Genomic DNA, 56,286 nt, shown 5'->3' with positions numbered 1-56,286 from the left:
TGTCCCCCGAAAAGCTAGTCTCGCCCATGTTGGCAAAGTTCATGGCAAGCGACCGCGGTTTTTCGCGGCGAAGGGGAACCCGCAAGGACTGAGTCGACGCGCAGCCGTTCAGTTACCCAAGAACCGCTTGCGGCGTTCCTGAGCCTCGACCTTGATTATCGCTTCCTCGGCATTGGCGCATTCGCCGCCTCGCACAGAGCCATCGCGGCATCCGGCCACGACTTGCCGCGCCTCGTCGATATTCGCCACGAAATATTGCGTGCCCCGCGCCTCGCTTGGCGCCGCAGCGACAGGCGACGGACTGGTGACGGCCGCTACCTGCGGCGTCGGAGCGATGACCGGACGCAGGACAAATCCACTTGCGAAGCCGACAAGCAAAGTGACGAATATGACGATGGTTGTCTTACCTTGCGACATGGCTGTGACTCCAAGGAATAACTATTTAATTTACTGCAATAATCCCGAGAAATCAAAGGACAGAGCATAACGAGCCTTGATGAATCCCAAGAAGCGTCGCAGTGCTGGATTACCGTTGTCATCGCGCCAGTAACCCGAATACCCGATCAGCGCTGGTCCCTGTTCGCCGTGGATTGGACGGTAAACAACATCGGGATAGCGAGCGCCGCTGGCGCCTTCGCAGATGATTGAGACGCCAAGTCCGTCACCCAAGACACTCAAGATCGACTCGCGGCTGGACTGGTGCATCCTGATATCTGGCGTCGTGCCCGATCCCGCCAATCGGCCAAGCAACATATCGCGGATTTCGGAGCCAGGATCGGCGGCGGTCAGCAAGAACCGCTCGCCGCGCAGATCGGTCCAGTGGACGATTTCGCGCTCGGCCAAGGGATGATCGGAGGGAAGGGCAGCTAGGACACGCTCGCTCCAGAAGGATTCACGCCGATAGCCATCATGGTTCGCTTCGCCCATTAGAATCGCAATGTCGATCTCCCAAGTGTCGAGCCCGGCGATGAGCGCGCTTCGGTCAGCTTCCACACCGTCAAGGTCGACGTCAGGATGCGCAGCGCGCCATCCCAGAACGGTCGCCCGCAGATTGCCGGCGGACACCGAGCTGTTGTATCCAATCATCAGGCCACCGGCATGACCTTGGCCGGCCGCCCGCATCAGAGCCACCAGCTTGTCTGCATTGGCAAGCATCGGCTTCGCGCTGCGGATAAACGTGCCGCCGGCGATCGTCATAGTGACGCCGGCGCGCGAACGCTCGAAGATTTTCACTCCGATCGCCCGCTCCAGTTTCAGGATGTTCCGACTAAGCGTCGATTGTTCGATGTCGAGCGCGCGGGCCGCACGGTAGAAGCTACCATGATCGGCCGCCGCAATGGCATAACGGAGTTGGCGTATATCGAAGGACACCGATCCGACTATCCTCGGGCAGAGGACGCCTTCACAATCGTTTCCGGTCGAACCGGCAGATCGCCCACTTTGCCGAACCGACGAGGCGCGGGCTTGGTGGGCGAAGCAGCGCTACCTTCGGCGAGCCCCTTGATGATCGGACAATCGGGCCGGGCGTCGCCGTGACAGCTCACCGCCAGCGTCTCCAGCGCGGCAACCATGCCCTCGATTTCCGCAATCTTCGCCCGCAACACCTCGACATGGCCGAGCGCCAACGCCTTCACGTCGGCGCTCGCGCGGCTGCGGTCGCTCCAAAGCGCCAACAAGTTCCCGATCTGCTCAACCGTGAACCCCAGGTCGCGGGCGCGTCGGATGAAGCGGAGCCGGTGAACATCGTCATCGCCATAGTCGCGATAGCCGGTATCCCGGCGCGCGGCCTTGGGAATGAGGCCCGTCTGTTCATAGTAGCGGATCATCTTGGGGCTGACCCCGGATGCCTTCGCCGCTTGGCCGATGTTCATGGGCGCGCTCCCTCGTTTGGTGCGCCGGAACCCAAGCCGAGCGCGGCCGCGATCTTCGGCCGCTGTTCGCCATAGGTCCCGTGGAAGAACTGTTCACCGACGAAGGTGATCGGCGCGACGCGTACCCCCGTCCGCGCCTTGGCTTCCTCCATTACCGCCGGGTCGGCGAGGTCGCGTTCCTCGTAGGCGATCCCTTGCCCATCGAACCACCGCTTGAGTGCGTGGCAGTCGGGGCACGTCGGCGTGGTGTAGATGGTGATGGACTTGTCCATGATCCTTTCCCTTCTCGTCAGGCCGCGGCCGCGCGAGCGTGCGGCGCGACCGCCGCAGCGCGCTCGCCGCGATCAGCCGCGAGCACGGGCTTGTAGGTTTTGAGCCGTAGCGCGTTCGAGAGCACGAATACGCTGGACAGGGCCATCGCGCCGGCCGCGAACACGGGCGATAGCAGCGTCCCCGAAACGGGGTACAGTGCGCCGGCCGCTACGGGGATGAGGGCGGCGTTGTAGGCAAAGGCCCAGAACAGGTTCTGCTTGATGTTCTTGATCGTCGCCTTGGAGAGCGCAATTGCGTTCACCACGCCGCGCAGGTCCCCCGACATGAGCACCACGTCGGCGGATTCGATCGCGACGTCCGTTCCCGTCCCGATCGCGAGCCCCACATCGGCTTCGGCAAGCGCGGGAGCGTCGTTGATGCCATCGCCCACGAACGCCACCTTGCGCCGGCCGTCGCGGAGATGGTGGATGGCGTCCACCTTGCCGTCCGGCAGCACTTCGGCGACCACTTCGTCGATCCCGAGCTGGCGGGCGACCGCTTCGGCCGTCGCGCGGTTGTCGCCCGTTATCATGGCGACCTTGAGCCCAAGATCGTGGAGGGCGCGGATCGCTTCAGGCGTCGTATCCTTGATCGGATCGGCGACCGCGATCACGGCGGCGAGCTTGCCGTCAATGGCGGCATAAAGTGGCGACTTGCCTTCGCTGCCCAGCCGCGCGGCCTCATCGGCGAAAGCGGCGACGTCGAGCCCGAGCTTCTTCATATAGCGATCGGCCCCGACCGCGACCGTGCGGCCGCCGACCGTGCCCGAGACGCCGTAGCCCGGAGTCGCCTCGAACCCCTGGAGGGCGGGGACGCGCAGGCCGCGCTTCTCGGCCGCGAGCACGATCGCATCAGCGATGGGATGTTCCGACTTCGCCTCGACCGCCGCGACCAGCGCCAGCACTTCGTCGCGCTCGAACCCAGACGCGGGCGTCAGATCGGTCAGCTCCGGGCGGCCCTCGGTGAGCGTGCCCGTCTTATCGAGCGCCACCACGGATACGTCGCGGAGCGTCTGGAGGGCTTCGCCCTTGCGGAACAGCACGCCGATTTCGGCGGCGCGGCCGGTTCCCACCATGATCGAGGTCGGCGTCGCCAGTCCCATCGCGCACGGGCAGGCGATGATGAGCACCGCCACCGCGTTGACCAGCGCGAAAGTGAGCGCCGGCGTCGGGCCGAGGATCAGCCAGATCAGGAAGGTGAGCGCGGCCACCCCCATCACCGCGGGCACGAACCACGCCGTCACCTTATCCACCATCGCCTGGATCGGCAGCTTGGAGCCTTGCGCCTGCTCGACCATGCGGATGATGTTAGCGAGCACGGTATCTGCGCCGACCTTGGTGGCCCGGAAGGAGAAGGCTCCGGTCTTGTTTATCGTGCCACCCACGACTTCGGCACCCGCTTCCTTGGCCACGGGCACCGGCTCGCCGGTAATCATGGACTCGTCCACATAGGATGAACCTTCGGTCACTTCGCCATCGACAGGCACTTTCTCGCCGGGGCGGACCTGGACCACATCGCCCGCGCGCACGTCGGCGATCGGCAGCTCGATCACCTCGCCGTCGCGCTCGACGCGGGCGGTCTTTGGCGTGAGCCCGACGAGGCGCTTGATCGCTTCCGACGTGCGGCCCTTGGCTTTCGCTTCGAGATAGCGCCCGAGTAGGATCAGCGTGACGATGACCGCGGCTGCCTCGTAATAGACGTTGGCGGTGCCGGCCGGGAGCACTTGAGGCGCAAGGGTCGCGACGACCGAATAGCCCCAGGCTGCCGACGTTCCGACCGTGACCAGCGAGTTCATGTCGGGCGTGCCGCGCAGGATCGCAGGGACACCCTTCTGGAAAAAGCGGCGGCCCGGCCCGAACAGGACGGCGGTGGTGAGCGCGAACTGGAGGAACCAGCTCGTCCGCATCCCAATCGTGCCCATCACGAAATCATGGACGGCGGGGATCAGGTGCGAGCCCATCTCCAGCACGAACACGGGGAGCGTCAGCAGCGCGGCGATGAGGAGGGCGCGCTTAAGGTTCGCCAGCTCCCGCTGCCGTGCATCGCGCTCGCGATCGGCCGAGGCATCCCCGGCGACCAGGCGGCGCGGCTCATAGCCGGCGCCGCGGATCGCAGCCTCCAAGTCCTCGACCGAGGCGACCCCGTTCAGGTAGCGGACGTTCATCTTCTCAGTCGCAAGATTGACGGTCGCAGCTGCGACGCCGGGCACGGCTTTCAGCGCCTTCTCGACATGCGCGACGCACGAGGCGCACGTCATGCCCTCGACGCCCAGCTCGACGGCGCTTTCCGGCACCGCATAACCCGCGCCCTCGACCGCGCGGACCACGGCCGAGGCGTCCGGCTTGCCGGTGAACGCCACGTCGGCGCGCTCGGTGGCGAGGTTGACGTTGACCGAGGCGACGCCCGGCAGCTTGCCGATCGCTTTTTCGACATGGCCGACGCAGGACGCGCAGGTCATCCCCTCAACGGGAATGCTGATCGTCGCGCCCGTTCGGGCCTCGCGCTGCAATGGGATAACGGTCGCCATGAGCTGTCCTTTCTTGCTCTCTGGCACTCCAGATAAGGGTTCCAACGATGGGAAGGTCAAGGCCCATTGACCTTGCCAAGGTTGGAAAGCGCATGAGCAGGTCCGAGGAGGCCCACCTTGTCCGACCCCGACCCCGACCCGACCGACCCGACCCGCACCATTCGCCGCAGCCTAACGCGTCATCTCGTCACGGCGAACCCGCAGCCGCCTGCGGATTGCGCCGATCGCGCCTTCGCTGAGGCGATGATCGCGCATTATGAGGACTCGATCGCGACCGCGCGGCTCCTACGCGAGACGCGCGCCGACGCGCTGTTCGCCTGGCTGGCCGAGGCGATCATTGCGTCCCACGAACGCGACCTCGACATGCTCCGCCGCTGGCTGGAGTCGTGCGACGGCTAAGGCGTCGCGCGCACTTCCGCCGTCGTGGCGCAATCGAGCCCGCCCGGCTGGTCGCACACCTCCCAACCGCCGCCCAGCGCCCGGTAGATGCCCACCACCGAAAGGAGGTGTTGGGCCTGTGCCTCGACCAGCTCGCTTTCGGCATCGACTCGGGCTCGCTCGGCTTCGAGCACGTCAAGGAACTGACCTTCGCCTTCGCGGAACCGGATCGACGCGAGTCGGGCGGCTTCCCGGCTCGCGATGGCGCGTTCCGTGAGCCGCGCCATCCGCGTCCGCACCGCGCCATAGGTGGCAAGCGCGTCCTCGACCTCGCGTAGCGCATCGAGCACGGTGCGATGATAGACGACCAGGGCGGCGTCGGTTCGCGCGTCTGCCGCCCCGACTTGGGCGCGCAGACGCGGCAGGTCGAACACGCCCCAATCGAGTGACGGACCGGCCGCGAACGACAAGGCGCCGCCGCTCGCGAGCGAACCGAGGCTCCCCGCGAGGAGCCCGATCAAGCCGGTTAGGCGGACCGTGGGGAACAGCTCCGCCCGCGCCGCGCCCGCCCGTGCGCTCGCGGCCGCAAGGTTGCGTTCGGCGGCCTCTATGTCGGGTCGGCGGCGCAGCAGCTCGGCGGGCGTGCCGACCGCGACCGTGGCGACTTGCGGCAGCGCCGGCGAGGTGTCCGGTGGTAGGTCGAACCCTTCCGGGGTCTCGCCCAGCAACACGGCGAGTGCGTGACGCGCCACCGCGATCCGCTGCTCGATCGGCGCGACCGTCGCCTCGACCGCGCGCAGTTGCGCTTCGGCCCGCACCACGTCGAAGCGCGCGCCTCCGCCCAGCGCGGCGAGCTTGCGCGTCACGTCCAAGGACCGCTGTTGATTGGCGACCGAGGCTCGCGCGACCCTCGACGCCGCTTCGGCTCCGCGCAGCTCGAAATAGCGGCTGGCCACGTCGGCGGCGACCGACACGCGCACGTCCTGCAGCAGCGCGGACGCGCCACCTACCTCGGCTTGCGCGGCTTCGATCGACCGACCGATGCGGCCGAACAGGTCGAGTTCCCAACCGGCTTCCGCACCGACCCGCAGGGAATCGACGTCGCGCGGGAGCGCGCCGAACCGTTCGGGATCGGCGAGCCTTCGGCGCTGGTAGGAAGCGTTGAGGCCGCCGCCTGGCAGGCGGGCGGTTCGGGCCGCGCGGCCGNGCGCGCGCGCTTCGTCGAGGCGAGCGACCGCGAGCTTGGCGTCGAGATTGGCGGAGAGCGCGCGGACGATGAGCTGGTCGAGCGCCGGATCGCCGAAGGTGCGCCACCAGCGGACTTCAACGTCCGCACCTGAGACGCCGGCCGGCCTCGCCGCGTAGGCAACCGGGGCCCTGCTTTCAGGCGGCGCATAGTCCTTCCCTGCGGTCGCGCAGCCACCCAACATGGCCAAGAGGAAGCCCTCGAAGAGCCGGGCGCGGATCATGGCGTCACCTCCCCCGCTGGCGCGAAGGGCGGGGTACGGTGATCCTTCCCGCGGTTCAGGACGAGCCGCCTGATCGCCACGTAGAACACGGGCGTTAGGAACAAACCGAACAGCGTCACGCCCAGCATCCCGAACAAGACCGCGACCCCCATAGCCTGTCGCATCTCGGCACCCGCCCCGGCAGCGATCGCGAGCGGGATCACGCCGGCGATGAAGGCGATTGAAGTCATCAGGATCGGGCGCAGCCGCAACCGGCAGGCGGCGAGCGCTGCGTCGAGGGGAGCCAGACCCTCTTTCTCCTTGTCGCGCGCGAACTCGACGATGAGGATCGCGTTCTTGGCCGCCAGCCCGACCAGGACCACGAAGCCAATCTGCGTGAAGATGTTGATGTCGCCGCCCGTCAGCCACACGCCGGCGAGCGCGCTTAGGAGACACATCGGCACGATCAGCAGCACGGCCAGCGGCAGCGACCAGCTATTATATTGGGCGGCGAGGATCAAAAACGCCATCAGCACCGCGAGCGGGAACACGTAGAGCGCAGCGTTGCCCGCCGCCTTTTCCTGATAGGTCAGCTCCGTCCATTCATAAGTCATGCCGTCCGGCAATCCGGCCGCGATCCGCTCCATTGCGGCGACCGCCTGCCCGGAGCTGTGGCCCGGGGCGGGGCCGCCCGAAATGTCGGCGGACGGGAAGCCGTTATAGTGGATCACCCGATCAGGTCCGGCGCTCGGCCGTGTGGTGACCAAGGTGGAGAGCGGCACCATGTCGCCGGACGCATTCCGCACTTCGAGGCGTCCGATCGCTTCCGCTTGCGAGCGGTCCTCCGCATCGGCCTGGACGAACACCTGATAGGTGCGGCCGAAGCGGTTGAAGTCGTTGACGTAGAGCGAGCCCAGATAGACCTGCATCGTCTCGAACACGCCGGTGAGTGGCACGCCCAAGATCTTGGCCTTGGTCCGGTCCACATCGACCGCGATCTCGGGAGAGGTAACATTGAAGCTGGTGAGGAGGCCGGTGAGGGCGGGATTTTGCCCCGCCTCCTGCACCACCTTGGCCGTGGCGGCAGCGAGGGCTTCATAGCCCGCGCCCGAACGGTCCTCGATCTGCATCTTGAAACCGCCCGTCGCGCCCAACCCCGGCACCGGGGGCGGCGGGAACAGGCCGATGAACCCGTCGGGGATTTGTGCGACCTTCGCCTGGAGCCGCCCCGCGATGGCGTTCGCCGACAGGTCTTTGCTTTTCCGCGCCTCGAACGGATCAAGCATCGCGAACATCACGGCCGCATTGGGCACGTTGACGAACCCGTTGATCGAAAGGCCGGGAAATGCGACCACGCTTTCGACACCGGGTTCGGCGAGCGCGATCTTCGACACTTGCTTGACGACCGCTTCCGTCCGTTCGAGCGAGGCCGCGTTGGGGAGCTGGACGATGCCGACCAGGAAGTATTTGTCCTGCGCCGGCACGAAGCCCTTGGGCAGTGTGGCAAAGCCGAGGTAGGTGAGCCCGATCAGGCCGGCATAGACGACCATGACGAGACCGCCCAAGCGCACGGCCCTTCGCACCCCGCCAACGTAAGCGCCCGACGCCCGCTCGAAGAAGCGGTTGAATGGACGGAACAGCCAGCCCAGCGCTTTATCGATGCCGCGCTGGAGCGGGTCGCGCGTTGCGCCGTGCCCCTTGAGGAGCATGGCCGACAGCGCCGGCGAGAGGGTGAGCGAGTTGATCGCGGACAGAATGGTGGAGATCGCGATGGTGAGCGCGAACTGGCGGTAGAACTCGCCTTGCAGTCCGCCGAGAAAGGCGGTGGGGATGAACACGGCGGCGAGCACGGACGTGATCGCGATGATCGGCCCCGTCACTTCGGCCATCGCCTTGCGCGCGGCCTCCTTGGGTGCTTCGCCCAGCTCGATATGGCGCTCGACGTTCTCAACCACCACGATCGCATCGTCCACGACGATGCCGATCGAGAGCACCAGACCGAATAGCGACAGCGTATTTAATGAGAAGCCGAACAGATACAGGATCGCCAGCGTGCCGATCAGCGACACCGGCACCGCGACAAGGGGGATGATCGACGCCCGCCATCTCTGGAGAAACAGGATCACCACCAGCACAACGAGCAGCACCGCTTCGAGAAGCGTGTGCAGCACGGCCTCGATCGATGCGCGCACGAAGATCGTGGGATCATAGGCGATGCGGTAGCTGATCCCGTCCGGGAACTGGCGCGACAGCCGCTCCATCGTGCTCCGCACCGCGCTCGACGTGTCGAGCGCGTTCGCGCCGGGGCTCTGGATGATCTGCATGGCGACCGCGGGTTCGCCGTCGAGCAGCGAGCGAAGCGCGTAGTTGTTCGCGCCCAGTTCGATCCGGGCCACGTCGCGTAGCCGCGTGACCTGACCGTCCGAGCCCGTTTTGACGACGATCGCACCGAACTCGTCCTCGGTTTGCAGCCGCCCCTTGGCGTCGATCGCCACCTGGAATGCCGACGAAGCGTTGGGCGATTGGCCGACCGAGCCGGCCGCCACCTCGACGTTCTGCTCGCGCATGGCGGCCACCACGTCGCTCGCGGTGAGCCCGCGCGCGGCGACCTTGGCAGGGTCGAGCCACACCCGCATCGAGTATTCGCCGGCACCCCACACGGCCACGTCGCCGACGCCAGGCAGACGCGCGAGTTCGTCGCGGACCTGGAGCTGTGCGTAATTGGAGACGAACAGTGGGTCGTAGCGGCCGTTCGGCGACAGCATGTGAACGACCATCAGCACGTCGGGCGAGGTCTTGGTGGTGGTGATGCCCAAGCGCTGCACGTCTTCCGGCAGGCGCGGGAGGGCGCGCTGGACGCGGTTCTGGACCTGCACTTGCGCTATGTCGGGATCGACGCCCTGGCGGAAGGTGACGGTGAGCAGCATCCTGCCATCGGTCGCGCTCTGCGATTGCATGTAGATCATGCCTTCGACGCCGTTGATCGCCTGTTCGAGCGGACTGGAGACGGTTTCGGCGATCACGTCCGGCGATGCGCCGGGATAGGTTGCCGTCACCTGGACCGTGGGCGGCGTGACCGCCGGATATTCGCTTAAAGGCAGGTGGGTGAGCGCCGCCGCGCCCGCGATGAGCATAAGCACGGACAGGACGATGGCGAAGATGGGACGATCGATGAAGAAGCGGGGGAAGTTCATCGTGCAGCCTCCTGGGTAGCGGCCGCATTTCCCTTTTGTGTCGGCATAGGCACCAAGCGGGGATTGACCTTCATGCCGGGGCCGGCGAGCCCCTTCACGATAACCCGCTCGCCGGGACGCAGGCCCTCCTCGACCACGCGCAGCCCATCGACCAGGCCGCCGATTTTCACCGGGCGATACTGCGTCATGTTGTCGGGGCCGAGGACGAGCACGTAGCGCCGGCCCTGTTCGGCCCCGATCGCCAGATCACTGACCAGCACGGCGGGACGCGGGCTGCCGACCGCCAGCTCGACTTCGGCGAACAGGCCGGGCGTGAGCGCGCCGCNCGGGTTGGGGAGCACAGCGCGGACCGCGATCGTGCCCGTGCCGCGGTCGAGGCGGTTGCCGATGAAATCGAGCCGGGCCGAACGCACGCTTCCATCTTCGAGCCGCACGTGGACCGGCAGGCGCGCGGCCGGTCCGCGCGTGCGCGACCCAGCGAGCGCGGCCAAGTAAGTGGCCTCGTCCACGTTAAAGTCCACATAGAGCGGATCGACGGAGACGATGGTGGTGAGCGGGCTCGCCGCCTCGCCGCCCGCGACGAGATTGCCGCGCGTGACGAGGATTTTGCCGACGCGCCCCGAGATGGGGGCCTCGACCGAGGCATAGGCAAGATCGAGCGCGGCGAGCCGTTCGGCGGCCTCGGCCGAGGCGAGCTGCGCTTGCCGTTCGGCGAGCGCGGCGCGTGCCTGGTCGGCGCGTTCCTGCGCCGACACGCCTTCCGCCACGAGCCGGGCGGCGCGGGTGTTTTCGGCGCGCGCGAGCCCAAGGCGGGCGCGGGCTTCGCGGGTCGCCCCGCGCGCGCCGTCGAGGCGAGCGCGAAACGGCGCGGGGTCGATCAGGAACAGGCGTTGGCCGCGACGGACGAGCTGGCCTTCGGGCACTCTGACTTCGGCGACGTAGCCAGAGACGCGCGGTTTCAGCTCAACGCTTTGTACGGCTGCGAGCGTCCCGTTGTAGGTCGAACGCGGCGCATGATCACGCGTGACGGCGGCGGCCGCGAGCACTTGCGGGGGCTGTGGAGCAGCTGCGGCGGCCTCACCTTCGCCAGTTCGACCGAACCAGAAGAGCGCCGCTACCAGCAGCGCGATCACCGCACCCGCGGCCACCAGCCTGTGTTTCGTCATATACTCGCCTCCCGACCGAAAACGGGCGGCGCTGCCCCCGTTTCGGTCCTTCGGCGTGAGTGAATGCGGCTTCCGAGCGTTGGAAGGTCAAGAACTTTGTTGCCGGTCCGCATCGAGCGCCTCGGCGGGGCGTTTCCGGCCGTGCAGCGCCGCCCATGAGGTCACCCCCATCGCGAGAATGACGAGCGGCGCCGCGCTTTGGGTGACGATCTCCCATCCAAGCTTGGTCTGAACGGCGCCGGCCGCGAGCGAGGCCGCGGCCGTCCCGCCGAACACCAGGAACTCGTTCAGCCCTTGCACCCGCGCCCGTTCGGCGGGCCAGTAGCTTTGCGTCAGCAGCGCCGTCGCCGCGACGTAGAGGAGGTTCCAGCCGACGCCGAGAACGAGGAGCGCGGCGTTGAAGTGGAGCGCGCTATTGCCTGCCAGTGCGCCAAACAGGCTTGCGAGGACGACCGCGCCGCCGGCAAGCAGCACGGAAACAGGGCCGATCCGGGCGACGAGCTTGCCAGTGACGAACGACGGCGCGAACATGCCAAGCAGGTGCCAGCGCGTGAGGCTCGCCGCGGCATCCACCCCGTGACCGGCCGCCACGATCGCGAGCGGGGAAGCGGTCATCACGAAGCTCATCACCGCATAGGCGACGACCGCGTTGACTACGGCAGCAATGAACACCGGCTGGCGGGCGATCAGGCCAAGCGGCCGCCGCGCGCCGGCTGTCACGGATGCAGACGGAGGCGCGAGGGCGAGCGTCGCGACGACCCCGAGCGCGAGGAGCGACAGCGGCACCGCTGCGAGATAGGAGCCGGCGAACTCCACAGTGGGGATCGCCGTTCGGCTCCAGGCGCCGATGCTGGGGCCGAGCAGCGCCGCAGCGATTCCGCCGGTAAGCACCCAGCCGACCGCTTGCGCCCCCTTGCCGCGTTCGTCGGCGGCCTCCGCGGCCGCGAAGCGATAATACATGGCGAACGCCTGATACGTCCCGAGGAGCGCGTTGCCGGCGCAGAACAGCGCGAACGAGCCTTGGGCGATGCCCCATGCCGCGACTCCGGCGCCGACCGATCCGGCCGCGGCTCCTGCCACGAACCCGATGCGCCGGCCGAAGCGGCCCATCAGGAGCGAAGCCGGAATGGTGGTGAGCATCGTCGCGACCGTCATCAGCGCCGCGGGCAGGGTCGAGAGCGACGGATCGGGGGCGAGCCGGCCGCCGATGATACCGGAAAAGGCGAATGCGATGGCCGTCCCGCCCAGATACAGGGCTTGCGCGACGGCCAGGCGGAAGACCGTGGACCGGAACGAGGCGGCGCGGCGTAGCACCTCCGCCCTAGTGCAGTCGTCGGGCGCTATGCGCGCCCGTGCAGGTCGAGGGATCGCCTTCGACGACCGGAGCGGTTGGACGGTCGCCGGCGTCACAGCCGCGCGCCAGCGCCTCCAGCGCGGCGATCAGCGTGCGGAGCTGGCGTTGCTTGCGTTCGAGGGCTTCGATGTGGTCGAGCGGGCGGGTCGCCACCCGACCGTCTGAGCGCCGATCATCGCTCCACAGGGCGAGCAGTCCGCCGATTTTTTCGATGGTGAAGCCGAGGCGGCGCGCGCGGCGGATGAAGCGCAGGCGGTTTATGTCGCCGTCGCCATAATCGCGGTAGTTCGCGCGCGCCCGGGCCGGGCTGGGGATCAGGCCGGTTCGCTCATAGTAGCGGATCATCCTCACACTGATCCCCGAAGCAATCGACGCCTCGCCGATGTTCATGGCGCTTTCCTCGCATGTCGTCCGGCACGGGAGATGCGGTTTACAACGAGGGCAAGGTCAAGACCCGAATTGGCAGAGGGAACTGGAACCTGGGCCGCCGGCAACGTGGTCCCCACCCGACCGGTGGCACCAGGATGACTAGCCCCTTGACCTTGCCATTGTGGCAAGCCCCAAATGCGTTTGCGAACACCGCCAACGGGAGAGTTCGCATGTATCAATTCCACGTTCCCGGCATGACGTGCGGCGGCTGCGCGCGCGCTGTCACCAATGCCATCAAGGCTATCGACCCCACGGCCGAGGTCACGACCGATCCGCCCGCGCGCAGCGTGACGGTGCAGTCGCAGGCCGACGAGCAGGCGCTGGTGAGTGCGCTTTCGGAAGCGGGCTACCGGGCCGAGCGCAAGGACCAGTCCGCCGCGTGAACTGCGAAAGGCGCGGCCGCTCCGGCGAGCAGCCGCGCCCTTCCTTTCACCTCGCAGATACTCACCCCAGCAGGAGAACGCCAATGGCTCATGCGAACGAGGCCGCCAAGAAAGCTTACGAGGAGATCAATAACCGTATGCACCACGCAATGATGGGCGATATGACGGGCGATCCCGATCGCGATTTTGTGGAGGGGATGATTCCACACCATCAGGGCGCGATCGAAATGGCCCGCGTCGTAATCGAGCACGGCGACGACGCCGAGCTGAAGAAGCTCGCCGGGGAGATCATCGTCGCCCAGGAGCGCGAGGTGGCGTTCCTGGAAGACTGGAGACGCCGGCACCGCGCTTGAACGAAGGGAGGCCGGACATGGACCATCACCACAGCGCCCAACAAGACGCAGCGCGCGCTCAAGCGCACGCACACGGGGCGTCGCTCAATCGATTGGCGTTCAGCGCCACGGTTCATTGCCTGTCCGGATGCGCGACGGACGAGTGGTCGGCATGGTCATGGGGACCGGAGCGGGCTTGAGTGACGGCGCAACGATCGGCGTCGCGACCGTGCTCGCGTCCTCTTCGGCTACGGCTTTACCATGATCCTGCTATTGCGATCCGTCCCCGGCGCGATGGCCGCGACCTTAGGCCAGCCGCTCTTTTGGGGCTCGCTCGCGCTCGCGCTCGTGATCGCGGGAGCTTTCGCCTACCCCGTTAACCGCTGGCTGATCGCGCGCGGGCGCGGCCACGCCGTCATTCACCAACACCACGGCCACCACTGACTCGATCGAAGTCGGAGATCCCTATGCACGTCCACACCATCACCGACCGCCAGCACGACCACGCCTTCCTTGGCGCGGGCCACCAGAAGAACGAGCGCCGCGCGCGCGCCGTCATCGCGCTCACCTTCGCAATGATGGTGGTCGAGGTCGCGGCCGGCATCGCATTCGGGTCGATGGCGCTGCTTGCCGACGGTATACACATGGCGACCCACGCCGGCGCACTCGCGCTCGCCGCCGCGGCCTACGCCTATGCGCGTCGCCACCTTCACAACCCGCGTTTCGCGTTCGGGACCGGCAAGGTCGGCGACCTATCCGCCTTCGCGAGTGCTATCATGCTGGCAGTGTTCGCGGCGCTGATCGGCTGGGAGTCGATCGAGCGGCTGTTGAATCCGGGACCGATCGACTTCGGCGACGCTACGCTGGTCGCGGTGCTCGGCCTGATCGTCAATCTGGCGAGCGCCTGGATGCTCGGCGGCGGGCACGGACATGATCACGGGCACGCGCACGGCTCCGGCGAGCACCATCATCACGACAACAACCTGCGCGCGGCCTATGTCCATGTCCTCGCCGACGCACTGACTTCCGTGCTCGCGATCTTCGGGCTCCTCGCCGGCCGCTATGCTGGTTGGGTCTGGATGGACCCTATGGTGGGCATCCTGGGCGCGGTCGTGATCCTGCGCTGGTCGTGGGGGCTGCTCCGCGACACCGGCGGCGTGCTGCTCGACGCTGTTCCCGATGAGAAGCTGCCGGTTGCGATCCGCGACGCCCTGGAAAGGGGTGGGGACCGCGTGACCGACCTTCACGTCTGGCGGGTCGGTCCCGATCACAATGCGGCAGTCATCAGCCTCGCCAGCGCCGACCCACGCCCGCCTGCGCACTACAAGGAGCAGCTCGTGCGCGTAGGCAGGCTTTGCCACCTCACCGTTGAAGTCGAGCCCCAATGAAAGAATCGGCCGGGCCGCGTTCGGTCCGGGAGCGGGGATAACCAGCAGGAATGCACCATCAGACCAGCCCCGAAATGCAGGCATGCATGGACGCCTGCCACGACTGCCATATGACCTGCCTGTCGATGGCGATAAACCACTGCCTGGAGTTAGGCGGCCGGCATGTCGGCCGCAGCACATGCGGATCATGCTCGACCGCGCGCAGATTTGCAGCGTGGCGCTCGACCTCATGGCCCGCGGTTCCGAGCATCACCGGCATATCTGTCGCGAGTACGCCGAGATCTGCCTCGCGTGCGCGGCGAGCTGCCGGGAGGTCGGCGACATGGACAAATGCGTCCACGCCTGCCTCCGGTGCGCGGAATCGTGCGAGAAGATGTCTGCCTGATGGCCGCTCGCGTGGGCGGTGCGAGCGCCGCCCACACCCCCTTGACCTTACCATCGTTGGAAGCTCCATCTCGGCTTCGAGGACGGAGCCGGCCGATCGGCAAAGGCAATGTTCGCGCCCTTTGACGAGAAGCCCCTCGCCTATGAACGCCGCCATTAATCGCCCCAAAGATTGAGGAGCGGGAAGGAGGCGTCCGCGCCTCCCTCCTTTTTGCGTTAGTGACGCGCGAAGATTTTCTGTCCGTTTGGCTCGAAGGCGACAACGGTGTAGCGCTGGGCCTTCATTCGCGGGACTTTCCATGCCAGGCGAGCCTATCGGCATTCCGCTAACCGCAAGACCCTTTATGCCCGCCGGACCGTCGCGAGCGCCCGCTTCATATCGGCGATAGGAACATGCCCCTCGAACGCCATGCCGTCGATGATCGCGGTATGGCAGGAAGACAGCGCGGCGGGGATGCCGAGCCGGATTTTCAACTGGGCGTGGTTAGAAGCATCAACCATCCGCACATCACGTTTGAACCGCGCTTTTACCTGCTTGGCCCAATCTTCGCGGCAACCGCAGCCGGGGTCGCGGTGAACAAGGATCGGTTCAGCAGCCATCGCCCATACTGGCATCGCGACCGTGAGCGCGAATGCCATTGCGCGGATTGTCTTCCTAGAATGCTCCCGATCGATAGCGCTACCGTCGCGCCAGCATGGCTTCCATTTGCGCGATCTCGTCGCGCTGAGATTTGATGATCTGCCCACACAAGGCAACAAGCTCCGGGTCGGAGAGAGACGCCTGCTCGCACATCAGGATGGCGCCCGAATGGTGCGGAATCATGGAGCGTAGGAACGCGCTATCGCCAATCGTCGTCTGGGTACGGATCAGCGCGAAGCTGCCGAAGAACGCGACTGCCGATCCGACAAGCAGCAACGCATTGAGGCGCTTCGACGGAAACATGTCCCGCATAGCGACGATCATCAGCACGACCATCGGTGCGACCATCATCAGCGTCATGTAGAGCATGTTGAGGTTGTTATAGAAGCTCGACAGCCGGTCGATCATCACGAACATGACCAAATACATGATCACGCCGCTGATCACGATCTGGAGCGCAAGGCTGCGATAAGAACCCATCATCGATTTTCTCCTTGTCGTCTCCCCGGATCGAGCCGCTAGAACCAAGCTCGCACCCCCAGCACCAAGCTAGTCGATGAAGGATTCTCGCCGGCAGCGCGCGCGAAGTCGGCGGTCTCGCCGATCTTTCGATCGTACGAAATTCCAACATAAGGGGCGAACTCGCGCGCGATCTCGTAGCGCAGGCGCAATCCAAGCTCGATGTCGGACAAGCCTGAACCAATGCCGTTCTCGGGCACGTCCTGGGCGGCGAGGTTGAACTCGGCGCGCGGCTGCAGGATCAAACGCTGGGTAATGCGCTGGTCGTAATATCCTTCGAGCCGCGCCAAGACATCGCCCTTGTCTGAAAGAAACAACGCGCCCTCGACTTCGAACCAGTAAGGCGCCAGACCTTCGAAGCCGATCGTCGCGTAGGTGCGAGACGGATTGGGCTTGAAGTCGTAGCGGATGCCGGCCTGAAGGTTGAAATAGGGTCCGATCGCGCGGCTGTAGAGGGCCTGGATCTCGGCGTCCTCGACACCCTCGCCGAATGCACCCGAACCTTCGGACTTGACGACAAACCGGTTGATGTCGCCCCCGAACCAGCCCTCGCCGTCCCAGCGGAAGCCGTCGCGACCGTCGCGGACCTGATATTCGGCGAGGTTGAACATGATCTGCGAGAATTTTCCGCCGCCATGTTCGCTGCGCAGCGTTTCGCGCGCAGGCATCATCGCCTCGCGGCCCCAGACGCGATCGGCGTAGCTGGGCTCGGGCGCTGCCGGCGCGGGTGCATCGCCTGCGGGCAGCGCGGTGCCGCCGGTGCCCATGTCCTGCGCGCCGGCAGCCATGCCGGGCATTGCGGACATGTCATGACCGGCGTGCGAATCGGCTTGCGCTGGCGTGGGCGAGGCCGGAGTGGACGGAGTGCAATGCCCCATCTCGGCATGTTCGGGCGGACAGGTCGGATCGCCGGCGGGCGCGGTCTGTGCATCGGCGGGTTTGACCGGCGGCGTCGCCCTCGGTGCGGGCTTTGCCGCTGGCTTCGCCGCAGCGCGCGGCTTGGCCGCAGGTTTGGGCTTGGTTGCCGGCTTGGCCGGCATCTTCATGCCCGGCATGTTCGAATGACCCATGGTCTGCGCCGTGCCGGGCGCAGCGAACGCCAATGCAGACGCTGCAGCGAAAAGCAGGAAAATCTTCATGCCGCATCTCTTCCGCGCGGCCGGACGGTGACGACCTGCATCATGCCCGCGTGCATGTGATAGAGCATGTGGCAGTGGAACGCCCAATCGCCGACCGCGTCGGTGGTGACATCGAATGTCACGGTGCCTCCCGGCTGGACCTGCACAGTATGCTTGCGCGGCGCATATTCGCCGTGCCCCGTCACCAGCTCGAAGAAGTGACCGTGCAGGTGGATCGGATGGCCCATCATCGTGTCGTTAACCAGAGTGACGCGGACGCGCTCGTCCTTGAGGAACGGGATCGGCTCTTTGACCTCGTTCAGCTTCTCGCCGTCGAACGCCCACATGTAGCGCTCCATGTTGCCGGTGAGATGGATCTGCATCGCGCGATCGGGAGCGCGAACGTCGGGGTTACGCTCCACCGCCATCAGGTCGCGGTAAACGAGCACCTTATGACCGACATCCGCCAGTCCCTGACCAGGCTCGCCGGTGCGGTCCATCGGCATCGGCGAGATGGTCTGCACCGTCGGCGTCTTTTTTACGCCGGGGGCATTGGAAAAATCGCGCATCGAATGGTTCATGCCGCCGGCGCCCGACATGTCATGGCCCATCGCCGCGTGATCAACCGTCCCTTCGGCCGCAGGAGCCGCAGCTGGCGTGCAATGCCCCATCGCCGCATGCTCCGGCGGACAGTTCGGATCGGCGGCTGCAGCGGAGGCGGCCGACGCCGGGCCCGCGCCCATCGCCGAATGATCCATGCCCTGCATCGACCCGTCGCCCGCGGGCGCACCGCCCATGTCGCCCATGCCCATGTCCTTCATGGTGGCGAGCGGACGTCCCCTGAGCGGCGGCACAGCGGCCGCCATGCCTTGGCGCGGCGCGAACGTGGCGCGCGCCATGCCTGACCGATCGACGCTTTCGCCGACCAGCGTGTACGCACGGTCGTCCGTCGGCTCGACGATCACGTCATAGGTCTCGGCGACGGCGATCTGGAACTCGTCGACCGTCACCGGCCGGACATTCATTCCGTCGGCCTGGACGATGGTGAGCTTCAGACCGGGGATCCGCACATTGAAGGTGGTCATCGCCGAGGCGTTAATGACGCGCAGCCGCACGCGCTCGCCCGGCGTAAACAAGCCCGTCCAGTTGTCGCGCGGGCCATGACCGTTGACCAGATAAGAATAGGTCGAACCCGTCACGTCGGAAACATCGGTGGGGTCCATCCGCATCCGGCCCCATTCGAAGCGTTCCTTGGCCGACTGGCCTTCCCCGCGCAGCAGACCGGCCAGCGTCTGCTTCTGATAATTGAAATAGCCGCCCTGCTGCTTGAGCTTCTTGAAGATGGTGTGCGGGTGCATCTGGCTGTGGTCAGACAGCACGACGACATGCTCGCGATTCGACCGGATCGGGTCTTCGCCCGCCGGATCGATCACGATAGGGCCGTAATGGCCAAGCTGCTCCTGCAGACCGGAATGGCTGTGATACCAATAGGTGCCCGCTTGCCGGACCGGGAACTCGTAGATGAATGTCGAGCGTGGTTTGATGCCCGGGAAACTGATACCCGGGACGCCGTCCATGTGGAACGGCAGGATTAGCCCGTGCCAGTGGATCGAACTGTCCTCGTCGAGCGCGTTTTCGACATGAAGCCGGACATTCTGCCCCTCGCGAAGACGGATAAGCGGGGCGGGGACGGTGCCATTGATGCCGATGGCATGGCTGGGACGCCCGTCGATGGTCATCATCTGGTGCGCGATGCGAAGACGGATGTCCTGGCCCGAAACCGTCGGCAAGGGCCGCACGATGCCGGCCGATACGGGTTGGGCCCAGGCCGGGAACCAGGAAGCGACAGCAGCCGTCCCGCCTAAAGCGGCGCTACCGCGCAACAAGGTTCGGCGGTCGATCAATGCGGTCATTTCAAATCCTGCTGGGTCGGCGGTATGGCTGATACGCGTGCGCTTGCTCCGTCCCTCAAACGTCCGCTCGATTTCATGTGAGGCAGATGGGGTTTGACACAGTGTCAGGGTCAACCCCTTAAACGGATCGGTTGATGCGATCCGCCAGTTTCTGCCGAGCCCGATAGAGCCGCGTCTCCACCGCTTTTTCGCTGATGCCGAGGGTTTCGGCGGTTTCGGCTTGGCTCAACCCCTCGATCGTTCGCAGCACAAGCGTCTCGCGCAGGTTGCTCGGGAGTGTGGCAATGGCGACAGCGACGCGGTTCAATTCTTCGCGGGCGCCAGCGACCGTCTCGACTGACGGTGTTTCGTCTGTTGCATCCGACGGGCGATCCAGCGGCAGTATTGTCCAAATCAAGCGACGCACCGCCCGTCGGCGCCGCCAGTCACGCGCCTTGTTGATCGCGATGCGCGACAGCCACGCGCGCATCGGCCGGCCCATGTCATAGCTGGCAAGCGCGCGATACGCGGCGACGAACGCCTCTTGAACGATATCGAGTGCCTCGTCGTCGTCGCCGATAATGCGAGCGACGAGCCGATGCAGCGGCTCCTTATGGCGGTGAACGATTTCGGCAAACGCGGAGTGCCGCCCGGCAAGGGACAATGCGGCAAGCTCGCCGTCCGTCCGGTCGGCAAGCGTATCGTTCACCGTGCGTCTTCGGTCAGCGCCTTGGTCACCGCGGCATCGAATTTTTCCGCCTGATCCGGCCGAAGCAGCGCCCGCATCGCAAAAATATGCGCGAGCGTTTCCTTCTGAAGCTCTCCCATAGTTCGGTGCGAGGCGTCGACCGCAGCCGCGACGCGGGGACCGTTGCCGTGCTCGGCAGTGATCGCGTCGGCAAGGCGGGCATTTTCGGAGCGCATCTCGAGCTCAAGCGCGCGGCGGCGAATGACGAACGCGTTCTCCAAGGCTTCGAGCTGCCGTTCCTGACCCGCATCGAGTGTAAGCTCGTCGTGAAGGACCGCATGCAACTCGGCACCGGGTTGCGCGGGTGGCGTGACAAACTGCCGTCCGACAAAGACGCCGACAAGGGCTGCAAGAAAGGCAAGAATTGCGACAAACGCTATGCGCCGCCGATTCATCGCGGTTCAGTCAGCAGCGAGGAAGGCGCAAGCGGGCTCGGTGCCCCGAGGGGCGACAGAGCAGGAGCAGCCTGCGCGTCCGCCGCCGGGACGACATTGCTGAAAACACCGAGCGTCAGCGCCAGCCCCATCGTTATGAGCGCCGTTCCCGTTCCGATCGCAGCGGCCGGCTGCCTTGCAATCGCGCTCAGCACGCGGTCTTCCAGACCCGTGAGGCCCCGATACGGCGCATCCGACGCCAGGCGCGCGAGGGCATCATCGATGTTAGTGTTCATATCGCCTCACTATTACGCTGCGCCTCACTATCACGCTGATCGTCATACGCGCCAAGCCGACGCATCCCTCGCCGACATTGTGTGAGGGGTGCACGACAGCGCTGCGTATCCGGAGCATATCCCACAGGAGATCGACATGAAGTTCAATCCGACCGCGGCGATCATCGCCACCCTCGCCACGTTGCTCACACCAGCAGCAGCGTTCGCGCATCCCCGGCTCGTCGCAGCTACACCCGCCGCCAACGCGACCGTCGTGCGCACGAATACCATCAGGCTGACCTTCAGCGAGCGGTTGGTGCCGAAGCTCTCGACCGCCACGCTGATCATGACCGGCATGCCGGGCATGACCAACCACCGCGACATGAAGATGACGGGCGTCACCAGCGCCGTTGCGGCCGATGGCAAATCGATCGTGCTCACCGCGGCCAAGCCGCTGCCTGCGGGCAGCTACCGTGCGGACTGGGTCATCGTTGGCGCGGACACGCATCGTATCACCGGCAAACACAGCTTCAGCGTCCGCTGATCATGGCTACCTGGGTGGCGATCGGCCTGCGTTTCGCCGCCTATGCCGACCTGATGCTGCTGGCCGGCCTGGCCTTGGGTGGCGGCCTAGGTCGTCATGCGCCTGCCATCGGCAGCCGCGTGATCGGCTGGCTGGCCGCGCTGGGCGCGGTCATCACCCTTACGCAGTTCGGCGCGACCTGTCTGGCGATGACGGGCAACGACATTGCTGCGCTCGACCGGGAGATGCTCAAGTTCATGGCGTTCGAAACGCCGATGGGCATATCGCATATCGTTCGCACTGCAGCACTCGGCCTGCTGGCGGTGCTGTGGAGCACCCGCCGCGCGGGACGACCGATCATCGCTGCGCTGGCGCTGGTTGCGCTTGGGTCGCTTGCCTGGAGCGGCCACGCGGCCGCGTCCGAAGCTGCGCTGGGCTGGATGCATCGCGCAAGCGACATAGTTCACCTCGTCGCAGGTGCGATGTGGATTGCAGCGCTGGTGATGTTCGCGCGCATCCTACTGTTTGATTTCGAGGCGCCGGGAGCAATGGCGCCCGCAGTGTCCGCGCTGGAGCGCTTCTCGGGTGTAGGCACGATCATCGTCGGCGCGATTGTCGTCACCGGATCGATAAATCTGCTCGCCATCGTCGGCGTCGACGGGCTCGCGGCCACGTTTGGGACTGCCTATGGGAAACTGCTCCTGCTCAAGCTTGCCCTGTTCGCCGCGATGCTCGGTCTGGCGGGATTCAACCGATGGCAGTTGGTGCCGGGTATCAGGGCGACGCTGGGTGGCGGGGAGCAGTTGACCGCCGTGCGTGGGTTGCGGCGGGCGATTATGGCTGAGACCACGCTGGCGGTCCTCATTCTCGCGGTCGTGGCGATCCTTGGCACATTGTCTCCGATCGATTGACCGGTACCGCGTCGTACATGTCCGCGTTATCATTTTGCCTTCTCTTGAGAGCCGCGACCACGAGGCCGGTGCCTGCGAACGACATGATGTCGATGGGCATGGCGGCGCCCAACCCGAACGATCCGCCCGCGACCCAAGGCTACAAGCAGTCGATGAACGACATGATGACGAACGTGCCGGCGTTCACGGGCGAGGCCGACGTGGACTTCATGCGTCACATGAAGGTTCATCACGGGCCCGCGATCACGATGGCGGAGACCGCGCTGTGCCACGGCGACGATCCCACAAGCGCGGGCACCGGCCGAGAAGATCATTCCGCGATCAGCGCGCCGTGATCGCCTAAATCGACGCTTGGTTGGCGGCCCAGAACTAGGTAGCTTGACCCTGACATGATGTCAGACACTATTGGAGGGTCATGGAGGACGACTCGATGACCGATGCCGACCACGCCGCCCATCACGGGCATAATTGCTGCGCGACCAAGGAGGCTGCCGCGTCCTCTAAGACGCCGGTCACAGATCCCGTGTGCGGAATGACCGTCGATCCCGCGAAAACGGCACATCACGCCTCGCACGACGGCGACGACTATCATTTCTGCAGCGTGGGTTGCCGAACGAAGTTCGTCGCCGCTCCTGACAACTATCTAAGGGATGTGCCCCGTTCCGAACCCGAGGCGACCTCCGGGGCGATCTGGACATGCCCGATGCACCCGGAGATTCGCCAGGAGGGACCGGGCACCTGCCCAATCTGCGGCATGGCGCTTGAGCCCGAAGAGCCCTCGCTCAACGATGCGCCCAATCCGGAACTGGTCGATTTCACCCGCCGCTTCTGGGTGTCCGCCGTTCTCGCCGTGCCGCTTCTGATCGTGTCGATGGTCGCCGAGATGCTGGGCATCCGGATCGTAAGCCCCGGCGCCTCGCCCTGGGTCCAACTCGCGCTCAGCGCACCGATAGTTCTATGGGCGGGCAAGCCCTTCTTCGAGCGGGGCTGGGCGTCGATCCGGACGCGCCGTCTCAACATGTTCACGCTGATCGCGATCGGCGTCGGCGCCGCCTTCCTCTTCAGCTTGGTCGCGACCTTTGCGCCCGGGCTCTTCCCGCCGACCTTCCGGATGCACGGCGGCATGGTCCCGGTCTATTATGAAGCCGCGGGCGTGGTGGTGACGCTCGTGCTGCTAGGGCAGGTACTGGAACTGCGCGCCCGCGCAGCGACCGGCCGCGCGATTCGCGCGCTGATGGACCTCGCCCCCAAGACCGCGCGCCGCATCCGCGATGATGGGTCCGAGGAAGAGGTGTCGCTGGGTAACGTGGCAACGGGCGACAAGCTGCGCGTCCGCCCGGGCGATGCGATCCCGGTCGATGGCGTGGTCGTCGAGGGCCGCTCTTCGGTCGACGAGTCGATGCTGACCGGTGAGCCCGTGGCGGTCTTGAAGGTGGCAGATGATCCCCTGACCGGCGGGACCGTCAATGGGACCGGCAGCCTCGTCATGGAGGCCCGAGCGGTCGGCGCGGACACGATGCTCGCGCGGATCGTGCGCATGGTAGCCGACGCGCAGCGTAGCCGCGCACCGATCCAGACGGTCGCCGATCGCATCTCGGGCTGGTTCGTGCCGCTGGTCGTCGCCATCGCGGTTGTTGCTTTCATTGTCTGGAACTTCGTAGGGCCGGAGCCACGCTTCGGCCATGCGCTGCTCAATGCCATAGCGGTCCTGATCATCGCTTGTCCCTGTGCGCTCGGCCTAGCGACGCCGATGTCGATCATGGTTGGCACCGGACGCGGCGCGCATGCCGGCGTTCTCGTCAAGAACGCCGAAGCGCTGCAGGCGCTGGAGAAGGTCGACACCCTGGTGATCGACAAGACCGGCACCATTACCGAGGGCAAGCCGAAACTGATCGCCGCGCAAGCCCTTGAAGGTCATGACGAGGACGACCTGCTCGCCCTCGCGGCGGCGGTCGAGGCGCAGTCCGAGCATCCGCTGGCGCACGCGATCGTCACCGCTGCGAAGGAGCGTGGCCTGACCATCCACAAGGCTGCTGATTTTGACTCGCAGACTGGTCTCGGCGTCAGCGCAACCGTCGACGGTCGCGCGGTGGCCATCGGCAACGCCGCGCAGCTCAACCGGGTGGGCGCTGAGCCATCGGCGCTGGAAGCCGCCGCGGACTCGCACNGGAGGGCGGGAGCGGGCGTGATGTTCGTCGCGATAGACGGAGCGCCCGCCGGCCTGCTTGCGGTCGCCGATCCGGTTCGTGCGACCGCACGGGAGGCCATCGCCGCCTTGCGGGCGGAAGGAATGAAGATCGTGATGCTCACCGGCGATAATCAGGCGACCGCCGACGCGGTGGCGCGCGCGGTCGGCGGCCTCGATGACGTCCGTGCGGACCTGCGGCCAGAGGACAAGGCGCGGATCGTCGGCGAATTGAAGGCCGCTGGATCGAAGATTGCGATGGCCGGCGACGGCATCAACGACGCGCCGGCGCTGGCGGCGGCGGACGTAGGCCTTGCGATGGGCACAGGAACCGACGTCGCGATCGAAAGCGCGGGTATGACGCTTACGCGCGGCGATCTCACCGCTATCGTGCGCGCGCGCAGACTCGCCGACGCCACGATGCACAATATCCGCCAGAACCTGTTCTTCTCGTTCCTGTTCAACGGGATCGGCGTTCCGGTCGCCGCCGGCATCCTCTATCCGCCGTTCGGAATCCTGATGTCGCCGATGTTCGCGGGCGCGGCGATGGCGTTGTCCTCGTTCACCGTGGTCGTCAACGCGCTCCGTCTTAACCGGGTGAAGCTATGAAGATCGGTCCGGCGTCGGAGGCGAGCGGCGTCTCCCAGCGTATGATCCGGCACTATGAGAAGATCGGGCTAGTTCCCGTAGCGCCACGGCGCGACAGCGGCTACCGGGATTATTCGGACGCCGACGTCCATCGACTGCGCTTTATCGCCAATGCGCGAGACTTGGGGTTTCCGATCCAGGAGATCAGGACGCTGCTCGGCCTATGGAGCGACACCAGCCGGTCGAGCGCCGACGTCAAGGCGCTCGCTACTGACCGCGCCGACGAACTTGGCCGCAAGGCGGCTGCGCTTCAGGAGATGCGCGGCGTCCTGCTCGATCTGGCCGCGCGCTGCCACGGCGACGATCGTCCCGATTGCCCGATCATCGAGGATCTGGAGCGCCGCTGAGCGGATGGGGTATCTTCATTTCGCGTTGGCGGACGACCAATGGATGTGGGCGATCCGCCAGACCCCGTTCTCGCGGCGCAGAATCATGGTTTCGGTCGAGCGGCTGTTGATTGCACGCTTCTTGTAGGTTCCGGTAACGGTCGATTCGCTGGCGATCCACGCCACGACTCCCGTTGCATTCCCCGTGGTGCGTGTGACCGATCGCTTTGTTCCTTTCGCAAATGCGGCATCGGCGGGAAGATGGTGCGAAGCATATTCCGCCTTGGTCCGCTCGACGCCACCGCTTTCGTAGATGAGCGCGTCATCGGCTAGCAGCGAAGCAGCAGCCGTCTGATCGCCCCTAGCCAGAGCCGCGTGAAACGCTGTGACCACCTCGCCCGCGTCGCGTGCGGCCGGCTCGGCGATCACCGCGCGAGGCGCGGCAGCAGGAGTCTGGTCGTGAGCAAATGCCGGCGCAGCCGCGAGTAGCGCAGCTATGCACAGACCAAGTTTTCGGAAATTGTGGTTCATCTTTCTCTCCTGTCGCGGTCTGTCCATCAAATCGAGATACGCGCCTGCGGCGGAAGCCCCTCACATCGACAAGGCTGGCTGAACAAATTCAATTAGCCGCCAGATGTTGCGCGCGCGGGGTTCAATTGATGGGTTCTGATTTCGCTCGGCCACGCCCCGGTAGTTTAGGTGGCGCGGCGCGGCGGCGAACGACAGCAAGCAGCGCCGTTAGACAGTTCTAAAGTAGTACAAATGGCGACACATATTCGTTATGTTTATCCAGCGTGGGGCGCCATTTTCCAAAAAAGGCTTTGTGGATAGCCGTCGGCTCCGTTGCGGGCGCTGGCGGCGCGGGCCGATCGCGGCCGGCGCCCAGGCGATTCAGCGGTTGAGGCCGATCAAGATGCCGCCGCCCACCACCAGCGCCAGGCCGGCGAGGATCAGCACCATCTCCCTGTGCGTCTTCTTCTCGCCGACGATGAAGATGCCGCCCAGCGTGGCGATCACCACGTTCATCTGCGACAGCGCGAATCCCGTGGCCACGCCGTTGCGCTGGGCCGAGACGAGATAGGCCAGCGCGGCGATCGCGAACACCAGCCCCGCCCCCAGATTGTGCACCGTCTTGATCGACCATGGCCGGTCCCCGCGCGCGAACAGCGAAAGGAGGACGGACATGGCGAACATGCCGATCGCCTGCGGCAGGAAGGCGCTCCAGCCGTCCAGGTCCCGCACGCGCGGGAAATAGGAATAGCCGACATAGCCGAGGGACGAGATCAGCAGCGTCGTCATGCCGGCCTTCATGTCGCCGCCGCGCGTGGCGTCCTCGTGCCGGGTCGTCAGGAATATCCCGACGATGATGATCGCGATGGCCAGCCCGCCCAGCAGCCTTTCCCCGGCGGTGGGCCATTCGCCGAGCAGGAGCACCCCCACCAGCGACGTGTCCAGCAGTTGCAGGCCGGTCGAGATGGGCAGCGCCTGCGACACGCCGATCTGGCCGTAGGCGCGATACTGGTTGAACTGGCCGAACGCCCAGCACGCCCCGGAAAGCGCGCCGAACAGCAGCGCGGCCGGCCCGATCTGCGGCCGCACGATCAGGACCACCACCACCGCCGCGATCAGCGTGCCCAGCGTGGTGCCCAATATCTGCTGGATGGGCCGGCCCCCGGTCCAGGCGACCAGCACGGGAAGGATGCCCCAGAACAGGGCGGGGACGAGCGCGATGAGGATATCGGCGCTCACGCCGCCGGCGCCATCAGCCGTTGTGCATGAAGGCGGGATAGAGCGTCATGCCGCCGTCGACGAACAGGGTGATGCCGGTGACGTAGGACGACTGGTCCGATGCCAGCCAGGCGGCGGCGTTGGCGACGACCTCCGGCTCGCCGGCATAGCCCATCGGGATGATGCTCTCGAGCGCCGCCTTCTTTGCCGGATCGGCCATCTTCTCCTTGTTGATCGGCGTGTTTATGGCCCCCGGCCCGATCGCGTTCACGCGGATGCCCAGCGGGGCATATTCCATCGCCAGCGTCTGGTTCAGCAGCTTCACCCCGCCCTTGCTCGCCGCATAATGGGCGAAGGTCGGCCAGGGTATCCGCTCATGGACGGAGGAGAGGTTGATGATGCCGCCCCGGCTCTTCCGCGCCACGAAATGGCGGAGCGCGGCGCGCGCGCCCAGGAAATAGCCGGTCAGGTTGACGTCGATCACCTTGCGCCAGTTCTCCAGCGTCATCTCGTGGCTCGGCACGGGATTCTCCATGCCCGCATTGTTGACGAAGACGTCGAGCCTGCCGAAGCTGTCGAGCGCGGCCTCCACCAGGCGGGTCGCGCTGGCTTCCTCCGCCATGTCGGCCTGGACCGCGACCGCGCTCGCCCCGGCAGCCACAATCGCGGCCACGGTGGCGTCGGCGCCCGCCTTGTCCGAATTATAGTTGACGACAACGTTCATGCCTTCCTCGCCGAACCGGCTGGCGATGCACGCGCCGATTCCCTTGGAAGATCCGGTAACGACGGCAACCTTGCCCTGAAGGTCCGAGTAGATCATGGGCCGATCTCCCTGCCACGCGAAGCTGCGCTATCCGCCGGATGCTTGCGCCGACTGTATTTTTAGCAGAATCAGGCGATTTAACGAGGATGATTATTTCGGGAGGACTCCACGGGGCCGGCCCGCCGCGCGGAACTTGCCTGTTTCCTCCAATTGTCATCAAATCGTGACAGACGGGCCGGATTCGCGCGCACGATGCGGCGCATGGCATATCCGACATGGCATATCTCAAAAGTGGACCCAATCGCATGACGACCCGGTTTGCCGCCACTCCGCTCCCCCGGATCCAGGACGAATGGCAGCGCTGGATCGCGGAAAATCTGCTGCTGGGCTCCGATGCCGCGCCCATTGCCGAAAGGCTCGCCGCGCTCGGCGCCCCGCCCGCCGTCGTCTCGGCCGAGATCGCGGCCGCTTCCTCCAGCCCCTATACCCAGGCGGGCACGGCGATCGCCGCGCGGCTCGCCAAGCGCGACTGGATATTGGAATCGCTGGCGCGCCTCGCGGCGCTCCGCCCCCCGGAGGTGCCCGTCCTCGAACGCCCGGCGCCGGGGGCCTTCCTCGGGGATCATTATGCCGCCAACCGCCCGGCGATATTGACGGGCCTGATCGACCACTGGCCCGCGCGGCGCTGGACGCTCGACCATATCGAGGCGCTGGCCGGCAATCCCGAGATCGAGGTGCAGACCGGCCGGCAGGAGGATGCGGACTATGAGATCCGCTCCAACCACCACAAGACGCGCATGCCGCTGGCCGCCCTCCTCGGCCGGCTCCGCTCGGGCGAGCCCAGCAACGATTATTATGTCACCGCGAACAATGGCGGCCACAACCGCTCCGCGCTGGCGCCGCTGTGGGAGGAGATAGGCGACCTGCCCGGCTTCCTCGTCCCCGATCCCACGCGCGACGGCTTCTTCTGGCTGGGGCCGAAGGGCACGATCACCCCCTTCCACCACGATCTCACCAACAATTTCCTCGTCCAGATCATGGGCGAGAAGCGGGTGACGCTGGTGCCGCTGTGGGAAACCCAGCGGATGCAGAACCATATGCACTGCTACAGCCGCTGGAGCGGGCCGGAAGCCTTCGCCGGCCTGCCCGAGGGCCAGCGGCCGACCGCCATCACCTGCACCATCCACCCGGGCGACATCCTCTTCATACCCGTCGGCTGGTGGCATCATGTCGAAGGGCTCGACACCAGCATCAGCCTCTCCTTCACCAATTTCGTGTGGGAGAATGATTTCTACACCGCCTATCGCAGCTACGGCGCGCTGTAGGCCCGCTTTCCGTCCCCCGGCAACGCGGGGCGGCCGCCGGCCCGCGTCATCATTCCGTCATCGCCTGTAATCCGCCTGTCATCGAATCGTCGGCGCGCGGTCATCAAGCGCTGCCACTGGCCCCGTTGAGCGAAGGGAGGGCAAGCCCTTCGACGAAAAGGGGTTCTCATGATCGATCTTTCGAACCGCTCGCGCGGATCGCTCGCGTGCGCGCTGCTCGCGGCCACCATCTTCTCCTCCCCCGCTTTCGCCGGCACCCTGGCGGGCACCGTTCTCGACGCCAGCGGCACCGGCAGCCTGCAGGGGGCAGAGCTGGTCCTCAAGGAGCTGGGCCGCCGCACCAATGCCGGCCCCGATGGCGCCTATCGCTTCGCGGACGTCCCGGCCGGCTCCTACACGCTCGTCGCGCGCTATGCCGGCGCGGAGGATTATCGCGCGGACGTGAACGTCGCGCCGGACGGCATCACCCGGTCCGACGTGCGCCTCTCCCCGGCCGCGGGCGGCGCCACCATCCTCGTCGTCGGCCAGCAGGCCAATCTCGGCAGCTCCATCTCGCGCCAGCGCGCGGCGGACGGGGTCGAGAACGTGCTGACCCGCGATGCCGTCGGCCAGTTCCCCGACCAGAACGTCGCGGAGGCGCTGCGCCGCGCGCCCGGCATCAACGTGCTGAACGATCAGGGCGAGGGGCGCTTCGTCTCCGTCCGCGGCCTCGATCCCAACCTCAACGCCGCCTCGATCAACGGCACCCGCGTGCCGGCGCCCGAATCCGATGTCCGCTCGGTCGCGCTGGACGTGATCCCGTCCGAGCTGGTGGAATCGATCGAGATCAAGAAGACGCTGACGCCCGACATGGACGCCGACACCATCGGCGCCTCGATCGAGATCAACACCACCAGCGCCTTCGATCGCAAGAAGCCGTTCGTCTCGGTCTCCGCCGAGGGATCGTTCAACGACAAGACCAACGAACTGCGCCCCAAGGGCAGCGTCGATTTCGCCACCAGGATCGGCGACGATTTCGGCATTTCCGGCGGCCTTTCCTACTATAAGCGCCGCTTCGCGACCGACAATATCGAGGCCGAGGGCTGGGACGAGGACGATGGCGTCCGCTATTTCGAAAAGCTCGAATATCGCGATTATGACGTGACGCGCGAACGCCTCGGCGGGTCGCTCTCGCTCGATTGGCGGCCGAGCGACACCACCACCCTGTTCGCGCGCGGCCTCTACAGCCGTTTCGAGGACCAGGAATTCCGCAAGCGCCTGATCTTCGACGTGGGCGATGCCAAGCCGGTCGGCGGCACCGGCACCCGCGCCGATTTCGTGTCCGGCGAGGATGATGACGAGATCAAGGTCGAACGCGACCTCAAGGACCGTTACGAGGTCCAGAAGATCATGACCTATTCGATCGGCGGCAAGACGGAAACCGGCCCCTGGACCTTCCGCTACGAAGGCGCCTACGCCAAGTCGAGCGAGAAGGAGAACGGCTCGATCGATCCGATCGCCTGGTCCCGCGACTTCGACGATGAGGACCCGCTGGGCGTGACGTTCGATTTCGCGAACTACAAGCGCCCCGGCTACAGCATCACCCAGGGCGGCGACATCTTCTTCGATCCCGAGGAATATGAATTCGACAAGGTGGAGCGGACCACGCTCAGCCTGTCCAGGGACCGCGAATGGAGCGGCCGCTTCGACGTGACGCGCGATTTCGCGCTGGCCAGGGGCGAATTCTCGATCCAGGCGGGCGGCAAGGCGCGGCTCCGCCGCAAGACCTACGATCTCCAGAAGGATATCTACGAGGATAATGACACGACGCTGGCCGAAGTCCTCGGCAAGCAGGATTATTCGCTCGCGCTGATCGATCCGGTCCCCGGCTACAAGCCGGTGCGCAAGTTCCTCGGCAACGGCTTCGACCAGTTCACCCGCAACGATATCGACAGCGACTTCGAATCCGCCGCCTCGGATTATCGCGTGGATGAGGATATCTATGCCGGCTACCTGCTCGGCCGCTACGAGGATACGCGGCTGCGCGTCGTGGGCGGCGTCCGCGTCGAGCATACGAAGAACGACATTCGCGGCAACCTTGTCGAGCTGATCGAGGAAGGCGCCGACAATGGCGACGATCTGGTCGAGGTGAGCCCGCTCCGCTTCAAGCGCAGCTATACGGACGTGCTGCCCAGCGCCGCCGTCCGCTACCAGCCGGCCCGCGACGTCGTGCTGCGCCTGGGCGCGTTCAAGAGTGTCGTGCGCCCGACGATCGGCAAGCTCGCCCCGCGCTTCCTGATCGAGGAAAGCGACGATGGCGAGCGCGAGGGCGAATTCGGCAACCCCGCGCTCAAGCCCTATCGCGCCTGGAACATCGACGTGGCGGCGGAATATTATTTCGCCAGGAACGCCGTCGTCCAGGCGGGCTTCTTCTGGAAGGACATCAAGGACTTCATCGTCGATCGCAACCATGACGATCCCGGCGTCTTCAACGGCATCGCCTATGACGAGGCGACGATCCCGGAAAATGGCGACTCCGCCAGGGTGAAGGGCATCGAGTTCAGCTTCCAGCAGGCGTTCACCTTCCTGCCGGCGCCGTTCGACGGCCTGCTCGCCAATTTCAACTACACCTATACCGATGCGGACGGCCGGCTGGCCGACGGGCGCAAGATACCGCTGCCGTCCTCGGCCAAGAACACGTTCAACGTGGCGCTGGGCTACGACAAGGGGCCGATCAGCTTCCGCGTGGCCGGCACCTATCGCGACTCCTATCTGGACGAGCTGGGCGACGACGCGGATGAGGATCGCATCGTCACCGATCACTTCCAGGTCGATGTCAGCGCCAAATATCGCGTCACCAAGCAGGTCCAGCTCTTCGTCGAATGGGTGAACCTGTTCAACGAGCCCTATACCGCCTACCAGCGCGGGCCGCTGAGCCGTAACCTCCTGCAATATGAGGAATATGGCTGGACGGCAAAGTTCGGCGCGAAGGCGACCTTCTGATGCGCGCGCTGATCCTCGCTCCGCTGGCGGCACTCGCGGCCTGCGCCACCGTTCCGCCCGAACCGCAACTGCCGCAGGGCACGGCCGCGCGCGGCGATCCCGCCAGGGCGGTGCCGGCGGCGCTGGAAACGATCGTCACCACCAATCCGCGCGTCGATGCTGACGATCCCGCGCTCTGGGCCGATCCCCGCGATCCGGCGCGCGCGGTGATCTTCGCCACGGACAAGACGGACGGCCTCTACGTGCACGACATGGACGGCCGCGTCCGCCAGTTCCTGCGCTCGGGCCCGCTCGACAATGTGGACGTGCGGGATGGCTTCCGCGTCGGCGGCAAGGATTATGTCCTGGTCGCGGCGATGGAGCGCAAGCGCTTCGGGATCATGACCTTCCTGTTCGATCCCGATACGCTGGAAACCCGCCCCTACGGCTTCATCCCCACCGACATGGGCGAACCCTACGGCTCGTGCATGGGCAAGCGCGGCGGCAATTTCTACGTCGTCGCCAACAACAAGGCCGGCGGCATCTTCCAGTATCGCATCACCGCGGGCCCCTCCGGCCCGGTGGCGACGCTCGAACGGCGGATGAAGGTCGCGACCCAGCCCGAAGGCTGCGTCGTCGATGAAAAGGCGGATACCCTCTATCTGGGCGAGGAGGATGTCGCCATCTGGCGGTTCGATTTCGATCCCCGGGGGTCGGCCGATCCGATGCAGGTCGCGGTCGCGGACGGCATCCGGCTGACGGCGGATATCGAGGGCCTCGCCATCCTGCGCGATCGCGGCGTCGATTATCTGATCGCCTCCAGCCAGGGCGACGCCACCTTCCCCGTCTGGCGGATCGAAGGCGCGAACCACGTCTATGTCGGCCGGTTCGCGGTCGAAGGCGGGGCGATCGATGCCGTCACCGGCACGGACGGCATCGATGCCTGGAGCGGCCCGATCGGCCCCTTCCCCGAAGGCGCCATCGCCATGCACGATACCGCCGATGGGGACGGCCCGCAGCAGAACTTCAAGGTCGTGGACTGGCGGGACGTGCGCCGCGCGCTCGGCCTCTGATCCTCCCGCCATGATCGGCGCCCGGCCCGGCACCCCTTATGCCGGCGCCGGGCGTCGCATCCTGCCGCGCGATCATTCGGGCGGGGGCACCCAGCCGCCGCCCAGCGCCTTGAACAAGGTGATCCGCGACGTGCCGAGCTTCTGGGTGGAATCGGCCAGCGCCGCCCGCGTATCGATCAGCGCGCGCTGCGCATCCAGCAGGTCCAGATGGGATATGGACCCCGCCCGGTAGCGCCGGTCGGCAAGGCCATAGGCCGCGTCCGCGCGGATGCTCGCCTCCGCCAGCGCATGGTTGCGGCGGTCCTCCGCGCCATAGAGCGCCAGCGCCTGCTCCACCTCCTTCAGCACCGCCAGCACCTTGCCGTCGAATGCCGCCAGCGATGCATCGGCTCCCGCCTCGGCCTGGCGGATGCGCGCCCGCGCCACCGCCATGTTGGGGAAGCTCCAGGATAGCAGCGGCCCGACCGAGAAGGAGAAGGAATCCCCGCCCCGCACCTGATCGTTGCGGAAGAATCCCGCCGATCCGCCCAGGCTGACGCGCGGATAGAGATCGGCCATCGCCACGCCGATGCGCGCCGTATCGGCCGCCAGCCGCCGTTCCGCCTCGCGCAGGTCGGGCCGGCGGCGCAGCAGCCCCGTGCCGTCGCCGATCGGCAGCGCCGCCGCCGGCGCCGGCGGACGGGTGCATTGCGCCGCCTCCGCCGGGACGTTGGCGGGCGTCTCGCCCAGCAGCGCGGTCAGCTCGTAAAGCGCCGCCTGCCTTTGCCCTTCCAGCGGCGGGATCGCCGCGCGGGCGTTGGCGGCGGCCGTCGCCGCGCGCNCCACATCCAGGCGGCCGGCCGCGCCCGCCTTCTGCCGCGTGGCGATCAGCTTCAGCCCGTCCTCGGCGGTGGCAAGCGATTGCCGCGCGATCGCGATCGATGCGCCGAAGGAACAGGCGTCGGCATAGGCCCGCGCCGTTTCCGCCGCCACCGCCACGCGCACCATGTCGCGCGCGGCCTCCACCGCATCGGCATCGGCCCGCGCCGCCGCGATCGTCCGGCCGACGCGGCCGAACAGGTCCGCCTCCCAGGCGATCGCCATCGTCCCGCTATAGGTCCATTGCCGCCCGCCCTGCGGAAAGCCGCCGGCCACGGCATCGCCGTAGGAGACGCCGCCGCTCGCGTCCGTGGTCGGCAGCCGGCCGGCCACGGCCTCGTCCGCCACCGCGCGGGCGCGGGCGAGGTTCGCCGCCGCGACGCGCAGGTCGGCATTGGCGGCGAAGGCCCGCGCCACCAAGCGGTCGAGCACGGGATCGTCGTAGAGCCGCCACCACGCATCCGGCAGCGGGGCGGCCGCGTCCGTCGCCGGGGCCGCCGTCACGAAGCGATCGGCGGCGGCCGGCGGCGTGGCCGGCGGGCGATAATCCGGCCCCATCGCGCATCCGCCGAGCGCCAGGGCCGCGAGCCAGGAAAACTTATGCATGGCCCGCCTCCATCGTCCGCAACTCCCTTTCGCGCGGGCTTGCCTCCGTCGCGCGATGGTCCCGCGCGATCAGGCTGTAGATCGTCGGCAGCACGAACAGGGTGAACAGCGTGCCGATCAGCATGCCCATCACCACGACGATGCCGATCGCGAACCGGCTGGATGCGCCGGCCCCGCTGGCGAAGAGCAGCGGCACCAGCCCCGCCACCATCGCCGCCGTCGTCATCAGCACCGGCCGCATCCGCACCGCCGCCGCGCGGCGGATCGCGGTCGTCCGGTCCAGCCCCTCGCCATGCTGCATCTCGTTGGCGAAGCTCACCATCAGGATGCCGTGCTTGGATATGAGCCCGATCAGGGTGACCAGGCCGATCTGCGTGTAGATGTTGAGCGTCGCGAACCCCAGCCACAGCGGCAGCAGCGCGCCGCACACCGCCAGCGGCACGGTGACGAGGATCACCAGCGGATCGCGGAAGCTTTCGAACTGCGCGGCCAGCACCAGGAAGATCACGATCAGCGCGAAGCCGAAGGAAACGGTCAGCCTGTCCCCTTCCGTCACATATTGGCGGCTGTCGGCAAGCCAGTCGATCGTCGTTCCCGGCGGCAGCGGCTGCGCCTTCAGGAAGTCCACCGCCTGCCCCATCGTCACCCCCGGCGCCAGCACGGCGGAAAGGGTGGCCGAATTCATCTGGTTGAACTGCGGCAGCCGGTTCGCCTCGGGCCGCATGTCGATGCGGACCACGGTGGCGAGCGGCACCATCTCGCCCGTCTTCGCCTTCACATAGTAACGGCCGAGATTGTCGGGCGTCAGCCGCTGGTCGCGCGGCACCTGGGTGATGACGTCGTAGGAACGGTCGTGCCAGTTGAAGCGGTTGATGTAATTCTCGCCCACCAGGATGGCGAGCGTGTCGGCGATCGCCTCCATCGTCACGCCCATCTCGCCCGCCTTGGCGCGATCGATGGTGATGCGCGCTTCCGGGCTGTCGAAGGCGAGGTCGCTGTCGACGAAGGCAAACAGGCCGCTGCCCCAGGCCGCGCCCTTTATCCCCTCCATCGCCGCATAGATGGCGGGAAAGTCGTCGGACGAACGGATCACCATCTGCACCGGCAGGCCGCCGCTCGATGCCGGCAGCGCCGGCGCCTGGAACGCCGCGGCATAGACGCCGGTGATGGCCGCGCCCTCCCCGTTCAGCTGCGCCTGCACGTCGTCCGCGCTGCGGTCGCGGTCGGCCCATTCCTTCAGGATCACGCCGCCGAAGCCTTCATTCTCGCCATCGGTGCCGTTGCCGAACCAGCTGCTCACATATTCGGGCAGCCGCCGGAACATGCGCTCCACCTCATCGGCATAGCGCGCGGTATATTCGACATTGGCATATTGCGGCGCCTTGGTCTGGACGAACACATAGCCCTGGTCCTCCGGCGGGGCGAGTTCCCGCCGCGCGCCGGTGAACAGCACGACGATCGCGATCAGCACCGCCGCCCCCACCACCAGCACCGCCGCGCGCGCCTCCAGCGTCCGCGCCAGCAGCCGGCCGTAGCCGGCCGTCAGCCGCTCCATGCGATGCTCGATCGCGCGCGCCAGCCGCCCTTCGGAAACCTTGGCGTTCAGCAGCCAGGAACTCATCATCGGCGAAAGGGTGAGCGCCACCACGCCGGAAACGATCACCGATCCGGCCAGCGTGAAGGCGAATTCGCGGAACAGCGCGCCCGTCAGCCCGCCCATCAGGCCGATCGGCGTATAGACCGCGGCCAGCGTTATCGTCATCGCGATCACCGGCCCCACGATCTCGCGCGCGCCCACCAGCGCCGCCTTAACCGGGGAAAGGCCCTCCTCGATATGGCGGTGGATATTCTCCACCACCACGATCGCGTCGTCGACGACCAGCCCGATCGCCAGCACCATCGCCAGCAGCGTCAGCAGGTTCAGCGAAAAGCCGAAGGCCAGCATCAGCGCCGCCGTGCCGACCAGCGACAGCGGGATCGTCACCACCGGGATCAGCACCGCCCGGAACGAGCCCAGGAACAGGAAGATCACGATCACCACGATCAGGATCGCCTCGCCCAGCGTGTGGACGACCTCGTCGATCGCGGCATTCACGAAATGGGCGACGTCGAACTGGCTGATGACCTTCAGCCCCGGCGGGGCGACGCGCTGCATGTCGGGCAACAGCGCCTTCACCGCCTTCACGATCTCCAGCGGGTTGCCGTCCGGCGTGGGCGAAATGGCGATCGTCACCGATCGGTGGCCGCTCGTCATCGCGCTGCTGTCGTAATTCTGCCCGCCGATCTCGACGGTGGCGACATCGCCCAGCCGCACCAGCCCGTCCATGCCGCTCTTCACCACCATCGACCGGAAATCCTCCACGCCCGTCAGGTCGGTGGCGGCGGTGATGTTGATGGCGGTATCCTGCCCCTTCAGCCGGCCGGGCGCCGCCTGCACGTTGTTGGCGCGCAGGGCGGCCGCGATGTCGCCGGCGGAAAGCCCGCGCGCCGCCAGCCGCACGGGATCGACCCAGATGCGCATCGCCAGCGTCTGCCCGCCGGATATCTCGGCGGAAGCCACGCCCGGCACCGCCGTTATCAGCGGCTGCGCCACCCGCGACGCGAAATCGGTGATCTGGGGGACGGAAAGCTTGTCGCTCACGAAGGCGACATATTGCACCGCCGATGCGCCGTCGGTGATCTTGGTGATGACCGGATCGTTGGCGCCCTGGGGCAGGCGGTATTTCACCTGCTGCACCTTGGCGAGCACCTCCGTCATCGATCGGTCGGCGTCCGCGTTCAGCACCAGCTTCGCCTTCACCTGGCTCTTGCCCTGGCTGGAGGTGGAGGTGAGATATTCGATGCCGTTGGCGGTCGCGATCGCCTGCGCGATCGGCGTCGTCACGAAGCCCTGCATCACCTGCTGGGTCGCGCCCGGAAAGCTGGTGTCGACCACGATCGTGGCGCTTTCCATGTTGGGATATTCGCGCACGGGGAGCGAGAACAGCGCCGCCCCGCCCACCAGCAGGATCAGCAGGCTGACGACGATCGACAGGATCGGCCGGCGGATGAAGATATCGGTGAAGCGCATCTCACTTCCCTCCGGCCGGCAGCAGCCGGGCGATGGAGACGTTCGCCCCCGGCTGCACGCGCAACTGGCCTTCGGAAACCACGACGTCGCCCGGCTTCAGCCCCTGCGCGATCACCGCCTGATTGCCGAAGCGGCGGCCGACGGTGACGGCGACGATCTCGGCCTTGCCGCTCTTGCGGGCATCGGCGCCGCGCACCACGATCACGCTGTCGCCCGATGCCGATGTCTGGATCGCGGTGGCGGGCACCACCAGCGCGCCCCGTTGCGGCGGCAGGTCCAGCGCGGCGGTCACATACATTCCGGGGCGGAGCGCGCGATCCGGGTTGGGCACCGTCGCCTGCACCGTCACGTTGCGGCTGTCGCCGCCGATGCGCGGCTCGATCGCGTTCACCCGCGCGGTGAAGCGGCGGCCGGGCCAGGCGTCGCTGGCAAGGTTCACGACGCCGCCGATCGCCAGCCGCGCCAGTTCCTGCTGCGGCACGGTGAAATCGACATAGAGGGTATCGAGCGCCGTCAGCGTCGCGATCGGATCGCCCGGGTTCAGATATTGGCCCGGATTGATCTGGCGTATGCCCAGCTCGCCCGCGAAGGGCGCGCGCACCAGTTTCTGGGCGATGCGCGCATCGAGCTGGCGGACGGCGGCGATCGCCTGGTCATATTCGGCCTGCCGCTGCTGCAGCAGCTCGCGCGATTCCGCGCCGGAAGGCTCCAGTTCGCGCGATCGCGAAAGCTGCAACCTGGCGAAGGCCGCGCGCGCCGCCGCCGCCGCCCGGTCGGCCCGTTCCGGCGCATCGTAAAGCTCGACCAGCGGCGCCCCGGCCTGCACGCGGGCGCCGGCGGTGAAGCGGATGCCCACCACCCGGCCCGCCACCTCGGGCGCCAGCACCACCTCGCGCACCGCCCGCAGCGATCCCACCGCTTCCAGCGCCACCGGCACGTCCACGGGCGTCGCGATCACGGCGGCCACCGATACGGGCGGCGGGGCCTGCGGCGGCGGCGCGGCGTTGCGCAGCGTCCGCCAGCCATAAAGCGCGCCGAACAGCAGCAGCGTGGCCGCCAGCGCGAAGATGATCGGCCGCGTGCGGCCCGGCCTGCTATCGGTGGGATAGGATGATGGACCGGCAGGCGCATCCCGCTGGTCGGCAAGGCTTGAATGTTCCAGGGGACGCTCCCTTGTTCGAATCGGGAGCGCCTCTATAAAACCTCAACCATGATTGAGGTAAAGGGGGAATCGGTGGCAAGGCTGACGCACGCACAGGCATTGCGCGAACTCAGCGTGGGCGAGGTCGCGGCCCGCGCCGGCGTGCCGGTGTCGACGGTCCATTTCTACGAGGCGAAGGGGCTGATCTGGGGGCATCGCACGGCGGGGAACCAGCGCCGCTTCCATCGCGGCGTGCTGCGCGCGATCGCGATCATCAAGGTGGCGCAGCGCGCCGGCATCCCCCTTGCCGTCATCCGCGACCGGCTCGCCTCTCTGTCGTCGGACGGGCGGGTAACGATCGCGGCGTGGGAACGGCTGTCGACCGAATGGCGCGACGATCTGGACGACAGGATCGGGCGGCTCACCCGCCTCCGGGATCAGCTGAGCTCCTGCATCGGCTGCGGCTGCCTCTCGACCGAGGATTGCCCCCTGCGCAATCCGGGCGACACGCTCGCCGAAAATGGCAGCGGGCCGCGCCTGCTCGACCCGGATTGAGCCAGAGCGATTTCCAGGCGCCCTAGCCGCCGGCGATCCGGCCCTCGCCCGCCTTGAAGAAGAACTGGCTGCACACCAGCCACCCCTTCAGCGGCCTGAGCGGCAGCACGCACGTCACGATCAGGAAGGGCAGCGACGTGACGAGGTGGACCCACCAGGCCGGGCTCAGCCATATCTCCAGCAGCAGCGCGAAGGTCACCGCCGGCACGCAGCCGAAGCATATGACGAAGAAGGCCGGCCCGTCGGCGGGATCGGCGAAGTCGTAGCTCAGCCCGCAGACCTCGCACCCGTCGCGCAGCTTCAGGAATCCCTGGAACAGATGCCCCTGCCCGCAGCGGGGGCAGCGGCCGCGCAGGCCCGTGCGGATCGGCTCCAGCTTCGGCCATGGGCCGTCCTGCGGCTGGGCTTCCATCTTCCCCGGCATGCTGTTCACGGGCCTTGCCTCGTCTGTTCGATATGCTTGCCGTCCATCTAGGCGTTATGTATGGTTGCAACAACCATACATAACCATGCAGACGATCCATGCAAAATTGGGTGACCGCGATCCGGGCCGCCTCCGGCCCGCTCTATCTGGCCATTGCCGATACGATCGAAGGCGCGATCCGCGCCGGCCGGATCCGGCCGGGACAGCGCCTGCCCCCGCAGCGCGATCTTGCCCGCGCGCTCGATGTGGATCTCACCACGGTCACCCGTGCTTATGGCCTGCTGCGGTCCTCGGGGCTGGTCGAAGGCGCCGGCCGCCTCGGCAGCTTCGTCCGCAACGGCGCGCATGTGCAGGCGCTGGCCGCGCAGGCATCCGACGATACCGGCATGAACATGCCGCCCCAGCCCGGCTTCTCCCAGCTCGGCGAGGCGATCCGCACCGGCATGGCGGCGCTGCTCCGCGCCTCCGGCCCCTCCCCGCTGCTGCAATATCAGCCGACCGGCGGCTACGGGCACGATCGCGCCGTCGCGGCGGAGGCGCTGTCGGCGCGGGGCATGCCATCGACCGAGGATGAGGTGGCGATCGCGGCCGGCGGGCAGAACGCGCTCCATGCGATCCTCGCCAATGTCCTGGCGCCCGGCGACAGGCTGGCCGCCGGCCGCTTCGTCTATCCCGGCCTGCTCGCGCTCGCGGCCCGCTTCGGCATCCGCGTCGATCCGGTCGAAACCGATGCGGAGGGGCTCGATCCCGATGGCGTCGCCCGCGCGCTCCGGGGCGGGGCGAAGGCCGTCTATGTCGTCCCCACCAACGATAATCCCACCNCCGCCACGCTCGGCGCCGAACGGCGCGCGGCGATCGCGGCGCTGGCCCGCCGCCACGGCGCCCAGATCATCGAGGACGACGCCTATGGCCGGCTTCCCGCGGCCCCGCCCGCGACGATCGCCAGCCTCGCGCCCGAACGGACCTGGCATATCGCCAGCCTGTCCAAGATCGTCTCGCCCGCGCTGCGCATCGCCCATGTCCGCGCGCCTTCGGCCCGCGATGCCTGGCGGCTGTCGGCCGATATCCACGAAACCGCGGTCATGGCCGCGCCGCTCAACGCCGCGCTGGTGACGGGCTGGATTCGCGACGGCACGCTAGACCGGCTGGTGGCCGGCGTCCGCAGCGAAGCCGTGGCCCGGCAGCGCATCGCCGCGCACCATCTGGGGCAGGTGCCCTATGCGGCCCATCCCGAAGGCTATCACCTCTGGCTTCCGCTGGGGCCGGGCATGGCCGCCACCGATCTCGCCGCGGCGGTGCGCGGCATGGGGCTCTCCATCGTCCCCGGCGAAGCCTTCGCCGTCCGCAAGGATCGCCCCGCAGCCGCCGTCAGGATATCGCTGGGCGGCGCGATCGACCATGATCGGCTGCGCCGCGCCCTCGAATGCCTGGAAGCCCTGCTGCTCCGCAACCGGGCACGGGCGGCGGGCTAGGCGCCCGCCAGATACGCCGCCAGCGCTACCGCATTATTGTGCGCTTCGTCATGCGCGGCGTAGACCAGCGTCACCCGCTCCCTGCCCGCGATCTCCCGCAGTTCCGCGACCGCCGGATTGCCCGCCAGCTCCGCCGCATATCGCTTGCGGAATTCCGCCCAGCGCGCGGGATCGTGGCCNCCCGCGATCTCCCGCAGTTCCGCGACCGCCGGATTGCCCGCCAGCTCCGCCGCATATCGCTTGCGGAATTCCGCCCAGCGCGCGGGATCGTGGCCGAACCAGTGGCGCAGCTCCGTGCTGGGCGCGACATCCTTCAGCCACAGGTCGATCGCGGCCTTCGCCCTGGCAAGGCCGCGCGGCCACAGCCTGTCCACCAATATGCGCCGCCCGTCATCGTCGGCGGGCGCCAGATAGGCGCGCTTGATGCGGATATCCTGCGGCGATCCGGCGGCCATTCCTTCCTCCCGATGCCGCGCCATTGTGCTGGCCCCGGCCGGCGGACGCAATATCCGCCGGATTGGTCAGTCCAACGGCCCGACGTCGGAGACATTGCCGCTCTCACCCCAGCCGATCTGGTGGTTCTTCCTGTTCTGGCTGCCCGGCTATCTCGGCGATCGCTACGGCCTCGATCTCCTCAGCTTCGGGCCGCCGCTGGTGGCGATCTACCTGCTATCCGATGTCGGCAGCATCGCCGGCGGCTGGATGTCCTCGCGGCTGATGCGGGCGGGCCGGTCGGTCAATTTCGCCCGCAAGGCGACGATGCTGGTCTGCGCGGCCGCGGTGCTGCCGATATTCTTCACCCAGAATATCGATAATCTGTGGGTCGCGGTGCTCGTGATCGGCGTCGCCACGGCCGCGCACCAGGCATTTTCGGCCAATCTCTATACCCTGCCGTCGGATGTGTTCCCGCGCGCCGCGGTGGGATCGGTGATCGGCATCGGCGGCACGGTGGGCGCGATCGGGGGGATGATGATGGCCAAATATGCCGGCTTCATCCTCGACGGCTTCGGCACCTACACGCCGCTCTTCGCGGTGGCGGGCAGCGCCTATTTCCTGGCGCTGGTCGCGGTCCACCTGCTCTCGCCCCGGCTGGAGCGGGTTCGGGTGGAGGCGGCCTGATCGCCGCCCCGCCGGCAGGATGCGCCGGCGGGGCCGCCTTCATCCCGCATAGCGGGTTTCCATCAGGTCCAGCTCGCGGATCAGCTTGCGGGCGCCGTCGCTGCCAAGCTCGCGCTGGCGGCTGCGCCGGGTGATCTCGGCCCGCTCGGCCCTCAGCGCCGCCAGCCGCAGCTCCTTCTCGATCCTGTCCACCCGCCTGGCGGCCGCCGCGTCTTCGGCGATGGGGGACCGGGTCTCGATCCGGCGGCGATAGATGTCCATGATCCGCCCGGCGATCTCGACATAGAGGTCCGCATCCTCCTGCCCCTCGGCCAGCACGTGCTCGACGCGCTCGACCTCGGCGATCGCGGCCTTGGCCGCCGCGATGCGCGCCGCCTCGATCTCCGCGAGCTGGGAGGATTCGGCCGGCATCTCCAGCCCCTTCAGCAGCCAGGGCAGGCCGATGCTGGCGACGATCAGCGAAACGATGATCACCCCCATCGCCAGGAAGATCGCCAGGTCGCGCGCCGGAAAGGGCGATCCGTCGGCCATCGCCAGCGGCAGGGTCAGCACGCCGGCCAGCGTGATCGCGCCGCGCACGCCCGCGAAGGACATCGCCGCCACCAGCCGCCAGTTGGGCTGCTGGCGGGTCCGCCCATGGGTCAGCAGGGTGAAGCGGAAGGACACCCACACCCAGATGAAGCGCAGCGCCGCCAGCCCCAGGTTGATCGCCAGCACATATACGGCCAGCCAGCCCGGCTCGTGATGGCCGGTGATCCGCACCGTTTCGGCCGCCCCCGCCAGGATCAGCGGCAATTGCTCGCCCAGCAGCACGAAGATGATGCCGTTGGCGGTGAACTGGATCGCATCCCACACGGTGTTGCGGCGGATGCGGGTGGCGGCCATCGCCTGGGCGGAACCTTCGGCGAAGCCCATGGCGAGCCCCGCCGCCACAGCCGCGAGGATGCCGGAACAATGGAGATGCTCGGCCACCAGATAGGCGCCGAACGGGATCAGCAGGCTGATCAGGATCTGCGATCCGCTATCCTCGCCGAAACGGCCGCTCACCCCCGCCTTGATGCGCACGACCAGGAAGGTGACGCCCGCGCCGATCGCGATGCCGCCCAGCGCCACCCACAGGAAGTTCAGCGCGGCATCGCCGATCGAAAAGACGCCCGTCAGCGCCGCCGCCACCGCGAAGCGCAGGCAGACGAGGCCGGAAGCGTCGTTCAGCAGCGATTCCCCTTCCAATATGTGCATCATTCGCTTGGGGATGGGCACGCGCTGGGCGATCGCCGAAACCGCGATCGGATCGGTGGGGGAGATCACGGCCGCCAGCGCGAAGGCGACGGGCAGCGGCATCGCCGGGATCATCCAGTTGATGATCAGCCCCATGCCGAGCACGGTGAACACCACCAGCCCCAGCGCCAGCTCCAGCACGGTCTTGCCGTCCTTGAACAGCTCCTCGCGGGGGATGCGCCAGCCGTCCAGGAACAGCAGCGGCGGCAGGAAGAGCAGGAAGAATATCTCCGGGTCCAGCGTCACCCGCCAGTTGGCGGCAAGGCCGATCACGCCGCCCAGCGCGATCTGCACCAGCGGTCGGGGAACGGGCAGGGGCAGCATGCGCGAAACCACGCCGCTCACCACCACCGCCAGCAACAGGATCAGGATGATAGTGATCGTTTCCAACGATATTCCCTCGCTTGCATCCACGGTCGCCTGCGGGGCGTCCCCCGCGCTCATCCCCTTCTTGCGGCATTATTTCCGCGCTGACGACCCCGTTCGGAAATGGGGGCGGAACGTCGCGCCGATGGTCGCGCTCGTCGAAACGGCCGCAAAGATCGCGAAACGGGCGAATGGCGCGCCCCATCCGCATCGGGATGAGGCACCTTCCGCCGGCAGGGAACCGGGCGCAACCGGCAAGCATGGGGAAGATCAATGAGGCGTTTCGAGGACAAGGTCGTCATCGTCACCGGCGCGGCCGCCGGCATCGGCGCGGCGGCGGCCGCGCGTTTTGTCGAGGAAGGCGCGCGCGTCGTCCTCGCCGGCCGGACGGAAGGGAGCCTGAAGGAACGCGCCGATGCGCTCGGCGCGGGGGACAGGGCCCGCATCCGCGTGGCCGACGTCAGCAAGCCGGACGACATCGCCGGGCTGATCGATTTCACGGTCGGCGAATATGGCGCGATCGACGTGCTCGTGAACAATGCCGGCTCGGGCATGCTCGGCCGCGTCACCACGGTCGATCCCGCCGTCTGGCACCATGTGATCGCCACCGATCTGGATTCGATCTTCTACGCCTGTCGCTTCGCCATCCCGCATCTGGTGAAGACGGGCGGCTCGGTCATCAACATCGCCTCCGTTTGCGGCGTCGCGGGCGATTACGGCTTCCATGCTTATAATGCGGCCAAGGCGGGCGTCATCAACCTCACCCGATCGATCGCGCTCGATCATGCGCGCGACGGCATCCGCGTCAACGCGGTCAGCCCCGGCCTGATCGTCACGCCGGCCACCAGCCAGAGCTCGCCCGAGGCGCTGGCCAAATGGCACGCCGCCATCCCGATGCGCCGGCCGGGGCAGGTGGAGGAGGTTTCCGGGCTGATCGCCTTCCTCGCCTCCGCCGATGCCTCCTACATCACCGGCCAGAACTTCATCGTCGACGGGGGCATGCTGGCGCATACCGGGCAGGTCAACCTGCTCGAAACCTACGGCATGTAGTCCGGCGCCCGCCCGGCCGTCATCCTCCGGCCGGCCATCCATCGGAAAGCGCTACACTTCCGCGCGGCGACGCTTTAGGTAGCCGTGCGTGGGGCATATGATTCGTGTCGGCTTGGTCCGGATGGCGTCGGCTGTCCTGGCATCGCCGGCAGTTCAGGAGCGTGGACGAATGGCCCTCATCATGGTGCGTCGTTGAATTACCGGCTGCTGTTCCGGGCGGCCGGTCTTGCCGCCCTCGCCATCTCGCTCTCCTCCTGCTCCGGCAACCGGGACAATGGCCGCGACAAGGGCCCGCCGGAGGCCGGCTTCATCACCGTGAAGCCCGAAACCGTGCCGCTGGAGGTCGAGCTTTCCGGCCGCACCACCGCCTATGAGACGTCCGAGGTGCGCCCGCAGGTCTCCGGCCTGGTCAAGGCGCGGCTGTTCACCGAAGGCAGCATCGTCCAGGCCGGGCAGACGCTCTACCAGATCGATCCCAGCCTCTACAGCGCCGCCGTGAACGAGGCGACCGCCAACCTCGCCAATGCCGAGGCGAACCGCGAGGCGACCCAGGCCCGCGCCAATCGCTACAGGCCGCTGGCCGAGATCGAGGCCGTCGCCAAGCAGGATTATACCGACGCCGCCGCCACGGCGAAGCAGGCCGCCGCCAGCGTGGCGCAGACCCGCGCCAGCCTGGAAACCGCGCGGATCAACCTCGCCTTCACCCGCGTTCCCGCGCCCATCACCGGCCGCATCGGCCGCTCGCTCGTCACCACCGGCGCGCTCGTCACCTCAAACCAGGCCGATCCGCTCACCACCATCCAGCGGCTCGATCCGATCTATGTCGATATCCAGCAATCGAGCGCGGAGCTGCTGGCGCTGCGCCGCTCGCTGGCCCCCGGCGGCGGCGGCCAGCGCGTGCCCGTCCGCCTGAAGCTGGAGGACAATAGCGAATATCCGCTGGAGGGCCGGCTGGAATTCGCCGAGGCGATGGTCGATCCCAATACCGGCACGGTCACGCTGCGCGCGCTCTTCCCCAATCCCTCGGGCATCCTGCTGCCCGGCATGTATGTGCGCGCGCGCCTTGCGCAGGCGACCAGCCAGGGCGCCTTCCTCGTGCCCCAGCAGGGCCTGTCGCGCACGCCGCGCGGCGAGGCGACCGTGATGGTGGTGGGCGCGGACAACAAGGCCGTCGAACGCAAGGTCACGGCCGATCGCACCATCGGCGACAAATGGCTGGTGACGTCGGGCATCGCCGCCGGCGACAGGCTGATCGTCGAGGGGCTGGGCAAGATCCGGCCCGGCCAGCCGGTCAAGCCGGTCCCCGCCGGCTCGCCGCCGGCCTCCGGCAAGGCGCCTCCGGGCGCGGCGCAGGGCGGTTCCCGGCCGGCCGCGCGGGGCTAGGCCGTGCTGTCACGCATCTTCATCGATCGGCCCATCTTCGCATGGGTCATCGCCATCGTCATCATGCTGCTGGGCATCGGCGGCATATTGACGCTGCCGGTGGAGCAATATCCCGATATCGCGCCGCCCTCGGTCAACATCCGCGCCACCTATCCGGGCGCGTCGGCCGAAACGATCGAATCCAGCGTCACCCAGGTGATCGAGCAGCAGCTCACCGGCATCGACGGGCTGATCTACTTCCAGTCCACCTCGAACTCGTCCGGCTCGGTCACGGTCACCGTCACCTTCCAGAAGGGCACGGACCCGGACATCGCCCAGGTCCAGGTGCAGAACAAGGTGCAGCAGGCGCTGCCCCGCCTGCCCCAGCAGGTCCAGCAGCAGGGCCTGGTCGTCACGAAATCCAACGCGGATTTCCTGATGGTGGTGTCGATCTACGACGAGACGGATCGGATGACGAGCGCCGACGTCAGCGACTATCTCGTCTCCAACCTGCAGGATCCGATCGGCCGCCTCGCCGGCGTCGGCGACGTCAACGTGTTCGGATCGCAATATGCGATGCGGATCTGGCTCGATCCCTTCAAGCTTTCCGCCGTCCAGCTCATGCCGGCGGACGTGATCGCGGCGATCCAGGCGCAGAACACGCAGGTCGCCGCCGGCCAGATCGGCGGCCAGCCCTCGCCCGACAGCCAGATGCTGAACGCGATCGTCACGGCGCGGTCCCGCCTCACCACGGCGGATCAGTTCCGCGACATCATCGTCAAGACGCAGACGGACGGCTCCAAGGTGCTGCTGCGCGATGTCGCGCGGGTGGAGCTGGGCAGCGAAAGCTACAACAATGTCAGCCGGCTCAACGGCCATCCCGGCGCCGGCATCGCCATCCAGCTCGCGCCGGGCGCGGACGCGCTCAAGACGGCGAAGCTGGTGCGCAGCTATGTCGACGGCCACGCCTCCGCTTTCCCGCAGGGGCTGCGCTACGCCTATCCCAACGACAGCACCGCCTTCATCAAGCTTTCGGTGGAAGACGTCATCAAGACGCTGATCGAGGCGATCATCCTCGTAGTCCTGGTGATGTTCGTCTTCCTCCAGAGCTGGCGGGCGACGCTGATCCCGGCCATCGCCGTGCCGGTGGTGCTGCTCGGCACCTTCGGCGTGCTCGCGGCCTTCGGCTTCTCGATCAACACGCTCACCTTGTTCGGCATGGTGCTGGCGATCGGCCTGCTCGTCGACGACGCGATCGTCGTGGTCGAGAATGTCGAGCGCGTGATGGAGGAGGAGCCGGACATCTCCCCCCGCGACGCCACGATCAAGTCGATGTCGGAAATCAACATCGCGCTGATCGCGATCGCGCTGGTGCTGTCGGCGGTGTTCCTGCCGATGGCCTTCTTCGGCGGGTCCACCGGCGTCATCTACAAGCAGTTCTCGATCACCATCGTCTCCTCGATGGTGCTTTCGGTGGTGGTCGCCCTCATCCTCTCGCCCGCGCTGGCGGCCACCCTGCTCAAGCGGCCGGATCACGCGGCCCGGCGCGGCGGCCCCTGGATCGTCCAGCGCGCGCACCATTATGGCGATCGCTTCAACGCCTGGTTCGCGCGCATGTCCGAAGGCTATCGCGCCCGCGTCGCCCGCCTGTTCGGCCACATGAAGGCGGCCCTCCTCGTCTATGGCGCCATCGTCGTGCTGCTCGTGCTCATCTTCCTCAAGCTGCCGACCAGCTTCCTGCCCGTGGAGGACCAGGGCATCGCCCAGCTCCAGTTCACCCTGCCGGCGGGCGCCACCCAGGCCCGCACCATCGCGGCGGCCAAGACGATCGAGCGCTATTTCCTGGGGACGGAAGGCAAGAACACCAACGTCGTCTATGCGGTCATCGGCGGCAACCAGGCGGGCACCGGCCAGAATGCCGGGCGCGGCTTCCTGTCGCTGGCGCCGTGGGACGAGCGCAAGGGTTCGGCCAACAGCGCGGAGGCGATCACCCGCCGCGCGACGGCGGAGCTGGGCCGCGAGATGCGCGACGTCCAGTTCTACGCGCTCAACCCGCCCGCCGTGCGCGGCCTCGGCCAGTCGAGCGGCTTCACGCTGGAGCTGCTCAATTCCGGCGGCCTCAGCCGGGAGGAGTTCAAGGCCCGCCGCGATCAGCTCATCGCGGAGGCGTCCGCCGATCCCATCCTCGCCCAGGTCCGCCAGAACAGCCTGGAGGATACGCCCACCTTGTCGGTCCAGATCGATCAGGCGAAGGTCGGCGCGCTCGGCCTCACCCAGGCGGCGGTCGATCAGACGCTGTCGGCCGCGTGGGGCGGCAACTATGTCAACGATTTCGTCGATCGCGGCCGGGTGAAGCGCGTCTATGTCCAGGGCGACGCCCCCTATCGCAGCCGGCCGGAGGATCTCGCCAACTGGTTCGTGCGCGGCGCGTCCGGGCAGATGGCGCCCTTCTCGGCCTTCGCCCATATCGATTGGGGCCGCGCGCCCAACACGCTCACCCGCTTCAACGGCCTCGCTTCCTACGAGATTCAGGGCCAGTCGGCGCCGGGCAAGAGCTCGGGCGACGCGATGGCGCGCATCGCCGAGCTTGCGGGCCAGCTTCCCGGCGTCTCCATCGCCTGGGCCGGCCTGTCCTATCAGGAACAGATTTCCGGCGGGCAGGCGCCCTATCTCTACGGCCTGTCGCTGCTGGTCGTGTTCCTCTGCCTCGCGGCGCTTTACGAAAGCTGGTCCATCCCCTTCGCGGTGATGCTGGTGATGCCGCTCGGCCTGATCGGCGCGACCCTGGCGGTGCTGGCGCGCGGGCTGGAAAACGACATCTATTTCCAGGTCGGCCTGCTCACCACCATGGGGCTTTCGGCCAAGAACGCCATCCTGATCGTGGAATTCGCCGAGCAGGCGGAACGGCAGGGCCGCACGGCGGTGGAAGCCGCGCTGGAGGCCGCCCGCATCCGCCTGCGCCCGATCCTGATGACCAGCCTCGCCTTCATCTTCGGCGTGCTGCCGCTCGCCATCTCCACCGGCGCCGGCGCCAAGAGCCGGGTGGCGATCGGCACGGCGGTGATGGGCGGGATGATCACCGCCACGGTGCTGGCGATCTTCTTCGTGCCGCTCTTCTTCGTCCTCGTCCGCAGGCTGTTCCGCAAGGGCCATGCGGAAAAGCCGGACGGCCCGGCATCCGGCGGCGCCGCGGAGGCGCTGGCATGATCCGCCGCCTCCCGCCCGCCCTCTCCGCCCTGGCCCTTCCCGCCCTGGCTCTCCCCGCCCTGGCTCTCCCCGCCCTGGCTCTCCTCGCCGGCTGCACCATGGCGCCGGATATGCCGCGCCCCGCGCCCGCCATCCCGCAAAGCTGGCCGGCGGGCGACGCCTATCTCCGCCAGAGCGAGGCCGGCCTGCCCTCCGTCACCTATCGCGATGTCTTCCGCGATCCGAAGCTGCAGGCGATCATCGACCGGGCGATCGCCAACAATCAGGATCTGCGCGCCGCCCTCGCCAACGTCGCCTCCGCGCGCGCGCAATATCGCGTGGCGCATGCCGGCATCTTCCCGGGGATCGACGCCAGCGGGCGGATCTCGGTCAATCACGGCGCGAACGGCGGCGGCTCCCTCAACGGCGGCGCAAGCGGCGGCGGCGGCGATACCAACACCTCCTACAGCCTCGAAGGCGGCGTCACCGCGTTCGAGGTCGATCTGTTCGGCCGGCTGCAAAGCCTGAGCAACGCCGCCTTCGACGAATATCTGGGGACGGAGGCCGCGCTTCGCGCCGCCCGCCTCACGCTCGTGGCCGAAGTCGCCAACCTCTATCTCCAGCTCGCCGCCGATCGCACGCTGCTCGCCATCGCCCGCGATACGGAGGCGAGCGCGCTGCGCAGCGTGGAGCTTACCCGCGCCCGCCTCCAGGGCGGCATCGCCCCGCGCACCGATCTCCGCCAGGCGGAAACGATCCTCGCCCAGGCACGGTCGGATGCGGCGCAGCTCACCACCGCGATCGCCCAGGATCGCAATGCGCTGGAGCTGCTCGTCGGCGCCCCCGTGGCGGACGATCTCCTCCCCGCCGCGCTCGACGGCACGGAGGACCAGCTTGCCGAGCTTCCGCCCGGCCTCGATTCCGGCATCCTGCTGCGCCGCCCCGATGTGGTGCAGGCCGAATATCGCCTCTACGCCGCCAATGCCCGGATCGGCGCGGCGCGCGCGGCCTTCTTCCCGCGCATCTCGCTGACGGCGCTGGCCGGCCTCGCCAGCACCGCGCTTGCCGATCTCTTCACCGGCGATGCCTTCACCTGGAGCGTGCAGCCCTCTGCCACCCTGCCGATCTTCGACTGGGGGGCCAATGCCGGCAACCTCGCCGATGCCAGGGCGCAGCGCGATCTGGCGCTGGCCAATTACCAGAAGGCGATCCAGACGGCCTTCCGCGAGGTGGCGGACGCGCTGGCCCGGCGCGGCACGATCGACAGCCAGCTCGGCTCCGATCGCGCGCTGGAGGAAGCCGCCCGCGACAGCCTCTATCTCGGGACGGAGCGGTATCGCGGCGGCATCGATTCCTATCTCAACCTGCTCGATGCCCAGCGCACCCTCTATTCCGCCCGCCGCACCCTCGCGGCGACGCGGCTGGCGCGCGCGCAGAATCTCGTCGCCCTCTATCAGACGCTGGGCGGCGACGAGCTGATGGAACAGCCCCCAAGCCCCCGCCCGCCCCTCCCGCGCGCGGCCGATTGACGGCGCCCCCCCGGAAATCTACGGAACCACCTGTTGCCCCGGTAGCTCAGCAGGACAGAGCAACGGTTTCCTAAACCGCAGGTCGGGAGTTCGAGTCTCTCCCGGGGCACCACGATCCTGAAAGCACGGCAATCCGGCGTTTCCGGCTGAGGCCATTCCCGAACAAGAGAGAGCTCTGGTTGGTATCGGGCTGCAAGGAGACCAGCGGCTTTTGGCCATCCGATTTGAGACGGCTGCCATTAACAGTAGCGACTCAAAGGCGGCGGCTGCAGCCTCAGAGGCGGTCGTTCGAGCGCTCCATGGCGACGCCTTGGATGAAATTGCTGTCGATGAGAAATGTCGACATGGTGCCGACATAGTGGAGGGGCTATGTTGATTGAAGCAAAGCTGCAGGACCAGCAACGCTACCATGACTTGATGGTTGAAGCGAAGGTCCGAATGACGGCCATCAATACCTTCACGGGCGATCAGAGGGGAATCCCATCACAGATCATCCGCGAGTTCGATATTTTGCAAATCCGCATGATCTGCGAGATAATTGGCCTCGCTTGCCTTGTCGCTCATGGGGACCTCATCGATCAAGCACAGGGCAACCTACGTAAAGAATATAAGCCTGGGCAGATATTTGATGCTCTTGAGGATTTGCACGACGATTTCTTTCCAGTGCCCGGCACCCTCAAGAAAACTGAAACAGGATGGCATTTCGATTACTGGGAGGGCGGGCCATTTGCGACCAAGGAGGAGCTCACCACAATTTGGGCGCGCAGTGGCGATGTGCTGCATAGGGGGAGCCTTAAAAACCTCATCAAAGCCAAAGCGCCTGTCGAGAACCAGTTCGCCGAGGTCGTCGAATGGGGGCAGAAGATATCGAATTTACTGCAAGCTCATCGGATAATCACCGTTGGCCGGGAATGGGCGTTCGTCTCTATGTTGCGTAACGAGGCGGAAGAGGTGCAGGTCGTCGCCGTCCGTGCAGAGCCCCCAGCGAAGGAAGCGGTGATTGCGGCGGCGAACGACGCAGCTGGCGCGGACAATGAGATAGAGTTGTAGGGGGGACGAGCGGCATGGGCTGGTTGGAATGGTCCTTAGCGGTCATTGGCTCGACGGCGTGGCCCATCGCGCTCGTCGTTATCGCGCTGATATTGCATCACGATCCTGAAAGCGCGGCAATCGGCCTTTCCCAAACAAAGGAGAAACCTTTGCAAGGCTGATCGGCATATGTGCGCCACGGCGGTTCATGAAAGGGTCCGCTTCAAGCCGTGGGCACGGTGCCGCCATCGATGACATATTCCGCGCCGGTGATCGCGCCCGCTTTCGGCGATGCCAGAAACGCGATCAGGTCCGCCACTTCCCTGGGCCTGGCCGGGCGACCGAGCGGGATGCCGCCAAGCGCGTTCATGATGATGCGCTTGCCGCCTTCATAATCGGTTCCGGCGTCAGCCGCGAGGCGCTCGGCCAGCGCCACGGCGGCGTCCGTCTCCACCCAGCCGGGAGAAACCTGGACGACGCGGATGCCCTTGGGCGCCACCTCCTTCGACAGGCTCTTGCTGTAGGTCGCAAGCGCCGCCTTGGCGGCGGCATAAGCGGTGGTCGATTCCGGCAGGGGAAGCACATGCTGGATCGACGTGACGTGGATGACGACGCCAGACCCTTGCGCGATCATGGCGGGCAGCAGCGCCCGGTCGATACGGACCGCGGGCATGAGGTTGAGATCGAGTTCCCTTGCCCACTCCGCGTCGCTGAGCGCCGCAAAGCCGCCCGGCGGCGCGCTCGACCCGCCCAGCGTGTTGACGACGATGTCGATCCCGCCAAGCGCGTCGAGCGTGGCCCGCGCGGCGACAGCACAGCCTTCCGCGCTCGTCAGGTCCGCCGCCGCATAATGGACGCCCGCCGAGGCTGGGCCGGGCACGGTTCGCGCGGTCGCGACCACGCGCGCCCCGGCCTCCTGCAACGCCTCCACCACCGACGCCCCGATCCCCTTGGTGCCCCCGGTGACAAGCGCCCGCGCGCCGGCCAACTGAAGGTCGAAGCTCATGGGATGATCTCCAGCGAGGCGATCTTGTCGCCCTGCAAGCGGAAGAAGAATCGCAGGTCGACGGGGCTGCCGGGAAAATCGCCGGCGAGATGGCAGGTGACGACCGTCCTGCCGTCGCTCTCGTCCATGGCGACGGGTTCGCTCGTATAGGCGTATCTGGCCGATGCGTCCGCCTTCCAGGCGGCGATGGCCGGTCGGCCGCCATGCGTCCGGCCCTCGTCCTGCACGACGGCGTCCTCGGTGAAGCAGCGCGCAACCGCTTCGCCGTCCGCTCGATCGGCGGCAAAATAGGCGGCAATGGGTTGAGGTAGATTAATCGGCATAGCGCTTCCTCGGCAGTGCATGGCGCGGTCGAACGCCATGCTGATTGATCGAGCGCGAGAGTGAGGTTACGCTTTGTGAATGGCAAGAACACACGAAAAAGTAGGGAACTTACCTGAAGGTAAGAATAGCCATTTGACGCCGGTTTCGGCAGCAAGTGGGGTGGAGGAGGTGCTGCGGATACTGGAGGGGCGCTGGAAGCTGGTGATCCTGTTCCATCTGTTCGGCGGCAGGATATTGCGCTTCTCCGATCTTGAGCGGGCGATTCCCGCCATCTCGCAGAAGATGCTGATCCAGCAGCTTCGCCAGATGGAAAAGGACGGCGTCGTGCGCCGGATCGTCCACCATCAGGTGCCGCCCAAGGTCGAATATTGCCTTACGGACTGGGGGCAGGCGCTTTGCCCCGCCCTCGATGCCTTGCTGACCTGGGCCGGTCAGCGTCCGCCAGCGGCGGAACGGGAATGAAGACGCCCATCTGAATCCCGTCGAACGACGATCAACCCGTCCTCATCCTCGTCATCCCGGCGCGCGCCGGATACCGCGCAACGGATCAGCCATGCCCGCCGGCTGCCTCCAGGATCAGGCCCGCGATTTCGGCGGGGTGGGACAGGAGCGAGACATGGCTCGATCGCAGCTCGATCGTCCTGGCTCCCATGCGGCCGGCCATGAAGCGCTGGAGATCGGGGTCGATCGTGCGATCCTCGGTGGAGACCGCATAATAGCTCGGCTTGCCGCGCCAGGCGGCATTGGCGGTGCGCCCGGCGAGCAATTCCCTGCGGAAGGGCTGCTGCACGGCGAGGAGGACCTTCGCCTTCGCCGCGGGCAGGTCTCCCGCGAAGTCGCGCAGGAAGGCTTCGTCGCCCAGCCGCCCCTCGTCGCCGTCGTAGATGATGCCCGCGCTGGCCGGGGCCGCCGGGAATTTCGCGGCCAGCGCCCCATAATCCTCGCCGGCATCGGGCGCCCGCGCCGCGACATAGACCAGCGCGGAGACGTTGGGATGCACGCCCGCCTCGGTGACGATCATCCCGGCGAAGCTGTGGCCGGCGAGCACCGTCGGCCCGGTCTGCCTGTCCAGCACGCGGCGGGCGGCGGCGACGGCTTCGGGCAATGTGGTGAGCGGGTTCTGGACGGAAACGACATTGAGCCCCCGCGCCTGCAGCAGCGGGATCACTTCCGACCAGGACGATCCGTCGGCGAACAGGCCGTGCACCAGCACGACGTTGCGGGCCTTCGCGCCGCCGGCCGTCTCGGCCGCCGCGCGCGCCTCGGTCATGGCGCCGGCCATGGCCGCGCTCCCCACGGCGAGGGCTGCCGCCCCCACGAATGTGCGCCGGTCGATGGTCATGCGGCCATGCCCTCCAGCGCGATCGCCTCCGGCCCGGCGATGCCGTCCCGTCAGCCCGCCGCCGCCGGCGCGCCCGCGGGATCGAACATCTCGCGCATCCGCATGCTATACCGGTCCTCGCCCGCCGACCAGCGCAGGCCGGCGAGCATCCGGGTATCGGCCCCGGCGGGAAAGCGGAGCCGGCGATGCTCCGCCGTCGCGGCGGCGAAGATCGCCTCGGCCACCTCCGCCTCGGTGCAGTAAGGCGTGGGATAATCGGCCATCTTCGCGAAGCATGCCTGGGCGAAGGCGGCATAGTCCGGGGGGATCAGCCCCGCCATGCGCGGTCCGCCATTGGCGGTGAAGCGGGTGGTCGGCGCATAGCCCGGCTCCACCAGCCGCGCCTCGATGCCGAAGGGGTGCAGCTCATAGGCCAGCGATTCGGTGAACCCCTCCACGGCGCATTTGCTGCCGGCATAGACGGCCACCAGCGGCATCGGCCCGATCGCCGCGCTCGACGTCACGTTGACGATCGCGCCATGCCCCTGCCGCCGCATCGCGGGGATGATGGCGCGGCACATGGCGAAGACGCCGAAGCTGTTGGTCTCGAAGATTTCCCGGATCACGGCGTCCGGCGTCGCCTCGACGGCGGAAGCCAGGCCGATCCCGGCATTGTTCACCAGCACGTCGATCGATCCGGCCCAGTCCAGGCCGGCCGCGATGGCGCCCGCGATGCTGTCCGCGTCGGTCACGTCCAGCGGCAGCACCTTCAGCCGATCGCCGGCATCCGCGAAGGTGGCGGGATCGGGGCGGCGCATGGTGGCGATCACCTTCCACCCGCGCGCCAGGAAATGATCGGCGGCGGCCTTGCCATAGCCGGATGAGGTGCCGGTGATGAAAACGGTCCTGCTCATATCGCCTCCCTGGGCTTCGCTGTCGCGGCCGGGGTTAGACGGGAGGGCGGGGACGATCTATAATCCATGATCCGATATTATTTACGGATCGTCCCGATGGACCCGTTGAGCACCGTCATCGCCCTGCTGCGGCCCCATGCCGCTTTGTCCAAGCCGATCACCGCGCGCGGCGACTGGGGCGTGCGCTACGCCGCTTATGGCATGCCCGGCTTCGCGATGGTGGTCGAGGGCGGCTGCTGGCTGACATTGGCGGCGGGCGATCCGGTGCGGCTGGAGGCGGGGGATTTCGTGCTGCTGCCCGTGGCGCCGGCCTTCGACATGGCGAGCCGGCCGGGCATGGCCTGCGTGCCGGTGGAGCCGTCCGGGCAGGCGCTGCGCCACGGCGATCCCGATGGCGCGCCCGATTTCCGCATGCTGGGCGGCAGCTTCCGGGTCGATCCCGCCAATGCGGCGCTGGTGTCCGCGCTCCTGCCCGGCATGATCCATGTCCGCTCCGCCCTG

The 56,286-nt window shown here is 67.1% G+C and carries 55 protein-coding genes, 1 tRNA gene and 1 pseudogene (1 of these 57 only partly in view); 26 read left to right on the top strand and 31 right to left on the bottom strand.

Going from position 1 to position 56,286, the window contains the following annotated elements; all coding sequences use genetic code 11:
- On the top strand, window positions 1-92 hold the 3' end of the coding sequence (locus tag BHE75_RS04145; protein WP_070932614.1) for a DUF2274 domain-containing protein. Its footprint begins 133 nt before the window's first position; only the last 92 of its 225 coding nucleotides appear in the window; its start codon lies off the left edge, out of view; the stop codon is at window positions 90-92.
- 16 nt (window positions 93-108) lie between these two features.
- On the opposite strand, the gene BHE75_RS04140 is transcribed toward BHE75_RS04145, so the two are convergent.
- The 5 genes from BHE75_RS04140 to BHE75_RS04120 are packed head-to-tail and all read right to left on the bottom strand — an operon-like array spanning window position 109 to window position 4,710.
- Window positions 109-417 carry a hypothetical protein gene (locus BHE75_RS04140; protein WP_070932612.1) on the bottom strand — a complete coding sequence of 103 codons (309 nt, stop codon included), beginning with the start codon at window positions 415-417 and terminating at the stop codon, window positions 109-111.
- Between the two features lie 30 nt (window positions 418-447).
- Window positions 448-1,371 (bottom strand): LysR family transcriptional regulator, encoded by a 924-nt coding sequence (locus tag BHE75_RS04135; protein ID WP_070932610.1) that lies wholly within the window; start codon window positions 1,369-1,371, stop codon window positions 448-450.
- 8 nt (window positions 1,372-1,379) lie between these two features.
- Window positions 1,380-1,871, bottom strand: a complete 492-nt coding sequence (gene cueR, locus BHE75_RS04130; RefSeq protein ID WP_070932608.1) for a Cu(I)-responsive transcriptional regulator — start codon at window positions 1,869-1,871, stop codon at window positions 1,380-1,382.
- A complete protein-coding gene (locus tag BHE75_RS04125) occupies window positions 1,868-2,143 on the bottom strand; it encodes a glutaredoxin family protein (RefSeq protein ID WP_070932606.1) in 276 nt (91 codons plus the stop codon). The genes cueR (BHE75_RS04130) and BHE75_RS04125 overlap by 4 nt, the downstream gene beginning before the upstream one ends.
- A gap of 17 nt (window positions 2,144-2,160) precedes the next feature.
- Complete coding sequence (locus tag BHE75_RS04120; RefSeq protein ID WP_070932605.1) at window positions 2,161-4,710, bottom strand: heavy metal translocating P-type ATPase; 2,550 nt, start codon at window positions 4,708-4,710, stop codon at window positions 2,161-2,163.
- 117 nt (window positions 4,711-4,827) lie between these two features.
- Here BHE75_RS04120 and BHE75_RS04115 point away from each other — a divergent pair, with 117 nt between their 5' ends.
- The gene (locus BHE75_RS04115; RefSeq protein ID WP_070932604.1) at window positions 4,828-5,109 is read left to right on the top strand and encodes a DUF305 domain-containing protein; all 282 of its coding nucleotides are present in this window, start codon (window positions 4,828-4,830) and stop codon (window positions 5,107-5,109) included.
- Here BHE75_RS04115 and BHE75_RS04110 read toward each other — a convergent pair.
- From BHE75_RS04110 to BHE75_RS04090, 5 genes are all read right to left on the bottom strand, one after another.
- A complete protein-coding gene (locus tag BHE75_RS04110; RefSeq protein WP_438830606.1) occupies window positions 5,106-6,518 on the bottom strand; it encodes an efflux transporter outer membrane subunit in 1,413 nt (470 codons plus the stop codon). The genes BHE75_RS04115 and BHE75_RS04110 overlap by 4 nt on opposite strands.
- 35 nt (window positions 6,519-6,553) lie before the next feature.
- Window positions 6,554-9,730 (bottom strand): efflux RND transporter permease subunit, encoded by a 3,177-nt coding sequence (locus BHE75_RS04105; protein WP_070932601.1) that lies wholly within the window; start codon window positions 9,728-9,730, stop codon window positions 6,554-6,556.
- Window positions 9,727-10,896, bottom strand: a complete 1,170-nt coding sequence (locus BHE75_RS04100; RefSeq protein WP_070932599.1) for an efflux RND transporter periplasmic adaptor subunit — start codon at window positions 10,894-10,896, stop codon at window positions 9,727-9,729. The genes BHE75_RS04105 and BHE75_RS04100 overlap by 4 nt, the downstream gene beginning before the upstream one ends.
- 87 nt (window positions 10,897-10,983) lie before the next feature.
- Window positions 10,984-12,210: an MFS transporter gene (locus BHE75_RS04095; RefSeq protein ID WP_070932597.1), complete on the bottom strand. Its 1,227-nt coding sequence runs from the start codon at window positions 12,208-12,210 to the stop codon at window positions 10,984-10,986.
- A 7-nt stretch (window positions 12,211-12,217) separates the two neighbouring features.
- Window positions 12,218-12,640 (bottom strand): MerR family transcriptional regulator, encoded by a 423-nt coding sequence (locus BHE75_RS04090; protein WP_070932595.1) that lies wholly within the window; start codon window positions 12,638-12,640, stop codon window positions 12,218-12,220.
- A gap of 209 nt (window positions 12,641-12,849) precedes the next feature.
- On the opposite strand from BHE75_RS04090, the gene BHE75_RS04085 reads away from it, so the two are divergent.
- The 4 genes from BHE75_RS04085 (at window position 12,850) to dmeF (ending at window position 14,782) form a co-directional block, all read left to right on the top strand.
- Window positions 12,850-13,062, top strand: a complete 213-nt coding sequence (locus tag BHE75_RS04085) for a heavy-metal-associated domain-containing protein (protein ID WP_070932593.1) — start codon at window positions 12,850-12,852, stop codon at window positions 13,060-13,062.
- Window positions 13,063-13,145: 83 nt separating this feature from the next.
- Complete coding sequence (gene copM, locus BHE75_RS04080) at window positions 13,146-13,415, top strand: CopM family metallochaperone (RefSeq protein ID WP_070932591.1); 270 nt, start codon at window positions 13,146-13,148, stop codon at window positions 13,413-13,415.
- Between the two features lie 240 nt (window positions 13,416-13,655).
- A complete protein-coding gene (locus BHE75_RS24665; RefSeq protein WP_217494709.1) occupies window positions 13,656-13,838 on the top strand; it encodes a DUF4396 domain-containing protein in 183 nt (60 codons plus the stop codon).
- Between the two features lie 23 nt (window positions 13,839-13,861).
- Window positions 13,862-14,782: a CDF family Co(II)/Ni(II) efflux transporter DmeF gene (gene dmeF, locus BHE75_RS04070; RefSeq protein ID WP_070932589.1), complete on the top strand. Its 921-nt coding sequence runs from the start codon at window positions 13,862-13,864 to the stop codon at window positions 14,780-14,782.
- Between the two features lie 58 nt (window positions 14,783-14,840).
- On the opposite strand, the gene BHE75_RS24360 is transcribed toward dmeF, so the two are convergent.
- From BHE75_RS24360 to BHE75_RS04030, 8 genes are all read right to left on the bottom strand, one after another.
- Entirely contained in the window at window positions 14,841-15,122 is a 282-nt protein-coding gene (locus BHE75_RS24360; RefSeq protein ID WP_191225146.1) for a hypothetical protein, read from the bottom strand.
- A gap of 386 nt (window positions 15,123-15,508) precedes the next feature.
- Window positions 15,509-15,805: a DUF411 domain-containing protein gene (locus BHE75_RS04060; RefSeq protein ID WP_368073055.1), complete on the bottom strand. Its 297-nt coding sequence runs from the start codon at window positions 15,803-15,805 to the stop codon at window positions 15,509-15,511.
- 40 nt (window positions 15,806-15,845) lie between these two features.
- Window positions 15,846-16,289, bottom strand: a complete 444-nt coding sequence (locus BHE75_RS04055; RefSeq protein ID WP_070932587.1) for a DUF305 domain-containing protein — start codon at window positions 16,287-16,289, stop codon at window positions 15,846-15,848.
- Between the two features lie 35 nt (window positions 16,290-16,324).
- Window positions 16,325-17,464, bottom strand: coding sequence for a copper resistance protein B (locus BHE75_RS04050; protein ID WP_070932586.1), 1,140 nt, complete (start codon window positions 17,462-17,464; stop codon window positions 16,325-16,327).
- A complete protein-coding gene (locus BHE75_RS04045) occupies window positions 17,461-19,356 on the bottom strand; it encodes a copper resistance system multicopper oxidase (protein ID WP_070932584.1) in 1,896 nt (631 codons plus the stop codon). Before BHE75_RS04045 ends, BHE75_RS04050 begins: the two co-directional genes overlap by 4 nt.
- Before the next feature lie 118 nt (window positions 19,357-19,474).
- Window positions 19,475-20,044, bottom strand: coding sequence for an RNA polymerase sigma factor (locus tag BHE75_RS04040; RefSeq protein ID WP_070932582.1), 570 nt, complete (start codon window positions 20,042-20,044; stop codon window positions 19,475-19,477).
- The gene (locus BHE75_RS04035; RefSeq protein ID WP_070932580.1) at window positions 20,041-20,478 is read right to left on the bottom strand and encodes a periplasmic heavy metal sensor; all 438 of its coding nucleotides are present in this window, start codon (window positions 20,476-20,478) and stop codon (window positions 20,041-20,043) included. The genes BHE75_RS04040 and BHE75_RS04035 overlap by 4 nt, the downstream gene beginning before the upstream one ends.
- The gene (locus tag BHE75_RS04030; RefSeq protein ID WP_070932577.1) at window positions 20,475-20,753 is read right to left on the bottom strand and encodes a hypothetical protein; all 279 of its coding nucleotides are present in this window, start codon (window positions 20,751-20,753) and stop codon (window positions 20,475-20,477) included. The genes BHE75_RS04035 and BHE75_RS04030 overlap by 4 nt, the downstream gene beginning before the upstream one ends.
- A 136-nt stretch (window positions 20,754-20,889) precedes the next feature.
- Here BHE75_RS04030 and copC point away from each other — a divergent pair, with 136 nt between their 5' ends.
- From copC to cueR (BHE75_RS04005), 5 genes are all read left to right on the top strand, one after another.
- The gene (copC, locus tag BHE75_RS04025; RefSeq protein ID WP_070932575.1) at window positions 20,890-21,276 is read left to right on the top strand and encodes a copper homeostasis periplasmic binding protein CopC; all 387 of its coding nucleotides are present in this window, start codon (window positions 20,890-20,892) and stop codon (window positions 21,274-21,276) included.
- A gap of 14 nt (window positions 21,277-21,290) precedes the next feature.
- The gene (gene copD / locus BHE75_RS04020; protein WP_191225145.1) at window positions 21,291-22,166 is read left to right on the top strand and encodes a copper homeostasis membrane protein CopD; all 876 of its coding nucleotides are present in this window, start codon (window positions 21,291-21,293) and stop codon (window positions 22,164-22,166) included.
- A 68-nt stretch (window positions 22,167-22,234) separates the two neighbouring features.
- Window positions 22,235-22,501, top strand: a complete 267-nt coding sequence (locus BHE75_RS04015) for a DUF305 domain-containing protein (RefSeq protein ID WP_070932571.1) — start codon at window positions 22,235-22,237, stop codon at window positions 22,499-22,501.
- Between the two features lie 95 nt (window positions 22,502-22,596).
- On the top strand, window positions 22,597-24,960 hold the full coding sequence (locus BHE75_RS04010) for a heavy metal translocating P-type ATPase (protein ID WP_084653445.1): 2,364 nt from the start codon (window positions 22,597-22,599) through the stop codon (window positions 24,958-24,960).
- The gene (gene cueR / locus BHE75_RS04005; RefSeq protein ID WP_070932567.1) at window positions 24,957-25,346 is read left to right on the top strand and encodes a Cu(I)-responsive transcriptional regulator; all 390 of its coding nucleotides are present in this window, start codon (window positions 24,957-24,959) and stop codon (window positions 25,344-25,346) included. Before BHE75_RS04010 ends, cueR (BHE75_RS04005) begins: the two co-directional genes overlap by 4 nt.
- 15 nt (window positions 25,347-25,361) lie before the next feature.
- On the opposite strand, the gene BHE75_RS04000 is transcribed toward cueR (BHE75_RS04005), so the two are convergent.
- The 3 genes from BHE75_RS04000 to BHE75_RS03990 all read right to left on the bottom strand — a co-directional run bounded on the left by BHE75_RS04000 (window position 25,362) and on the right by BHE75_RS03990 (window position 27,873).
- Window positions 25,362-25,856: a nuclear transport factor 2 family protein gene (locus BHE75_RS04000; protein ID WP_070935470.1), complete on the bottom strand. Its 495-nt coding sequence runs from the start codon at window positions 25,854-25,856 to the stop codon at window positions 25,362-25,364.
- 360 nt (window positions 25,857-26,216) lie between these two features.
- Window positions 26,217-27,074, bottom strand: coding sequence for a GRP family sugar transporter (locus BHE75_RS03995; RefSeq protein ID WP_070932565.1), 858 nt, complete (start codon window positions 27,072-27,074; stop codon window positions 26,217-26,219).
- Between the two features lie 13 nt (window positions 27,075-27,087).
- Entirely contained in the window at window positions 27,088-27,873 is a 786-nt protein-coding gene (locus tag BHE75_RS03990) for a glucose 1-dehydrogenase (protein ID WP_015459396.1), read from the bottom strand.
- 248 nt (window positions 27,874-28,121) lie between these two features.
- Between BHE75_RS03990 and BHE75_RS03985 the strand changes: the two genes are divergently transcribed.
- The 3 genes from BHE75_RS03985 (at window position 28,122) to BHE75_RS03975 (ending at window position 33,175) form a co-directional block, all read left to right on the top strand.
- Complete coding sequence (locus BHE75_RS03985) at window positions 28,122-29,141, top strand: cupin-like domain-containing protein (RefSeq protein ID WP_070932563.1); 1,020 nt, start codon at window positions 28,122-28,124, stop codon at window positions 29,139-29,141.
- A 168-nt stretch (window positions 29,142-29,309) separates the two neighbouring features.
- Window positions 29,310-32,123, top strand: a complete 2,814-nt coding sequence (locus tag BHE75_RS03980; RefSeq protein WP_070932561.1) for a TonB-dependent receptor — start codon at window positions 29,310-29,312, stop codon at window positions 32,121-32,123.
- Window positions 32,123-33,175: a phytase gene (locus BHE75_RS03975; protein ID WP_070932558.1), complete on the top strand. Its 1,053-nt coding sequence runs from the start codon at window positions 32,123-32,125 to the stop codon at window positions 33,173-33,175. Before BHE75_RS03980 ends, BHE75_RS03975 begins: the two co-directional genes overlap by 1 nt.
- 72 nt (window positions 33,176-33,247) lie before the next feature.
- Here the strand turns inward: BHE75_RS03975 and BHE75_RS03970 are convergent, their stop codons facing one another.
- From BHE75_RS03970 to BHE75_RS03960, 3 genes are read right to left on the bottom strand one after another with little or no spacing between them, the layout of a single operon-like run.
- Entirely contained in the window at window positions 33,248-34,639 is a 1,392-nt protein-coding gene (locus BHE75_RS03970) for an efflux transporter outer membrane subunit (RefSeq protein WP_070932556.1), read from the bottom strand.
- Complete coding sequence (locus BHE75_RS03965; RefSeq protein WP_070932554.1) at window positions 34,632-37,709, bottom strand: efflux RND transporter permease subunit; 3,078 nt, start codon at window positions 37,707-37,709, stop codon at window positions 34,632-34,634. Before BHE75_RS03965 ends, BHE75_RS03970 begins: the two co-directional genes overlap by 8 nt.
- A 1-nt stretch (window position 37,710) precedes the next feature.
- Window positions 37,711-38,781: an efflux RND transporter periplasmic adaptor subunit gene (locus BHE75_RS03960; protein WP_438830605.1), complete on the bottom strand. Its 1,071-nt coding sequence runs from the start codon at window positions 38,779-38,781 to the stop codon at window positions 37,711-37,713.
- 162 nt (window positions 38,782-38,943) lie between these two features.
- Between BHE75_RS03960 and soxR the strand changes: the two genes are divergently transcribed.
- Window positions 38,944-39,405, top strand: coding sequence for a redox-sensitive transcriptional activator SoxR (gene soxR, locus BHE75_RS03955; protein ID WP_015459389.1), 462 nt, complete (start codon window positions 38,944-38,946; stop codon window positions 39,403-39,405).
- 22 nt (window positions 39,406-39,427) lie between these two features.
- Here soxR and BHE75_RS03950 read toward each other — a convergent pair whose 3' ends face one another.
- Window positions 39,428-39,829: a DUF983 domain-containing protein gene (locus BHE75_RS03950; RefSeq protein WP_236626913.1), complete on the bottom strand. Its 402-nt coding sequence runs from the start codon at window positions 39,827-39,829 to the stop codon at window positions 39,428-39,430.
- Between the two features lie 98 nt (window positions 39,830-39,927).
- Between BHE75_RS03950 and BHE75_RS03945 the strand changes: the two genes are divergently transcribed.
- Window positions 39,928-41,301, top strand: coding sequence for a PLP-dependent aminotransferase family protein (locus tag BHE75_RS03945; protein ID WP_070932551.1), 1,374 nt, complete (start codon window positions 39,928-39,930; stop codon window positions 41,299-41,301).
- Here BHE75_RS03945 and BHE75_RS03940 read toward each other — a convergent pair.
- Window positions 41,298-41,756 carry a DUF488 domain-containing protein gene (locus BHE75_RS03940; RefSeq protein ID WP_070935468.1) on the bottom strand — a complete coding sequence of 153 codons (459 nt, stop codon included), beginning with the start codon at window positions 41,754-41,756 and terminating at the stop codon, window positions 41,298-41,300. The genes BHE75_RS03945 and BHE75_RS03940 overlap by 4 nt on opposite strands.
- Before the next feature lie 112 nt (window positions 41,757-41,868).
- Here BHE75_RS03940 and BHE75_RS03935 point away from each other — a divergent pair.
- Window positions 41,869-42,420, top strand: a pseudogene (locus BHE75_RS03935) (MFS transporter); the annotation flags it as partial.
- Window positions 42,421-42,459: 39 nt separating this feature from the next.
- Here the strand turns inward: BHE75_RS03935 and BHE75_RS03930 are convergent.
- Window positions 42,460-44,088 carry a Na+/H+ antiporter gene (locus tag BHE75_RS03930; protein WP_041865415.1) on the bottom strand — a complete coding sequence of 543 codons (1,629 nt, stop codon included), beginning with the start codon at window positions 44,086-44,088 and terminating at the stop codon, window positions 42,460-42,462.
- Window positions 44,089-44,337: 249 nt separating this feature from the next.
- Here BHE75_RS03930 and BHE75_RS03920 point away from each other — a divergent pair, with 249 nt between their 5' ends.
- The 7 genes from BHE75_RS03920 (at window position 44,338) to BHE75_RS24355 (ending at window position 52,402) form a co-directional block, all read left to right on the top strand.
- Window positions 44,338-45,114, top strand: a complete 777-nt coding sequence (locus BHE75_RS03920; RefSeq protein ID WP_070932546.1) for an SDR family NAD(P)-dependent oxidoreductase — start codon at window positions 44,338-44,340, stop codon at window positions 45,112-45,114.
- A gap of 192 nt (window positions 45,115-45,306) precedes the next feature.
- The gene (locus BHE75_RS03915; protein ID WP_070932544.1) at window positions 45,307-46,497 is read left to right on the top strand and encodes an efflux RND transporter periplasmic adaptor subunit; all 1,191 of its coding nucleotides are present in this window, start codon (window positions 45,307-45,309) and stop codon (window positions 46,495-46,497) included.
- A gap of 3 nt (window positions 46,498-46,500) precedes the next feature.
- Complete coding sequence (locus BHE75_RS03910; protein ID WP_070932542.1) at window positions 46,501-49,683, top strand: efflux RND transporter permease subunit; 3,183 nt, start codon at window positions 46,501-46,503, stop codon at window positions 49,681-49,683.
- The gene (locus tag BHE75_RS03905; RefSeq protein WP_070932540.1) at window positions 49,680-51,191 is read left to right on the top strand and encodes an efflux transporter outer membrane subunit; all 1,512 of its coding nucleotides are present in this window, start codon (window positions 49,680-49,682) and stop codon (window positions 51,189-51,191) included. Before BHE75_RS03910 ends, BHE75_RS03905 begins: the two co-directional genes overlap by 4 nt.
- Before the next feature lie 35 nt (window positions 51,192-51,226).
- Window positions 51,227-51,303, top strand: a tRNA-Arg gene (locus BHE75_RS03900).
- Window positions 51,304-51,560: 257 nt separating this feature from the next.
- Window positions 51,561-52,241 carry a hypothetical protein gene (locus BHE75_RS03895; RefSeq protein WP_070932538.1) on the top strand — a complete coding sequence of 227 codons (681 nt, stop codon included), beginning with the start codon at window positions 51,561-51,563 and terminating at the stop codon, window positions 52,239-52,241.
- A 14-nt stretch (window positions 52,242-52,255) separates the two neighbouring features.
- The gene (locus BHE75_RS24355; protein ID WP_191225144.1) at window positions 52,256-52,402 is read left to right on the top strand and encodes a hypothetical protein; all 147 of its coding nucleotides are present in this window, start codon (window positions 52,256-52,258) and stop codon (window positions 52,400-52,402) included.
- A 41-nt stretch (window positions 52,403-52,443) separates the two neighbouring features.
- Here BHE75_RS24355 and BHE75_RS03890 read toward each other — a convergent pair whose 3' ends face one another.
- Both BHE75_RS03890 and BHE75_RS03885 read right to left on the bottom strand, forming a co-directional pair.
- Complete coding sequence (locus BHE75_RS03890) at window positions 52,444-53,226, bottom strand: SDR family oxidoreductase (protein ID WP_070932537.1); 783 nt, start codon at window positions 53,224-53,226, stop codon at window positions 52,444-52,446.
- Window positions 53,223-53,588, bottom strand: a complete 366-nt coding sequence (locus BHE75_RS03885; RefSeq protein ID WP_254684357.1) for a nuclear transport factor 2 family protein — start codon at window positions 53,586-53,588, stop codon at window positions 53,223-53,225. The genes BHE75_RS03890 and BHE75_RS03885 overlap by 4 nt, the downstream gene beginning before the upstream one ends.
- A gap of 94 nt (window positions 53,589-53,682) precedes the next feature.
- Here BHE75_RS03885 and BHE75_RS03880 point away from each other — a divergent pair, with 94 nt between their 5' ends.
- On the top strand, window positions 53,683-54,012 hold the full coding sequence (locus BHE75_RS03880; protein WP_015459376.1) for a winged helix-turn-helix transcriptional regulator: 330 nt from the start codon (window positions 53,683-53,685) through the stop codon (window positions 54,010-54,012).
- An 85-nt stretch (window positions 54,013-54,097) separates the two neighbouring features.
- Here BHE75_RS03880 and BHE75_RS03875 read toward each other — a convergent pair whose 3' ends face one another.
- Entirely contained in the window at window positions 54,098-54,892 is a 795-nt protein-coding gene (locus tag BHE75_RS03875; RefSeq protein WP_070932533.1) for an alpha/beta fold hydrolase, read from the bottom strand.
- A gap of 50 nt (window positions 54,893-54,942) precedes the next feature.
- Complete coding sequence (locus BHE75_RS03870) at window positions 54,943-55,785, bottom strand: SDR family oxidoreductase (protein WP_070932531.1); 843 nt, start codon at window positions 55,783-55,785, stop codon at window positions 54,943-54,945.
- Between the two features lie 96 nt (window positions 55,786-55,881).
- On the opposite strand from BHE75_RS03870, the gene BHE75_RS03865 reads away from it, so the two are divergent.
- Window positions 55,882-56,286 (top strand): cupin domain-containing protein (locus tag BHE75_RS03865; RefSeq protein ID WP_139181819.1); only part of this gene is annotated, 405 nt, incomplete at its 3' end.

The organism is Edaphosphingomonas haloaromaticamans (assembly GCF_001853345.1).
GTDB classification, from domain to species: Bacteria; Pseudomonadota; Alphaproteobacteria; order Sphingomonadales; family Sphingomonadaceae; genus Sphingomonas_E; species Sphingomonas_E fennica.
Note: the sequence above shows the minus strand (reverse complement) of the source record. Positions and strands in the feature narration are given on the sequence as shown.

Bases quoted from the DNA above. Each gene is read 5' to 3' on its own strand.
- BHE75_RS04140 (WP_070932612.1), bottom strand. From the start codon at position 417: ATGTCGCAAGGTAAGACAACCATCGTCATATTCGTCACTTTGCTTGTC.
- cueR (WP_070932608.1), bottom strand. From the start codon at position 1,871: ATGAACATCGGCCAAGCGGCGAAGGCATCCGGGGTCAGCCCCAAGATG.
- BHE75_RS04125 (WP_070932606.1), bottom strand. From the start codon at position 2,143: ATGGACAAGTCCATCACCATCTACACCACGCCGACGTGCCCCGACTGC.
- BHE75_RS04120 (WP_070932605.1), bottom strand. From the start codon at position 4,710: ATGGCGACCGTTATCCCATTGCAGCGCGAGGCCCGAACGGGCGCGACG.
- BHE75_RS04105 (WP_070932601.1), bottom strand. From the start codon at position 9,730: ATGAACTTCCCCCGCTTCTTCATCGATCGTCCCATCTTCGCCATCGTC.
- BHE75_RS04090 (WP_070932595.1), bottom strand. From the start codon at position 12,640: ATGAACATCGGCGAGGCGTCGATTGCTTCGGGGATCAGTGTGAGGATG.
- BHE75_RS04085 (WP_070932593.1), top strand. From the start codon at position 12,850: ATGTATCAATTCCACGTTCCCGGCATGACGTGCGGCGGCTGCGCGCGC.
- copM (WP_070932591.1), top strand. From the start codon at position 13,146: ATGGCTCATGCGAACGAGGCCGCCAAGAAAGCTTACGAGGAGATCAAT.
- BHE75_RS24665 (WP_217494709.1), top strand. From the start codon at position 13,656: ATGATCCTGCTATTGCGATCCGTCCCCGGCGCGATGGCCGCGACCTTA.
- dmeF (WP_070932589.1), top strand. From the start codon at position 13,862: ATGCACGTCCACACCATCACCGACCGCCAGCACGACCACGCCTTCCTT.
- BHE75_RS04060 (WP_368073055.1), bottom strand. From the start codon at position 15,805: ATGGCATTCGCGCTCACGGTCGCGATGCCAGTATGGGCGATGGCTGCT.
- BHE75_RS04055 (WP_070932587.1), bottom strand. From the start codon at position 16,289: ATGATGGGTTCTTATCGCAGCCTTGCGCTCCAGATCGTGATCAGCGGC.
- BHE75_RS04050 (WP_070932586.1), bottom strand. From the start codon at position 17,464: ATGAAGATTTTCCTGCTTTTCGCTGCAGCGTCTGCATTGGCGTTCGCT.
- BHE75_RS04045 (WP_070932584.1), bottom strand. From the start codon at position 19,356: ATGACCGCATTGATCGACCGCCGAACCTTGTTGCGCGGTAGCGCCGCT.
- BHE75_RS04035 (WP_070932580.1), bottom strand. From the start codon at position 20,478: ATGAATCGGCGGCGCATAGCGTTTGTCGCAATTCTTGCCTTTCTTGCA.
- BHE75_RS04030 (WP_070932577.1), bottom strand. From the start codon at position 20,753: ATGAACACTAACATCGATGATGCCCTCGCGCGCCTGGCGTCGGATGCG.
- copC (WP_070932575.1), top strand. From the start codon at position 20,890: ATGAAGTTCAATCCGACCGCGGCGATCATCGCCACCCTCGCCACGTTG.
- cueR (WP_070932567.1), top strand. From the start codon at position 24,957: ATGAAGATCGGTCCGGCGTCGGAGGCGAGCGGCGTCTCCCAGCGTATG.
- BHE75_RS04000 (WP_070935470.1), bottom strand. From the start codon at position 25,856: ATGAACCACAATTTCCGAAAACTTGGTCTGTGCATAGCTGCGCTACTC.
- BHE75_RS03990 (WP_015459396.1), bottom strand. From the start codon at position 27,873: ATGATCTACTCGGACCTTCAGGGCAAGGTTGCCGTCGTTACCGGATCT.
- BHE75_RS03985 (WP_070932563.1), top strand. From the start codon at position 28,122: ATGACGACCCGGTTTGCCGCCACTCCGCTCCCCCGGATCCAGGACGAA.
- BHE75_RS03980 (WP_070932561.1), top strand. From the start codon at position 29,310: ATGATCGATCTTTCGAACCGCTCGCGCGGATCGCTCGCGTGCGCGCTG.
- BHE75_RS03975 (WP_070932558.1), top strand. From the start codon at position 32,123: ATGCGCGCGCTGATCCTCGCTCCGCTGGCGGCACTCGCGGCCTGCGCC.
- BHE75_RS03965 (WP_070932554.1), bottom strand. From the start codon at position 37,709: ATGCGCTTCACCGATATCTTCATCCGCCGGCCGATCCTGTCGATCGTC.
- BHE75_RS03950 (WP_236626913.1), bottom strand. From the start codon at position 39,829: ATGCCGGGGAAGATGGAAGCCCAGCCGCAGGACGGCCCATGGCCGAAG.
- BHE75_RS03920 (WP_070932546.1), top strand. From the start codon at position 44,338: ATGAGGCGTTTCGAGGACAAGGTCGTCATCGTCACCGGCGCGGCCGCC.
- BHE75_RS03905 (WP_070932540.1), top strand. From the start codon at position 49,680: ATGATCCGCCGCCTCCCGCCCGCCCTCTCCGCCCTGGCCCTTCCCGCC.
- BHE75_RS03895 (WP_070932538.1), top strand. From the start codon at position 51,561: ATGTTGATTGAAGCAAAGCTGCAGGACCAGCAACGCTACCATGACTTG.
- BHE75_RS24355 (WP_191225144.1), top strand. From the start codon at position 52,256: ATGGGCTGGTTGGAATGGTCCTTAGCGGTCATTGGCTCGACGGCGTGG.
- BHE75_RS03890 (WP_070932537.1), bottom strand. From the start codon at position 53,226: ATGAGCTTCGACCTTCAGTTGGCCGGCGCGCGGGCGCTTGTCACCGGG.
- BHE75_RS03885 (WP_254684357.1), bottom strand. From the start codon at position 53,588: ATGGCGTTCGACCGCGCCATGCACTGCCGAGGAAGCGCTATGCCGATT.
- BHE75_RS03875 (WP_070932533.1), bottom strand. From the start codon at position 54,892: ATGACCATCGACCGGCGCACATTCGTGGGGGCGGCAGCCCTCGCCGTG.
- BHE75_RS03870 (WP_070932531.1), bottom strand. From the start codon at position 55,785: ATGAGCAGGACCGTTTTCATCACCGGCACCTCATCCGGCTATGGCAAG.